47 protein-coding genes (1 of these 47 running past the window's edge) are annotated in these 57,671 nt (G+C 58.8%); 12 read left to right on the plus strand and 35 right to left on the minus strand.

The genetic code is table 11. The features are described from left to right. Positions 1–206 precede the first annotated feature (206 nt). Positions 207–392: a twin-arginine translocase TatA/TatE family subunit gene (gene tatA / locus P5540_04720; GenBank protein HRT64110.1), complete on the plus strand. Its 186-nt coding sequence runs from the start codon at positions 207–209 to the stop codon at positions 390–392. A gap of 69 nt (positions 393–461) precedes the next feature. On the opposite strand, the gene P5540_04725 is transcribed toward tatA, so the two are convergent. Beyond that, the gene (locus tag P5540_04725; GenBank protein ID HRT64111.1) at positions 462–1,409 is read right to left on the minus strand and encodes a DUF1559 domain-containing protein; all 948 of its coding nucleotides are present in this window, start codon (positions 1,407–1,409) and stop codon (positions 462–464) included. A gap of 435 nt (positions 1,410–1,844) precedes the next feature. On the opposite strand from P5540_04725, the gene P5540_04730 reads away from it, so the two are divergent. Next, positions 1,845–3,338, plus strand: a complete 1,494-nt coding sequence (locus P5540_04730; protein HRT64112.1) for a sulfatase-like hydrolase/transferase — start codon at positions 1,845–1,847, stop codon at positions 3,336–3,338. 152 nt (positions 3,339–3,490) lie between these two features. Here P5540_04730 and P5540_04735 read toward each other — a convergent pair whose 3' ends face one another. From P5540_04735 to P5540_04815, 17 genes are all read right to left on the minus strand, one after another. Then, a complete protein-coding gene (locus P5540_04735) occupies positions 3,491–4,639 on the minus strand; it encodes a Gfo/Idh/MocA family oxidoreductase (protein HRT64113.1) in 1,149 nt (382 codons plus the stop codon). Positions 4,640–4,684: 45 nt separating this feature from the next. Then, the gene (locus P5540_04740) at positions 4,685–5,452 is read right to left on the minus strand and encodes a DNA alkylation repair protein (GenBank protein HRT64114.1); all 768 of its coding nucleotides are present in this window, start codon (positions 5,450–5,452) and stop codon (positions 4,685–4,687) included. Between the two features lie 7 nt (positions 5,453–5,459). After that, positions 5,460–6,920: a glycosyl hydrolase gene (locus P5540_04745; GenBank protein ID HRT64115.1), complete on the minus strand. Its 1,461-nt coding sequence runs from the start codon at positions 6,918–6,920 to the stop codon at positions 5,460–5,462. 33 nt (positions 6,921–6,953) lie between these two features. Beyond that, a complete protein-coding gene (locus P5540_04750) occupies positions 6,954–7,646 on the minus strand; it encodes a hypothetical protein (protein HRT64116.1) in 693 nt (230 codons plus the stop codon). A gap of 99 nt (positions 7,647–7,745) precedes the next feature. Continuing rightward, complete coding sequence (locus tag P5540_04755; GenBank protein HRT64117.1) at positions 7,746–9,017, minus strand: C45 family autoproteolytic acyltransferase/hydrolase; 1,272 nt, start codon at positions 9,015–9,017, stop codon at positions 7,746–7,748. A gap of 245 nt (positions 9,018–9,262) precedes the next feature. Continuing rightward, entirely contained in the window at positions 9,263–10,732 is a 1,470-nt protein-coding gene (gltX, locus tag P5540_04760) for a glutamate--tRNA ligase (protein ID HRT64118.1), read from the minus strand. Positions 10,733–10,859: 127 nt separating this feature from the next. After that, a complete protein-coding gene (locus P5540_04765; protein ID HRT64119.1) occupies positions 10,860–12,431 on the minus strand; it encodes an SAM-dependent methyltransferase in 1,572 nt (523 codons plus the stop codon). Then, on the minus strand, positions 12,428–13,078 hold the full coding sequence (locus tag P5540_04770) for a restriction endonuclease (GenBank protein HRT64120.1): 651 nt from the start codon (positions 13,076–13,078) through the stop codon (positions 12,428–12,430). The genes P5540_04765 and P5540_04770 overlap by 4 nt, the downstream gene beginning before the upstream one ends. A 105-nt stretch (positions 13,079–13,183) precedes the next feature. Beyond that, positions 13,184–13,582, minus strand: a complete 399-nt coding sequence (locus P5540_04775) for a secondary thiamine-phosphate synthase enzyme YjbQ (protein ID HRT64121.1) — start codon at positions 13,580–13,582, stop codon at positions 13,184–13,186. 1 nt (position 13,583) lies between these two features. Next, positions 13,584–15,281, minus strand: a complete 1,698-nt coding sequence (locus P5540_04780) for a hypothetical protein (GenBank protein HRT64122.1) — start codon at positions 15,279–15,281, stop codon at positions 13,584–13,586. Beyond that, entirely contained in the window at positions 15,278–16,006 is a 729-nt protein-coding gene (locus P5540_04785; protein HRT64123.1) for an ABC transporter ATP-binding protein, read from the minus strand. The genes P5540_04780 and P5540_04785 overlap by 4 nt, the downstream gene beginning before the upstream one ends. Before the next feature lie 9 nt (positions 16,007–16,015). Then, entirely contained in the window at positions 16,016–17,503 is a 1,488-nt protein-coding gene (locus tag P5540_04790; GenBank protein HRT64124.1) for a transglutaminase-like domain-containing protein, read from the minus strand. After that, positions 17,476–20,298: a preprotein translocase subunit SecA gene (gene secA, locus P5540_04795; GenBank protein HRT64125.1), complete on the minus strand. Its 2,823-nt coding sequence runs from the start codon at positions 20,296–20,298 to the stop codon at positions 17,476–17,478. Before secA ends, P5540_04790 begins: the two co-directional genes overlap by 28 nt. Before the next feature lie 62 nt (positions 20,299–20,360). After that, complete coding sequence (locus P5540_04800) at positions 20,361–21,575, minus strand: argininosuccinate synthase (protein HRT64126.1); 1,215 nt, start codon at positions 21,573–21,575, stop codon at positions 20,361–20,363. A 121-nt stretch (positions 21,576–21,696) separates the two neighbouring features. Beyond that, the gene (gene argF, locus P5540_04805; protein ID HRT64127.1) at positions 21,697–22,596 is read right to left on the minus strand and encodes an ornithine carbamoyltransferase; all 900 of its coding nucleotides are present in this window, start codon (positions 22,594–22,596) and stop codon (positions 21,697–21,699) included. A 2-nt stretch (positions 22,597–22,598) separates the two neighbouring features. Beyond that, a complete protein-coding gene (locus P5540_04810; GenBank protein HRT64128.1) occupies positions 22,599–23,786 on the minus strand; it encodes an acetylornithine transaminase in 1,188 nt (395 codons plus the stop codon). Between the two features lie 64 nt (positions 23,787–23,850). Beyond that, positions 23,851–24,162: a zinc ribbon domain-containing protein gene (locus P5540_04815; GenBank protein ID HRT64129.1), complete on the minus strand. Its 312-nt coding sequence runs from the start codon at positions 24,160–24,162 to the stop codon at positions 23,851–23,853. A 217-nt stretch (positions 24,163–24,379) separates the two neighbouring features. Between P5540_04815 and P5540_04820 the strand changes: the two genes are divergently transcribed. From P5540_04820 to truA, 9 genes are all read left to right on the plus strand, one after another. Further along, on the plus strand, positions 24,380–27,199 hold the full coding sequence (locus P5540_04820) for a heparinase II/III family protein (GenBank protein ID HRT64130.1): 2,820 nt from the start codon (positions 24,380–24,382) through the stop codon (positions 27,197–27,199). A 107-nt stretch (positions 27,200–27,306) separates the two neighbouring features. After that, the gene (locus P5540_04825; GenBank protein HRT64131.1) at positions 27,307–29,937 is read left to right on the plus strand and encodes a hypothetical protein; all 2,631 of its coding nucleotides are present in this window, start codon (positions 27,307–27,309) and stop codon (positions 29,935–29,937) included. 90 nt (positions 29,938–30,027) lie between these two features. Next, a complete protein-coding gene (gene wecB, locus P5540_04830; protein ID HRT64132.1) occupies positions 30,028–31,146 on the plus strand; it encodes a UDP-N-acetylglucosamine 2-epimerase (non-hydrolyzing) in 1,119 nt (372 codons plus the stop codon). 19 nt (positions 31,147–31,165) lie between these two features. Continuing rightward, positions 31,166–32,434, plus strand: coding sequence for a nucleotide sugar dehydrogenase (locus P5540_04835; GenBank protein HRT64133.1), 1,269 nt, complete (start codon positions 31,166–31,168; stop codon positions 32,432–32,434). Positions 32,435–32,498: 64 nt separating this feature from the next. After that, positions 32,499–32,999 (plus strand): DUF456 domain-containing protein, encoded by a 501-nt coding sequence (locus P5540_04840; protein ID HRT64134.1) that lies wholly within the window; start codon positions 32,499–32,501, stop codon positions 32,997–32,999. Positions 33,000–33,134: 135 nt separating this feature from the next. Continuing rightward, complete coding sequence (locus P5540_04845) at positions 33,135–33,728, plus strand: RNA polymerase sigma factor (GenBank protein HRT64135.1); 594 nt, start codon at positions 33,135–33,137, stop codon at positions 33,726–33,728. Next, positions 33,707–34,984, plus strand: a complete 1,278-nt coding sequence (locus tag P5540_04850) for a FecR domain-containing protein (GenBank protein HRT64136.1) — start codon at positions 33,707–33,709, stop codon at positions 34,982–34,984. The genes P5540_04845 and P5540_04850 overlap by 22 nt, the downstream gene beginning before the upstream one ends. Before the next feature lie 630 nt (positions 34,985–35,614). Then, a complete protein-coding gene (tyrS, locus tag P5540_04855) occupies positions 35,615–36,895 on the plus strand; it encodes a tyrosine--tRNA ligase (GenBank protein ID HRT64137.1) in 1,281 nt (426 codons plus the stop codon). 80 nt (positions 36,896–36,975) lie between these two features. Continuing rightward, positions 36,976–37,737 (plus strand): tRNA pseudouridine(38-40) synthase TruA, encoded by a 762-nt coding sequence (gene truA, locus P5540_04860; GenBank protein HRT64138.1) that lies wholly within the window; start codon positions 36,976–36,978, stop codon positions 37,735–37,737. A gap of 22 nt (positions 37,738–37,759) precedes the next feature. Here truA and P5540_04865 read toward each other — a convergent pair whose 3' ends face one another. The 11 genes from P5540_04865 to P5540_04915 form a co-directional block, all read right to left on the minus strand. After that, positions 37,760–38,911 (minus strand): hybrid sensor histidine kinase/response regulator, encoded by a 1,152-nt coding sequence (locus P5540_04865; GenBank protein HRT64139.1) that lies wholly within the window; start codon positions 38,909–38,911, stop codon positions 37,760–37,762. 66 nt (positions 38,912–38,977) lie between these two features. Next, positions 38,978–39,376, minus strand: a complete 399-nt coding sequence (locus P5540_04870) for a response regulator (GenBank protein HRT64140.1) — start codon at positions 39,374–39,376, stop codon at positions 38,978–38,980. Continuing rightward, positions 39,342–41,426: a [Fe-Fe] hydrogenase large subunit C-terminal domain-containing protein gene (locus P5540_04875; GenBank protein HRT64141.1), complete on the minus strand. Its 2,085-nt coding sequence runs from the start codon at positions 41,424–41,426 to the stop codon at positions 39,342–39,344. Before P5540_04875 ends, P5540_04870 begins: the two co-directional genes overlap by 35 nt. Positions 41,427–41,458: 32 nt before the next feature. Further along, on the minus strand, positions 41,459–43,180 hold the full coding sequence (locus tag P5540_04880; protein ID HRT64142.1) for an NADH-dependent [FeFe] hydrogenase, group A6: 1,722 nt from the start codon (positions 43,178–43,180) through the stop codon (positions 41,459–41,461). An 18-nt stretch (positions 43,181–43,198) separates the two neighbouring features. Then, a complete protein-coding gene (gene nuoF / locus P5540_04885; protein HRT64143.1) occupies positions 43,199–45,307 on the minus strand; it encodes an NADH-quinone oxidoreductase subunit NuoF in 2,109 nt (702 codons plus the stop codon). Next, positions 45,304–45,795, minus strand: coding sequence for an NADH-quinone oxidoreductase subunit NuoE (nuoE, locus tag P5540_04890; GenBank protein HRT64144.1), 492 nt, complete (start codon positions 45,793–45,795; stop codon positions 45,304–45,306). The genes nuoF and nuoE overlap by 4 nt, the downstream gene beginning before the upstream one ends. Beyond that, positions 45,792–46,439, minus strand: coding sequence for a redox-sensing transcriptional repressor Rex (locus tag P5540_04895; GenBank protein ID HRT64145.1), 648 nt, complete (start codon positions 46,437–46,439; stop codon positions 45,792–45,794). Before P5540_04895 ends, nuoE begins: the two co-directional genes overlap by 4 nt. 237 nt (positions 46,440–46,676) lie before the next feature. Then, on the minus strand, positions 46,677–47,996 hold the full coding sequence (locus tag P5540_04900) for an anti-sigma factor (GenBank protein ID HRT64146.1): 1,320 nt from the start codon (positions 47,994–47,996) through the stop codon (positions 46,677–46,679). A 9-nt stretch (positions 47,997–48,005) separates the two neighbouring features. Further along, positions 48,006–48,554 (minus strand): sigma-70 family RNA polymerase sigma factor, encoded by a 549-nt coding sequence (locus P5540_04905; protein ID HRT64147.1) that lies wholly within the window; start codon positions 48,552–48,554, stop codon positions 48,006–48,008. Positions 48,555–48,633: 79 nt separating this feature from the next. After that, the gene (locus tag P5540_04910; GenBank protein HRT64148.1) at positions 48,634–48,867 is read right to left on the minus strand and encodes a hypothetical protein; all 234 of its coding nucleotides are present in this window, start codon (positions 48,865–48,867) and stop codon (positions 48,634–48,636) included. 118 nt (positions 48,868–48,985) lie between these two features. After that, entirely contained in the window at positions 48,986–49,231 is a 246-nt protein-coding gene (locus P5540_04915) for an Hsp70 family protein (GenBank protein HRT64149.1), read from the minus strand. 183 nt (positions 49,232–49,414) lie between these two features. Here P5540_04915 and P5540_04920 point away from each other — a divergent pair, with 183 nt between their 5' ends. Continuing rightward, the gene (locus P5540_04920) at positions 49,415–52,168 is read left to right on the plus strand and encodes a right-handed parallel beta-helix repeat-containing protein (protein ID HRT64150.1); all 2,754 of its coding nucleotides are present in this window, start codon (positions 49,415–49,417) and stop codon (positions 52,166–52,168) included. Between the two features lie 15 nt (positions 52,169–52,183). On the opposite strand, the gene P5540_04925 is transcribed toward P5540_04920, so the two are convergent. From P5540_04925 to P5540_04950, 6 genes are all read right to left on the minus strand, one after another. Next, complete coding sequence (locus P5540_04925) at positions 52,184–52,672, minus strand: hypothetical protein (GenBank protein ID HRT64151.1); 489 nt, start codon at positions 52,670–52,672, stop codon at positions 52,184–52,186. Positions 52,673–52,761: 89 nt separating this feature from the next. Continuing rightward, positions 52,762–53,691, minus strand: a complete 930-nt coding sequence (locus tag P5540_04930) for an ABC transporter ATP-binding protein (GenBank protein ID HRT64152.1) — start codon at positions 53,689–53,691, stop codon at positions 52,762–52,764. Beyond that, positions 53,688–54,566, minus strand: coding sequence for an ABC transporter permease subunit (locus P5540_04935; protein HRT64153.1), 879 nt, complete (start codon positions 54,564–54,566; stop codon positions 53,688–53,690). Before P5540_04935 ends, P5540_04930 begins: the two co-directional genes overlap by 4 nt. An 88-nt stretch (positions 54,567–54,654) precedes the next feature. Next, on the minus strand, positions 54,655–56,112 hold the full coding sequence (locus P5540_04940) for a DUF4139 domain-containing protein (protein HRT64154.1): 1,458 nt from the start codon (positions 56,110–56,112) through the stop codon (positions 54,655–54,657). Positions 56,113–56,265: 153 nt separating this feature from the next. Beyond that, on the minus strand, positions 56,266–57,432 hold the full coding sequence (locus tag P5540_04945) for a trimethylamine corrinoid protein 2 (GenBank protein HRT64155.1): 1,167 nt from the start codon (positions 57,430–57,432) through the stop codon (positions 56,266–56,268). 184 nt (positions 57,433–57,616) lie between these two features. Continuing rightward, positions 57,617–57,671 carry the final stretch of a hypothetical protein gene (locus P5540_04950; protein HRT64156.1) on the minus strand. Its footprint extends 2,108 nt past the window's final position, so only the last 55 of its 2,163 coding nucleotides appear in the window; its start codon lies off the right edge, out of view; it ends in the stop codon at positions 57,617–57,619.

Consider the following 57,671-nt stretch of genomic DNA (forward strand, 5'->3'; position numbering starts at 1 on the left):
CCTCGCCGACTCAATTTGACATGACCCGCCCCAATCGCTTCCTTAGCCGGGGATTGCGGTCTTGCGCAATTTCTTTGACAATCGAACGGGTTTGGGTTAGAATTTTCGTTGGTTGAGTTTATCTGGCGAATGCGCGCCAGACCATGCAGCGGCCCATCCGCGCGGACGCCGTCAGAAACGCCAGCGCGGCGAATGGAGGTTTATACATGTTCGGTCTCAGTGCAACCCACTTGATCATTCTGTTGATCATCGTGCTTATCATTTTCGGCGGCGGCAAGTTGCCGGATTTGGGCAGGCAGTTGGGCACGGCCATCAACGAATTCAAGAACAGCGTCCGACCCCAAGAGGACAGCGACAAGCCCACGACCCCGCCGAACGACAAGCAGGCCTAGCAAAAACGCGGCGGCTTTCGACGACCGGCGAAAGGGGGCGAGCGAGTCCGCCATGCGCGATCACGGCGATCAAAGCAGAGTGTTTATCGAACCCGTGAGCGATGTCCACGTCGCGCAAATGGGCCAGTCGCCCGGATAGCGAATAAACGCGACATGGCCATCGAGGTACAGAACATTGCCGCCGCCGGGCACGTGGTTGAAGTGCATGGTGTTGCCATTCACGTCATCGTGCATGATCGCCAATTCGCTTTGGGCTTGGGTCGTGGCCGCCGGGTTGTTGATGTCGGTGATATAGAAACGCTCGACGCCTTCCCGTAGCCGGTACACCGTTTCCGTTCCCGTAACGGGGATATCCCGGTCGAAAATGTCGTAATTGCCGGTTTCCCAAGCCTTTTCCACCGCATCCACGATTGGCGGCAGTACCGGACTCGCCAGGGGATTGCCGGCAATCAATAGTTGCAAAAAGGCCATCCGAAGCACGCCGGACGTGATGATATCCCGCGTATCGTTCAGGTCTTGCTGCGGATTATTGAGGTAATGCTCCGGTTTGAATGCCCAGCCGTAATAAACGTAGTTGAGATTCCAGGTGAGCAAGGGGCAAAAAACGCTGCCCGGACCGCCAGGCGGACAAAACCACTCCTTGTCCGGCCCAACGATGTTGTGATCGGTCGAAGAGGGGCACAAAAGAATGTTCCAATCGGTCAGATACTCCGGATACAGCGAAGCCGTGTCGGGGAAGAGGGCTTCGCCAAAACTCACCCCCGCGTTGCACGTTTTGCAGTCGTTGGCAAGGGATTTGTCAATCCGGCATCGGATGATCGGCGGAAACAACTGGGCGCGGGCCTCGTTCGCATACATCTTGAACACCACGCCCATCTGCTTGAGATTATTGGCGCAACTCGCGCGGCGCGCCGATTCGCGCGCCCGTGCAAGCGCAGGCAACAATATCGCCGCCAGAATGCCAATGATTGCGATGACCACCAACAACTCGATCAGGGTAAATCCACGCGTCTTCATTTTGAGCGCCTCCGTTGGGTTTCGCGGCAATCGCGACCACTTCCTGATTACATTCCCTTCTTCTCAAGTTGTCATACCACTTCGTCCCAAATATACCACAATCTTGCCGTAATCAAACTTTTTTTCAGCAAAGCGACATGGAAAAAACAGGGCCGAATAAGTGGAACAGGCTGTCCAGCCTGTTCGTCCGCAGACATGGCGTGGCTTCGGAAAAGACAGACTGGACAGTCTGTCCTACATTCCGCGCCCAAAGGATCTCCCGTGCGCGTTCAGAATGAACACATGCAAGAACTCGGTACTCTTAAATTACGATGACGAACGGCGTGATAATGTCGGAGCGCATTTTCGGAGGAGTAGATGCCTTGCATTTCCGGCCATTTGCCTCATACTATGTCGGCGCGTTGAAAAATTGCCGGAACAGGTAGAATCATCGAAGTGAGCGTGGTTGAAAAACCGAAAAACATTCTGCTGATCATCGCCGATCAGTTTCGTCATGACGCTTTCGGCGCGGCGGGACATCCCGTCGTTCATACCCCGAACCTCGATGCGCTTGCGCGGGACGGCGCGGTTTTTACGAATTGTTTCGCGCAAAGCGCACCGTGCGGCCCCAGCCGGATGTGTCTGTACACGGGCCGGTACATGTGCTCGACGCGGTCGGTCAACAACATGACGCCGCTCGAACGCGCGGAAGACAACATCGCCGTGTATTTCCGCGAGCGCGGCCATCACGCGGCGATCAGCGGCTACAACGACTACGCGCTCGATCCGGCCCTCTGCGCGCCGGACGACCCGCGCCGGACCCGGCTGGATTACGACAATTTCCTCCCCGGATTCGAGGTCGTTCTCGACCACGAACACGATTCGCGGGAATACTTCGACTACCTCCGGGCCAAGGGGTACCCGGAAGCATGGTGCAACCATTACGCCATCCACGAACCGAATGTCCCGCCGGAAGGAACGGGCGGACACCTTCCCTGCGTGTTTCCGGCAAAATACCTCGCCGAGGACAGCGAGTGCCGTTTTCATACATCACGCGTGGCCGACTATTTGGACGCCCGCCCGCCCGCGCCATGGTTTCTGAGCGTGAACTACATCAAGCCGCACGGACCGCTCGTTTGCGCCGCGCCGTATCACGCGATGTACGCGTCCGCGCCCATGCCGCCGCCCACGCGGCGTCCCCAAGAACTTGTAGACCCGCACCCCTACATGCGCATGGCCCGGCGAACCCCTTCCCTGATGGACGAACGCGAACTGCACGAGTACCAGGCCGCCTATTTCGGAATGATCACGGAACTCGATGTCTGCTTGGGACAACTCTTCGATTCGCTCAAGAAAAACGGCTATTGGGACAACACCCTGATCGTTTTCACGTCGGATCACGGCGATTATCTCGGCGACCATTACCTGCTCGACAAGGGCCATTTTCACGATGGCACGATGCACATTCCGTGCATTGTCCGCGATCCATCGCCAAAGGCGGACGCCACCCGGGGAACGCGCGTCGGCGCGTTCGTCGAGTCAATAGACATTGCGCCGACCCTGTTCGACTACGCCGGCCTTCCCATGCCGGACCGGTTTCAGGGACACAGTTTCCTCGGCCATGTGCGCCATGCGCCGGACACGCCGGCCCGAACCGAAATCCACTACGAATTCGATTTCCGCACCCTGGCCCGCGACCTGCCGGACTTCGATCCCGACGAATGCCTGCTCTGGGTCTTGCGCGACGAGGCCTTCAAATACATCCAGTTCGGCCGCGCCGATTTTCCGCCGCTTCTCTTCGATCTCCAACACGACCCCGGCGAATTCGACAACCTCGCCGACAATCCCCGCTACGCTGCAACCGTGGCCTACTACGCCCAACGTATGCTTCGCTGGCGCATGAAAAACGAGGATCAACGCATGGAACGCTGGGCCTATCCCCATCGCTGAGCGCCAGCCTTCCGGACACCCCGCCCAATCTATTGGAATCGGCAAAAGAAAAAAGGCATTTACTTCCCCTGCTTCATCCCATCTGTCTCCCCCTCCCCTTTTCTTGCACGGTGGAGTTGTCCGGACGGCAACAAGCGTCCGGCGCCTCTTGATTAAGCCAAGTCCGGCACGTCGAGCCAAGTCCGGCGTTTCGAAGATTCATAGCCGAGTTCGGCGAGTTGGACGCCTTTGGCGCCGGCCTTGAGATCCCACGGGAACGGCTCGCCAAGGACAAGGTGGCGCAGGAAACGTTCCCATTGCGCCTTGAACGCGTTTTCGTGGACTTGGTTGTCGGGCATGCGCATCCAGCCTGCGCGAAAGTCGATCGGATTTTCGATATCGGGGTTCCAGACCGGCTTTGGCGTTTCAGCATCGCTCTGGACCCAGCAGGCGCGCAATCCGGCGACGGCAGACCCTTTCACGCCGTCCACTTGAATCGTCAACAAATCGTCGCGGCGGACGCGGGTACACCACGACGAGTTGAAATGGCACACAATGCCTTGATCGGTCGTGAAGGTCGCGTAGGCGGCGTCTTCGGCATCGCTGTCGTAGCGCGCGCCGCGTTCGTCCCACCGTTCGGGGATATGGTTCGCGGCCAGACAGGACACACCGGTCACGTTGCCGAACAGGTTGTCGATCACGTACCGCCAATGACAGAGCATGTCGAGGATGATCCCGCCGCCTTCCGCCTTTCGATAGTTCCACGAGGGACGCTGCGCGGTCTGTTTCTCGCCCGTAAACACCCAGTAGCCGAATTCGCCGCGCACGGCGAGGATGCGCCCGAAGAAGCCGGTATCTATCAGGTATTTCAGTTTCATGATGCCGGGCAGCCAGAGTTTGTCCTGCACGACGCCATGGCGGACGCCCGCGTCGCAGGCGAGCCGGTAAAGATCCATCGCGTCCGCCGAATTCAGGGCGGTCGGCTTTTCACAGTAGATATGCTTGCCCGCCGCGATGGCCTGTTTGACCGCCTCGTATCGCAGCGCGGTCGTCTGCGCGTCGAAATACAGCGGATACCGGTCGTCCTTTAGCAACGGCGCGAGGTCCGTCGCATACGGCAGGTCGCCATGGGCCTTGGACAGCACTTTCAATTTCGCCTCGTTGCGCCCAACCAGTATTGGTTCCGGGACAATCGTCTCGCCGTCGCCGATGCGCAACCCGCCCTGCGCGCGGATGGCCAATATCGATCGAATCAAATGCTGATTCGTCCCCATACGCCCCGTCACGCCGTTCATGATGATGCCGATGCAATGCGTTTTCATATGCCTGTCCTCTTTGTCGCGGATAAAGAACGTACAGAAGCGGCTTCATCTGGCCATCCAAGAGACATTCGATTGGCGGCCCAACCGCAGATACTCACGCCGTTTCTTTTGGTCGAGTTTTTCGATCGCGTAGCGCAATGCCGTGCGCGGCAGCTGCGCCGCGAATCGATCCAGAAACGCAATCAAGACGCTCTCGTCGCGTTTACCTATTTCGCGCAACATCCATCCAACGGCTTTGTGCATCAGGTCGTGCCGATCCTTCCGCTCGATGAGCAGGAACTCGGCCAGCGCCAGCGTTTCGCCAAAGCGCCCAGTCTTCACAAATACAAACGTGGCAAGCACGGCGACGCGGCGTGCCCATACATCTTCGCGCTTCGCCAATTCAAACAGAATCGCCGGATCCTTGTCCAGCAGATAATCGCCGACAATTTGCGGCGCGCTTGAATCGACGAGGTCCCAATTGTTGACGTAACGGAGATTCTTGATGTAGAAATTGAAGATACGATGCTTGTCTTCGGCGTCGCTTCTCCGGTATTGATGCACGAGGATCATCAACGCGGTTGAGCGCTCTTCATGATAGCCGCCGCGAAAGAGCATCTGAACCACCGATAACGTTCGATCCACCGACGGAGGAGTCTTGTGCGCGAGGTAGGCTTTCGCGATTCGTCTCTGTTCCGAAGTGATCACGCCGAGAAACTGGTCGCCCTCGCCGTATTCGCCTTTGCCGGTCTTAAAGAAGCGCGCAAGTCCCCTCGCTATCCCTGCATTCGCGGCATGCTTTAGCTCCGAACGGATGTCACGTGCATCCATCATCCCTACCTCAACCAACCTGCGCCCGCGGATGATTCGCGTCAGGCGTGGAAGGCCCAAAGAAGTTGGGAAATGGTTTTCCATCCAACCCCCGTTTCAGATAAACCGCCAACTCCATGGCGTGGTAATCGCCCCACATGGACGATTCGCCTTGCGGGACATGCTTGCCGGGCGGGATGTAATCCCAACCGTTCGGGCGATGATACACCGAATGCAGCAACAGGCCTTGATGCTTCGGGTTCTCGGACAGGTACGGCAGCGCAAACAGCGTCTTCGCAACGGTCAATCCTGCTTGCCAGTACTTTCTGCCCCGCTTTTCTTGAGGGGGCACCGGGGAACTTCGTTTCCCGCGAAAAGAAGTGCCCCCGTATTTCTCTTCCAAATACCGGCCCAATCTCAACAGGCCTTGCGCGGCGATGGCGGCGGCGGAACTGTCCACCGGCTCGCATGGATTGTCAATCTGGGCCGGTTTCTCAAGATGACGCGGCATGTTCGCCAGACCGGGCGCGCCGGTATCCCAATAGGGGATGCCGTCCGAGGGCGTGTTGGCGATATAGAAGTCGGCGGTGGCCGCCGCCGTTTCAAGCATGAGCGACTCGATGTCTTTTCGTCCGCCGAACGGTTCGAACTCGGAATCGTCCAGCGTGGCGAAGGCTTCGAGTTCCTCGGCGTAACCGAGGATGATCCACGCGAGGCCGCGCGTCCATGTGCTGAACGGCGAATAGCCCTGTTGCGTGCTCGGGCAGCGGTACCGGCCGTCGGTCATGTTGAAGATGCTCTCGTGGGCGACGCGGCCCCGGACGTCGTAGGCATCGCGGCCTTCGCCGAAATAGACGTTGTAACGCGACGTGTTGCGGATGTGTTGGATCGCGCGGTCGAGCAGCGATATTCGCGCATCGTGTTCGCCCATGAGGCAATGGCCGAGTTGGTGCGCGACGATCAGCGATCGGCACGAGCGGATCGTGTCGCTGAAGAGCGAGTGCGGCCCGTTGAACGAGTGGATGAATCCCGTTCCGTCGGCCAGTCGCGACCAGCGCGAGGCCTGTACGGCCCCGCTGACTTTCAACGCCAATTCATAAAACGCAATCGCGTCCGCCGATTCCGAAACGCGGCCTTCGAGCGCAAGCCGCCGTAGATTGCCATACGTCGAAACGTTGTTGAAGCCGTGATCATGTACTCCGGTATGGCTCACATGCGAGGCCATGTGATGGAATGTGTACTCGCGGCCGATCCGCCAGAATCGTTCGTCACCTGTCGCGTCGAATTGCAGGATGGGAAGCCCGCCGACGAATCCTTGCGTCCATTCCGTCCAGCCGCGCGTCGTGTACCGCCCGCGCACTGTGAATACGGGCGCGCCTTTCGCTGGATCCCATGTCGAGTGCAACCGGGCGATTTTCGGTCCCGCCATCGCGAAGAATCGGGACAACGGCTCCCTGATCGTTCGCACCGAAAGGCTCATGTCAATCTTCATCGCACACTCCCCGAAAACGTCGAACGCGGCCGTTCAATGCGTGGGCCAGAGGAAATTGAACACGCCATCCCACACTTTCGTCAAGCGACCCAAATAGGGCTCGTGCGTGGCGGACAAGGGCGGCGGCGGTGGTATGGGCGGTGCGTGCATCTTTTCCCCGGGCGCGGTTTCCGGCATGGCGGACCGTTCCGACGGCATAGGCAAATCGGGCATCAATTCCGGTGCGGCCGGTGCGCCGGACGCTTCCACGGCAACGGTTGCCGGCTTGGGCGTTCCGACGCCATCGCGATAAACGAGCGCCGTGCCGTACCATGCGGCGGCGGACGTCCATGCCATGGCGGCCAAACTGGCCATGACCATCAAGACCGTGAATGTATTCCGAACGTTGTCTCTTTTCGCGCCGCAGAATATGGCGATAAGCGTCGTAAACAGGGCGACTATCCAAACATTTTCGGCGAACATTTGGTGCATGGCGATGGCATCGCGCACTTCCTTCGCGACGGATCCCGGAATTTGGCCGAGCGTGCGTTCTCCCGTCAAGATGGTCAAGAGGGAGATGGCCGCCATGAACGCGTACCAGCCGATGGCGAGCCGGCGCAGCGGCACGTTCTTCATCTGTGTCACGGCGCACATCAGCGCCAAAAGGACGCCCAGCAGCGCCATGGCGACGGGCAGATGCGCCGCCAGCGCATGGATAATGTGCGGGTTGTCAAAAAATCCCGGCATGTTCATGCGGCTATCCTTTCGATTTTCAGGCTAGCGGGGTTGAGGAATGGGGTTCGTGCTCCGTGGTCTTTGCACCCATTTCATCCTTCATCCTTCAGCCTATTTCCCTCTTTGCGCCGGCGGTAGGAATAATTGCCGCAAATCGTAATGAACATACGGCTGTTTCCACGCATCCTCCGCGCCTTTCGCGTGGGCGACCCACATCTCGCGATCCGTCACGTTGCACAATACGCTGTGGAGATTGACGTTTCGCATGGCCGCTTTTTTGAGAATCTCAAGCGCAACATTCGCGTCAATCTTTCCAAATGATGCCTTGATGTCCGTGGCCATGCCCTTGTAGCGATGGTCGTAGGAATCGCTGCCGTAGGGCATGTTCGGATAGCCGCCCGCACAGGTCTGGAAACGCCGGACAGTCTGATCCATCGCCTCGTCCGCGCGGAACACCGCATCCCGGATCGGTATGGCATACTCGACGGTCTCGCGCGGGTCGCCGGCCGTGAACACCGCGCAATGATGCGCCGAGGTTTCATAGGCGCGCGCCTCGCGCCGGTCGCCGTCGGACACGACATAGTTGTATCCGACCGTGCGGCGGGCATGCTTGACGATGCGGGTCGCATCCTCGACACAGCGGGACTCTTCGAGAAACCGCCGCAGGAGGAACATGAGCGGCACGCCGAATGAACGGCCGTCCCGCGTGACGGCGCCAATCTGGCTGATGCAGATGCCTTCCATGCTCATGCCTGAAAGCACACCGACCAGTCCCGCGTACCCCGCCGACGCGAACGGCACATAACCGTCCGGCTCGTATAAAATCAGAATGGGGTTGTCCTGCAAGCCGGCATCCATGTTCCAGTCAAAATTCCGGCCGTGATAAAGTTTGCCGTCGGCCGTCGCCGACTTGAACACGGCGAATGCGCTGCAATTACGCTCCGTCACCTCCGAAATGACGTGCAGACGTCGTAGTGCGCGCAACGATATGCCCGAACCGTCCGCGACGCCTTCCATCTCGCGCTTGTACCGGTCCGGAATATACGGCGCGCAGCCGCGGTACACGCAATCCAGCGCGAAATTCAATACGAATACCGGCACGCCGGTTTCCTTGCTGCCCATCTTCAGGAGATTGTTGAACGCGGCCAGCCCCTTGTGAATCGAGTCCTTCAACAAGGCCCCGTGCTGGTAACCCATTTCATACGGCGAACCTTTCACATGCAGGACCGTCGTCCCCTCGATGGTTTCAACATACGCCTTCGCGGCGGGATTGACGCGCTCGCGCGGACCGCGCCCCGGATGCGCATACCACCAGCCGAACCCCGCCACACCCAACAACACACACGCCGAAACAACCACGAATCGTTTGAGAACGCCTTTCATAACGCAACCTCGCTTCGTTCCACGCTCGATTCATCTTAGCACCGAGATTGGAACCTTTCCAAATGACCTTTGCATCCGATGGCGTGTAACGGGGCCCCTTCCGTCATCCTACGGCCCGGTCCCCAGAATTCATTTTCATTGCACGGAGGGATGCCAAGGATTTACGACACATTGCGATCGAACACCCCATGGGCGAAAAAACTCAATCCTGGCCATTGCGATTGCGATCAGGACCCGCGCAACAGTCAGCGGTTCAATTCCTCAATGTATTGTATCGCGCGATCGATGCGCGCGAGACACATTTCCTTGCCCAGCAACTCGGCCAGTTCGTAGAGGCCCGGTCCGACACTCTTGCCGGTCAGTGCGAGCCGCGTCGGGTGAATGTAGTGCCCCACACCTTGGCCGGAGGACTCCGCCAGCGCCTCGTAACGCTGCTTGAGGGAATCGGCGGTCAACACATCCAGTTCGGCCATCGTGTCGCGGATGGTTCGCATCGTGTCCGCCGCGCCATTGGCCTGCCACAATTTTCGCACGGCTTTTTCTTCATACGCCGCCGGTTCCGCGAAAAAAAAGTCCGTGTACGGAACAATGTCGTTCAGCACCTTGATCTTTTCCTGGCAAATCGCCGTCATCCGCGTCAGCCATTCGGCGGACTTTGACGAAGTGTCGAATCCTGCCGCGTTCAATATCGGCAACACGCGGTCGCGCAAAGCCTCGACGGACAGCATGCGCATGTGTTGTCCGTTCAGCCATTGCGCCTTCTTGATATCGAAGCGCGACGGCGACGGGCTGAGGCGTTCAAGCGTGAACTGGCGAGCAAGTTGGTGGAGCGTCAGGATTTCACTGCCGTCCGCGGGCGTCCAGCCGAGCAGCGCAAGGTAGTTGATCAACGCTTCGGGCAGATAGCCGTCGCGCCGCCAATCGAGAACGTTCGCGCCCGGAAGACGCTTGCTGTACTTCTGGCCCTTCTCGTCGTGAACGAGCGGGTGGTGGCAGAAGATCGGCAATTCGTAACCCAACGCCTTGAACAGCATGACATGCCGCACGGCGTTCGTCATGTGATCGTCGCCCCGAATGACGTGCGTGACTTTCATCAGGCCGTCGTCAACCACGACCGCGAGGTGAAAGATCGGATCGCCGTTCGGCTTCACGATAATGAAGTCGTCCACCTCCTTGTTGTCGGTCCGCACGATGCCCTGGACGATATCGTCAATCTCCGTAACGCCTTCCATGACCTTGAATCGGACCGCGTAGGGCGCATCGCCCTTGGCGGCGATTTCCTCCGGCGTCAGGTTGCGGCACTTCTGGTTGTATCGCGGCGGACGCTTCTCGGCGGCGGCCCGTTCGCGTTCCGCATCGAGTTCTTCCTTCGAACAGAAACACTTGTACGCCTTGCCTTCGGTTAGCAGACGGTTTGCCTCGTTCCGGTAGAGTTCCGTGCGCTCCGACTGTCGGTAGGGACCGAACGCGCCCTTGGCCGGAACGTTCCTGAACGCGGGACCTTCGTCCCAATCGAGGCCAAGCCATTGCAGGCAGTCCGCCAAGACCTCGGCATACTCTTCCTTGCTGCGCTCGACATCCGTGTCCTCGAGCCGCAGAATGAACGTGCCGCCGCAACTCCGCGCGAACAGCCAGTTGTACAATGCCGTCTTCGCATTGCCAATATGGAAAAAACCCGTCGGCGACGGGGCGAACCGCACCCTGATCTTGCTCATGAACCTGCCTCTCCTTACCGTGGAATGCCGACAGAATACACTTTTCCCCCAACCATGCGCATCTTCAGTGGCATTTGCCGGACGACATTGTTTTCGATTCATTCAACGCGAGCGTTGCCAGATGGTCTCAAGACGACCGGCGACCCCGTCGCGACGAGATGGGACTCTTTGCCTTCGCTATCCGATATTCACCTGAAGACTCGCACACCAGGAGAGATTGCCGGTTTTCGTAATACGCGGCATCCGCCAGCACTTCCTTTGCCTCGGATTCGACGCCAAGACGTTCCGCCAGTCGTCGAAGATCGATTCTGCTCAGAATATCCACTGTCACCGGACGCTTTGCATCGGGAAATACGAGCGACTGAAGGAACTGTTGGCAGAGGTCCGAGTTGAGTAGGTAAGAAACGAACTGTGCCTCATGCTCCGAACGGCACGGGACGAAGTAACAGGTATCGTCGACAATGATCGGCTGCCCGTTCAGCGTACCAATCACTCGGAATCGAAGCGTCTTGTAGAGGCCGGAAATGGCCACCTTCCACGGAGAAAATACATAGTCGCCTATTCCGAATATGGAGAAACGTGGGCGTTTTTGGTAAATGATGCTCCGCCTTGCATCGAGCAAGTCGCCATGGCTCGTGAGGTAGGCCCATGTCTTTGGGGCTAGACTCTCTATGGCACCCGTATCGTCGCCAGGATGGCGTTGAGTCAGCAATACGTATCGCGAGGGTTTTAGCACGCCGTTTGCCAAGTCCGACGATTTCAGAAGCGGGTAAAGGTACGGATTCTCGATGTCCACAATTTCGCCCGCTCCGTTTTTCAAGACTTCGCCATCGCGATAAAACTCCATCACGCGTGCCGCGTCATGCTTAACGCCGGACCGCCATGTATAGTAAGAAGTTCCCTCCATGTCCTTGAACTGGCTGAAGAGATCGAGATCGGCAACCAGCTCTTTCCCATGGAGGCCGATAGTCTTGGATTTGGACGCAAAGGACAAGTCCGTGTATGTTCTCGCGACTGGAGGGAATTCCGCGCATCCCGTATGAACGATCAGCAGGCAAGCGTCCACGGAAACGCCAAAATGCGCTTGCGCATCTATGACATGAAGCGACGCATTGCATACAGGAAACCCATGCAACCAGGCGTGTTTCAGCACTTTCCTCGCAGTACTCGTCTTGCACAGCATCGCAAGGCATGCGCGCCGCGCCCCAAGCGATTCGAGGATCTTAATTAGCATCCATTCGGATATATCGAAGTTAGCCTTTCCCGTTTTTGCAGCAAATCCCACATGGTTCTGAAAATTGTTCTTTTCGGGCAAGTTGCCGCCGCCCAGAACACCCATTGCGGCATTGGTTACCCACGGAGGATTGCCGACGACCAGGATTTCCCCATCGATACCCTGAAAAAATGCTTTCCAGTCCATCGCGAAGAAATCCTGTGTTTCGACATGCAACGTCCCACGATGTGTTTGCGCCTTCTGCAGAACAGCGCTCACATAACCATCATTGATATCGAATCCATATACTGCCGCGGCGGGAAAGACTCGTTGAGAGGCTAGAACGAATGAACCTAGCCCACAGGTCGGTTCGACAACGGCGTTAGGACGTATGTGCTCCGATGCCAAGAGAACAAGGACTTGGCTGGCCAGAGGCTCGGGCGTCTGAAAATCGCCGAATTCCACTCTATTTCGTGTGTTCTTCATGCAAGTCGCTCGACGCCCGCTACGGTTCCCGCCTGCTCGATTGCCCGCGTGTATTGAAGCCGCCACTGGAGCGCATTCGATATAGTGAGACATCCCACTTCCGGACGACTTCTCAGAATCTCGGACGCCAATTCATTGGCCTGAATCTCGTCGACCGGCAGGAACCGTTCCGTAATGAATGCAATAACGTCGTCGAGATTGCCGGCATTGTCCAGAATTTTCAACAGACCGGACGTCGTTTGGTAATCGGCTGTCCGGGAAGCCTCAACGAAAATAACGTGCTTGATGTCGAGCGTTGCGGTTCGCGTCTTGAGGTTGTCCGTCTTGTCGTATACGAAAACCAACAACGAATAGCCCAATCCATACACCTTCTGCCTTGCGGACTTGAATGGACACGACGACTGAGGCTGGCGAACGCTCGTTACCTTGATGTCCACGCCGAATTCGGGAAAGTCAATCCCTTTAGCCGAGGAGCCTCGTACATATCCATATTTCTCTTGTAGGATTGTCTGAAACTTGTGCTCCAGGTATGTACCGACGGCTTTCCCATCGGTCACGCCAAAGAGGCTGGGCTCGCGGCATTGAGACTCCAACTGTGCGAACGCCTGCGCTTCGCGTTTGAGCAAAGCTACTGTAAGCGAATTCATGGTACATACTCCTCATCGACACGGCCCGTGCTTGGCTCGAACACAAGTCAAGTGCCCACGAAGGCGGTCCACTTAGAATCGTGAATGTTTGGATAATACCCGCATTTACTGTGTAGTGCCAATTTGCACCCAGACCTCGCGGTTGCGGGGACCGTCGAATTCACAGAAATAGATCGCTTGCCAAGTTCCCAGCGCCAGTGCGCCATTTTCGATCAGGACAGTCTGGCTGAATCCCATCATGCCGGCCTTGACGTGGGCGGCGGAATTGCCTTCGTCGTGCGCGTAGGGGCCTCTCCAGGGCACGATGCGTTCCAGCGTTTGCAGAATGTCGCGCGTCACGTCGGGGTCGGCATTCTCGTTGATGGTTATGCCGGCGGTCGTGTGCGGTACGAAGATGTGACAGACGCCGCTGCGCACGCTGGATTCGGAGACGATGCGCTGGATCTCGCGCGTAATGTCCACGAACACGCTATGCGCGGTGGTGCGAACGGTCAATTTGTGCATGTCAGAACTCCGCGTGGTTGAGGTTGCGCATGCCAAGGAGCATCGGGACCAAGGTGCTGATGACGCTAATCCCGGTGATAAAAACCAACACGAGGACCAACGCCGTGTAGAACATCCAATCGTTCGTATAAAGGCCGAGGACGCGCGATTGCAGGATGACGGTCTGCGCTCCGACGACTAGCGTGATGTAGACGACGCTCAACAGGAAATTGAGCGTTCCGCCCATGCCCGACACGATCCGCGCCGGATTGTCCTCCTGAAAATTCGGGTACAACGTGCCGAGGCCCACTGCAAGGCCGGATAATCCGAAATTCGTGATGATCACGCTGTATACGGACAAGGCGAAATAAATCGGTTCAAGGCGCAGCATGAAACCCGATAAAATGGCAAGCCCTACCGTGAAAAGCGACGTGGTGGTTACGCTGAGCCAGAACTTCTGCCAGACCAGTTGCCGGAACGACAGCGGGGCCAGCCCCAGCACCCAGAACCGGCGGCCTTCGAGACTCACGAGCGGAAACACGAAGCGGCTTGTAAGCGTGGCAAGAATAAGCGTACACGCGGCGATGTTCAGGCACGCGATCCAACTGCGCCAGAACTCTTGCTGATAATGGGACGAAGCGTTGCGCAGGTTGGCGATGTAAACGGCCATGATTCCAAAGAAAATGACGAACTGCGACCATTGCACCGGGTCGCGCCAGAAGAGTTTTATATCCTTGACGATGAGTACGCGAAACGGATTCGGGACACCGCGCAGCGCCGTGTCCGCGAAACCGAGCAGATGCTGGCTGAACAGGCGCATGCGGCTGCGTTCGCGGCCCTCAAGCGACGACCAGCCAAGGTAAAAGATGCGTTGGGCCGTTTCTGCGGCAATCCAGACGATCAGGAGGGCATTGGACGTGAGCAGCAGGAAATTGAACGCGAATTCGCCGTAATTTCCCGACGCGCCCGCCAGAATCCCGCGCGTGGCCCAGTAACTCGGCAGATAGGGCGACTGCGTCTGCGCGGTCATGTCGAGCAGCGCCGGCAGGATCGTGTCTTCCGAAAGGCGCTGCGCGCTGAGCCAGTTTTTCCAGTAAAGAAACAAGAGCGACACCGCGAGAATGGCCAGCAGGATCATCGTGCGCAAGTGCAGGCGCGGGAAAATGCGCGCGAGCGCCAGCGTGATCAACGATCCGATACCGGCCGGCAGCGCGATGTACGGAATGAAAAAGAGCAGCGAGGCGGCGTAAAACAACGGCGATGCGTGCGTCGTGTAGCCGTAGGCGAGCATCAGCGGCGATCCGAGGTAGGCCAGCGCCCATGAACTGAACAAGACGCATTCGAAAAACCGCGAGATGAAGAACGCGCGAAACGTAATCGGCGCCTGCAGGAGATAGTTGACCTCGCGCGAACGGTAGAGGGTCGAAAAGGCCACCAGAATGTTCGAGAACGTCAGCATGACGAAAACGGCCAGCATCAGCACGCCAAGCATCCGCACGAGGATGATGTTTCCGATCCCGCGGCCCGCCCCGCCGACGCTCGATCCGAAATCGAGCAGCCATTGAAAGCCTTCCTTGAACAGGAAGAAAAAACCGATCCAGAACCCGACCGCGCAGAAAGTGATTACGCCGACTTTGAGCTTGGACTCCTTGCGAACCGACGCGATCGAATGCACCGCGATGCGGCGCTTGGCCCACGCAATCGAGCGGACCGGGGTCATGTTTCATCCCCCTGTGTCAATTCGAGGAAAACGTCCTCGAGCGATCCGGGACGCTGCGCCATCGCCATGATTTCGGGGACCGATCCCAGGTGCAGCAGGCGGCCATTGTGGATGATGCCGATGCGATCGGCCACCTCTTCGGCGATGCTCAGCGTGTGCGTGGACATAAACACCGTGACGCCTTCCCGTGTCTTCTCGCGCAAATAATCCTTGACGAAGCGTATATTCTTCGGATCGAGCCCCACCCACGGCTCGTCCACGACGACGACTTTCGGCTCGTGCAGGAAGCATGATGCGAAGGAAAGTTTCTGCCGCATGCCGTGACTGTAATCTTCGATCAGTTCATCGCCGACGTGCCGGATGCCGAAAAGTTCGAGCAGGTGTTCGCCCTGTTTCATCACATGCGAATCGGGCAAACGGTACAGCCCCGCGACAAATCGCATGAATTCGCGCCCCGTCAATTTTTCGTACAGGAACGGGCTGTCGGGCACGTACCCAATCACGCGCTTCGCCTCCACGGGGTCCTGCTGGATGTCGTACCCCCCGATAACGGCCCGTCCTTCCGAGGGATGCAACAGTCCCGTCAGCATTTTGATCGTCGTCGTTTTCCCCGCACCGTTGGGCCCCAGAAAGCAGAAGAATTCGCCGGGTGGAATCCGTAGGTTCAGGCAATCCACCGCCGCCTTGCCGCCGAATCGTTTGGTCAGGTTTTCCGTCAAGATCATGGGCGCGTCCTATTCGATGCTCACAATGTCCATGCGCAACTGGCCGATATACGGCAGAAGTTGCGGCCACGTTTCAATATTGCCGTTCAACAATTTGACGTGCGTCGCATCGGCTATGGGCTGGCCCAGCGTCGGATCCATCGGAATCCAGCGCCCCGCGTGGACTTCCGGCCATGCATGGTAATAAAAACCGTCCAGTTCGTCACTCCACGCCAGCCCGATCGCCACGCGCGTCGGAATCCCCGACGCGCGGGCCAATGCCGCAAACAGCACGGCGTGCTCGTTGCAGTCGCCCTCGCGCGTTTCCAGCGTTTCGAGCGCGGACGGCACGCTCAACACCACCGTCTTGCGAATGTTCTCGTGGACCCAGTCGTAGATGCGTTTCGCCTGCCGCCAGGGATCTTTTTCATCCCCGACAATTTTTCCGGCCAGTCCCTTCACCCGTGGATGTTCCGATTGGATGAACGCATCGCCCGCCAGACTCGCTTTCAATGTCTCGTCCAATGGGCCGCCCGAAGGCATGTCCAGCGGCTCCGGTGGGCTTGCAATCGTGTATTCCGCGCCATTGGCCGTTTGCACGTCGTCCACGGGCGGATAATTCGTCTCCGGCACGCCCGACACCCGCACGGTCATCCGTTTCGCGCCACGGAATGGTTTCATTCCCTCGGGACGAACCGCCACCGTTCGAAGCAAATCCGAGGGCGGCGTTTCACCGGCCGGCGCCAGCGCTTCCTGCGGCGAGATGCGCCGCAACGTGAAGCCCAAAGGCGTTTCCGCACGAACAATCTCCTCGTTGTCGTCAATCCACGCCTTGGATGTCAGGCCGTTCGTGGACGTTTCGACGATTTTGGTCCGCACGGACGCGCCCGCGGCTTTGATCGTTTCCTCGCCGACGCATTTCACCCGCGCCTTGCCCACCGAAAACGTCATCGGATCAAAGGCGTCTATCACGACCTCCTCCCCCACGCGCAGCAACGGCACGTTCAACGTGGTCGTCCCCATGACGCCCGACAACAACAGATCCTTGCCCACGGGAAACTGGAACGGGATCGCCTCCCCCCCGGTAAGTATTTGTGCGTCGAGCAGGCCATTGGCAACTGTCGCGGAAACACGCATGGTGTGCTCGCCCGAACGAACTTTGAAATCGAACTCCGCCTTGCCGCCATCCTGCGGAATCCACGCCACGCCTGAAATGAAAAGGTCGAGCGGCGTCGCCAGAAGATTGAGATGCAAACGCGCCGTGCTCGAAAAGGCGACGCCGATATGGCCGTCGCGCGTGTCGGGCGTCGTGTTGATATTGACGAACCCCACGCGCGTCTCGCCCGAATACACTCCCATCCACGTTGAACTGGGGCGTAGCACGCGAGTCGGCAGGGATGCGGGCTTCGAACCAAGGAACGGCAGGGAGCCTTCCCGGTAAAACAACGCGGCCATCATGACGCACCAAAACGTCACGATAGCCGCGGAAATCAATTGTCGCTTTGGGCGCCGCAACACTTTTTATACTTCTTTCCGCTGCCGCAAGGGCATTTGTCGTTCGGATTGATTTTCGGGCCAACCCGGATCGGACGCGGCTTGGGTTTCGGAGCGGATTCGCCCGGCGCGGCGCCCTGCGCCTCCGACGGCTGGCCGGCCAGCGCGAAACGGCTTGTATCGTACGACGCGAAACTGCGGTCCTGTTCCTTGTCCGCCGCAACGTAACTGTATTGCGACAATTGCGCAAACGGATCGCTCTTCGCCGTCAACATGCCCCGCCGCGCCTGTATCTGACGCGTCCGACGAACCTCCGGATCAGTCAGACGGAACAGGGTTTGTGTGACATTCTCCTCAATGGATTTCATCATGGCCTGGAAAATCTCGTACCCCTCCGTCTTGTATTCGATCAACGGATCCTTTTGCCCGTAGGCCCGCAGCCGGACGGATTCACGCAGATAGTCCATCGAATACAAGTGATCGATCCACTTGTCGTCCACCGCCCGCAACAACGCCATCATTTCAAGATCGTGGACACGCTTGCGCGCCAATTTCTTGAAATCCACATACGAGTCGTCGCCGCCAATCTGCTCGTGGAATGCGTGCCGGATTTCCTCCGCGATGAGATCCTCGCGCCGGAGGTACTCGTCAATGGCCTGTTTGAGCAGGCTTTCGGCCAACGGCGCGGGGTCCTCGGCATTGCCGCCCGTGATATCCGGCTCAAATCCGAAAAATTTTCGGAATGCCGTGGCCAGTCCTTCCAAGTCCCATTCGTCGGGCTGCACATCCTCCGGAGCGTATTCGGCGACAATGTCCCCGATGACGTTTTCGAACATGTCGTGAATCTGCTGCGTCACGTCGCGGTCTTCGAGCACATCCCGCCGCATTTTGTAGATGATGCGACGTTGTTTGTCCATGACCATGTCATATTCAAGCAGATGTTTGCGGATCTCGAAGTTATACTCCTCGACCTGTCGTTGCGCGCGTTCGATCGTGCGCGTGACCATCCGCTGGTTGAGCGGTTCGTCGTCCATCTCGTTGCTGCCGAACCAGTCGAGCATCTTCTTGACTTTGTCGCCGCCGAAAAGCCGCGCAACCTCGTCCTCGAGGCTCACATAAAAGCGCGTCGTTCCCGGATCGCCCTGCCGCCCGCACCGCCCGCGTAACTGGTTGTCTATGCGGCGCGATTCATGCCGTTCGGTGCCCACGATGGCGAGTCCGCCCAGTTCGCGCACGCCTTCGGCTAGTTTGATGTCCGTGCCGCGGCCCGCCATGTTGGTCGCGATGGTAATAGCGCCCGGTTTGCCGGCGTTCGCGATAATCGAGGCCTCGCGCTCGTGATATTTCGCGTTCAGAACTTGATATTCTTTTACCCCGCGCTCTTCGAGCATCCCGGCCAGCAATTCCGACTTTTCGATGGACACCGTACCCACCAGCACCGGTCGGCCCCGGCTGTGAATCTGGCAAATCTCGTTTACGACATGCCGGAACTTGCCCATTTCCGTCGCAAACACGAGATCGGTCATATCCTCCCGGATGAGCGGCAGATTCGTCGGTATCTGAACGACTTCGAGGCCGTAGATTTGGTGAAATTCGCCCGCTTCGGTGGCCGCGGTGCCCGTCATGCCCGCCAGTTTGTTGTACAACCGAAAATAATTCTGATAGGTAATCGTCGCGACTGTCTGCGACTCGAACTGAACCGACACCCGCTCTTTCGCCTCGATGGCCTGATGCAGGCCGTCCGACCAGCGCCGGCCTTCCATCGCGCGGCCCGTGAACTCATCCACGATCAGGACTTCCCCGTTCTGAATCATGTATTCCTTGTCGCGCTTGAAAAAATGGTGGGCGCGGATGGACTGCTCGATCATGTGGACAATGCCGAGCGCATCGTCCACGTACAAGTCCTGGACGCCCAGCAACCGCTCGGCCATTTCCATGCCCTCTTCGTTGAGCAGGACGTGGTGGCCCTTTTCCTCCAATTCAAAATGCTTGCCGGGCCTAAGCTGGCGGACAACGTCGTCCACCTTGTAATACAGGTCCGTGCTTTTTTCCGGGCGACCCGAGATAATCAACGGCGTCCGCGCCTCGTCAATCAGAATCGAGTCCACCTCGTCCACAATGGCGTAATTGAGCAGGCGTTGCACGCGCATTTCAGGCCGCAACGCCATGTTGTCGCGAAGATAGTCGAATCCAAACTCGTTGTTCGTGCCATAGGTGACATCCGCCCGGTATCCGACCTGGCGTTCCGCCGTGGACATGTCGTGCTGAATAAGTCCCACCGTCAGGCCGAGAAACTTGAAGATCGGACCCATCCATTCACTGTCGCGGCGGGCAAGGTAATCGTTCACCGTCACGATATGCACCCCGTCGCCCGTCAACGCGTTCAAATACACCGGCATGGTCGCCACGAGCGTCTTGCCTTCCCCCGTGACCATTTCCGCAATGCCGCTGCGGTGAAGCACGATCCCGCCAATCACTTGCACGTCGAACGGACGCAATCCCACCACGCGTTTCGCGGCCTCGCGAACCACCGCAAAGGCGTCCGGCAAAATGGCCTCGAGTTCCGGCGCCAAGTGTTTCATGAGCGCCTTGAGATATTCGTCGGCCTCCATGGTGCCGATGGGATGGGCGCGGCGATATTCTTCGCGGACTTGCGACAGACGTTCCTTGAATTTCGTCGTCTGTGCGCGCAACTCGTCGTTCGTCATGCGCGCATAAACGGATTCGCGATCGCGGACCGCCTGAAGCACCGGCATCATCCGCTTCACTTCACGGTCGCTGCTCGTGCCGAAAAGGGACTGCAAAATGCGACTGAGCACAGCCATCACCCTCGCTGGATAATTCTAAACGAACGGGAAAAGGAACCGGCCGATTGTGACGTTTAAAAAAGCCCTGCGTTCTTTCTGACCCGCAAACGGAGCGCGTTCAACCGTATAAACGCGCCGGCGTCCGCCTGCTGGTACACGCCCTCGTCTTCCTCGAACGTCGTTATCTTCTCGTCATACAGCGACTTCGGCGCGCGGCGGCCCACCACGTCGCAATTACCCTTGTAAAGGCGCACGCGCGCGGTGCCGGTCACGTTCTCCTGCGTTTTGTCAACAAAACTCATCATGAGCGACATTTCCGGCGAATACCAGAAGCCATTATAAATGAGTTGGGCAATCTTGGGCGACAGTTGATCGCGCGCCAGCATGACTTCGCGATCCATGGTGATGGATTCGACGGCGCGGTGGGCCTTGTGCAAAATGGCGCCGCCGGGCGTTTCGTACACACCGCGCGATTTCATGCCGACAAAACGATTCTCGACCATGTCCACCCGGCCCACGCCGTTGGCGCCGCCGAGTTCGTTGACCCGCGCCATTAGCGCGGCGGGAGAAAGGCGGCAGCCGTCAACGGCGACCGGCGTGCCTTCCTCGAAATCAATCTCGACATAGGTGGGGATATCGGGCGCCTTGCGCGGATCCACAGACAACACAAACATATCCTCGGGCGGCTCGGCCCAAGGATCCTCGAGAATGCCGCCCTCGAACGAGATGTGCAACAGATTGCGATCCGAGGAATACGGCTTCTTGACCGTCGTCGGAACGGCGATCCCGTGTTTCTGCGCATACTCCATCATCTTCGTCCGGCTGGTAAGATCCCACTTCGGATCCCGCCAGGGCGCGATGATGCGCACGTTCGGTTCGTGCGCAAAATACGTCAGTTCAAACCGGACCTGATCGTTTCCCTTGCCCGTCGCGCCGTGCGAAACGGCATCGGCCTTTTCCTTGCGGTAGATTTCGATCTGTCCCTTGGCGATCAACGGCCGGGCCACGCTCGTGCCGAGCATGTACGTACCCTCGTAAATGGCGTTGGCGCGAATGGTGGGAAAGACGAAATCGCGGGCGAATTCCTCGCGCGCATCGTCAACGTAAACGGCGCAAGCGCCCGTGGCGACGGCTTTCTGCCGTGCGGGTTCCGTCTCTTCGCCTTGGCCGACATCGGCGATATAGGCGACCACGTCCGCCTTGTAGGTTTCTTGGAGCCACTTCAGGATGACCGACGTGTCCAATCCCCCCGAATACGCCAACACGATTTTCTTCACCTCGCTTGCCATGCTTTGCATCCTCGCTTTTTTCTGGGAATTTCGCCACTATCCGATGAACGGGATGGCTCCATGGATACAACAGACGACCATGCCAACCCAATTCTATCACCTATCGTCTTCTGCCTTCAGCCTATTTCATCAACGACACCATAATGGCTTTCTGCGCATGCAGGCGGTTTTCCGCCTCATCGAATACAATGGATTGCCGGCTGTCAATGACCTCATCCGTGACCTCGTAGCCGCGATGAGCCGGTAGGCAATGCATGAACACCGCATCCGGTTTCGCAAGCGCCATGCACTTCGCATTGACCTGGTACGGCGCGAAAACGGCCGCGCGCGCCTCGGCCTCGTCTTCTTGGCCCATGCTCGCCCACACGTCGGTATACACCGCATCGGCGTTTCCGACGCCTTCGGCCAAGTCGTGCGTGACCATGACAGATCCATTGGTTTCGCGCTGCGCAAAGGCCAGAATTTCCGGATCCGGCTCGTAGCCTTCCGGACAGGTAAGCGTCAGATGAATCGGAATCCGCGCGGCAAAGTGCGCCCATGACGCAAAAACATTGTTGCCATCGCCCACGAAGGCCACCTTGAGGCCGTCAAATTTACCCTTGTGCTCGCGCAATGCCTGGGCGTCCGCCAGAATCTGGCAGGGATGCTCCCGGTCGCTGAGCGCATTGATTACCGGAACGGACGAATACTCGGCAAGTTCCACAAGCACCTGATGGCTGTACGTTCGCGCCATGATGCCATCCACCCATCGTTCAAGATTCCGCGCCACATCCGGCACGCTTTCCCGTTCGCCCAGCCGTGTCTGATAGAAAAGGCCGTAGCCTCCCAGTTGAAAGATGCCGATCTCAAACGTGACCCGCGTGCGAAGGCTCGGCTTCTCGAAGATCATGGCCAACGTCTTGCCTTCCAACGGACGGTAGGGTTCATGGCGGCGCTGTCTCTGTTTCAACTCGTCCGCAAGATCAATCAATCCCAAAATGGACGCACGGTCCAAATCCGCCAGCGAAAGAAAATCCCGCATGATCACGCACCTCCCAGAATGCCGTCGAGAATGGTCACGACCTTGTCAATTTCCGCGGCCGTCACGATAAGCGGGGGGATGAACCGGAGCACGTTCGGTCCCGCGGGACCGCACACGATGCCCGCATCGATCAGTTTTTCGATGACCGGCGCCACGGGATCGCGCATTTCGACGCCGATCATGAGACCTTTCCCGCGCACGTCCACGATTTGGGGATACCGGACGGCCAGTGCGTTGAGTTTCCCAAAGAAATAATCCCCCGTCTGCTTTGCGCCTTCGATGAATCCGGGCGCGGTCAACGCCTTGATCGTGGCCACCGCCGCCGCCGTGCTCAGCGGATTGCCGCCAAACGTGCAGGCATGGGATCCCGGAGCGAACCCCGATGCCACTTCCTCCGTGCAGCCCATCGCGCCGATGGGAACCCCGTTGCCAAGACCCTTCGCAAGCGTCATGATGTCCGGCGTAACGCTATAATGTTCGTGCGCAAAAAGTTTCCCCGTGCGCCCAAGACCCGTTTGGACTTCGTCGAAAATCAGTAACACGTTCTTGGCCGAACATACCGCGCGAACTTTCGCGAGATAATCCGGCGACGGCACACATACACCACCCTCGCCCTGGATCGGTTCAAGAATGACAGCGCCCACTTCCGGTGTAATCGCGGCCTCCAGCGCGGAAACGTCATTGAACGGAATATGCACAATGCCGGGCACAAGCGGCTCGAAACCCTTTTGATACTTCGGCTGGCCCGTCGCCGTGATGGTGGCGAGGGTCCGCCCGTGGAAGGATTGATGCGCCGAAAGCAGCACGGGTTTCGGCGTGCCTTTTTCCGCCCAATACCGCCGCGCGATTTTCAATGCCGCCTCGTTGGCCTCCGCCCCGCCGTTGCAGAAAAACCAACGATCCGCGAACGAGTGCCGGCACAGCAATTCCGCCAGTTCAACCTGCGGCTCGATATAATATAGGTTTGAAACGTGGACAAGCTTACGCGCCTGCGCGCAGATGGCTTCCGTCACGGCCGGGTGGCAATGACCCAAATTCGTGACCGCGATGCCGGCAAAAAAATCCAAGTATTCGCGACCGTCCGCATCCCATAATTTCATACCCTCTCCGCGCACCAGCGCCAGTTTGCGCGCGCCGTACGTGTTGATGATGTGTTTGTCGTTCAACTGCCTGATTTCGTCCGTGTTCATCAATCCTTCTCCTGCGTCAGACTCTTCCGATACTTGGACATGCGCCATGCGCACGCCCTTGCGGTCATTCCTTTGCGGCTCCCGAAGCTTTCGCGGCCGGTTTTGTTTCCGTTTTCGTTTCGGCCTTGGACTCGCTCTTGGCTTCGGACTTGGTTTCGCCCTTTCCCTCCGCCGGAGATGCGGCCTTTTTCCCGTCCTTCTTGTAATCCGTCTGGTAAAAGCCAGAACCCTTGAAAATAATCCCCGCGCCCGTTCCCAGAAGGCGTTTGCAGGCGCCCCCGCATGCCTCGCATTTCACCCGCGGATTGGCGCTGATGGCATGAAACAGGTCCTGCACATGCCCGCATTTTTTACACTGATAACTGTATGTCGGCATCTGTTACTTCTCCTTGTTCGACGTCGCGCGGAAACACGTATGGCATGACGCCGGAAACCAATGGAAATAAAGGCGTACTCTAGCACCTTTGCGGCCCGAAAGCAAAGGCGAACGGCGCGCTTGCCAGGGTCCGCCGGCGCGAAAACATTTCCGGCCATGAAAGACTCCGGCATTTCCGATAAAATAGGCCCGGCAAATGTGAAATAAGGAAGAACCCATGGAAATCCAACCATCGCTCCTGACCGTGCCGATCTCCGCGGGGCTTGTATTGCTCCTGGCCGCAACGGCTGCCGCGCAGGATCCTTTGTTGGCCAAAAAGCAATCCGTCTTGTTCCCGACCGACTTGGCCCGAAAGGCTAAAGCCAACGTGGCGGAGTTTCCATGGGCGGCGGCCATTCAGAAAAATCTTGCGGACGGCGCGGCGCGATGGATGAACACATCCGACGACGAACTCTGGGATTTCATGTTCGGCCCGGCGATTTCGCGTTCATGGATGGTCTGGTCCGATGGATTTTGCCCGTCCTGCAAGAAAGACGTCAAGATGTACACATGGAAAATCGCCGCATGGGATCACCCATGGAAAGTGCAATGTCCCCACTGCGGCGAATTCTTTCCCAAAAACGATTTCACGGCCTTCTATCGCAGCGGACTGGACGAACAGGGCGTCTTCCAGCCGGCCAAGGCCGACCGATCGCTCCTGTTCAACGCCGAACACCCCGGCCCGGACGATCCGCTCCGTTCCTTCGGCGTTGACGACGGCGAAGGTTATCTGGATTCGGAAGGCCGACGCTGGCGGTTCATCGGGGCCTATCTCCTATACGGACAATGGAAACAGCGGATCGTTTCGGGCGCGCAATGTTTGAGCGAGGCGTACCTGGCGACCGGCGATCCGATCTGCGCGCATAAGACGATTGTCCTGCTCGACCGCATTGCGGACCTCTTCCCCGCATTTGATTTCAGCACGCAGGGGCACGTTTACGAGGAACGCGCCGGTCCCGTGCGCGGACAGGTCTCGACATGGCACGACGCATGCGAGGAAGTGCGGCAACTTGCCCTCGCCTACGATCGCGTGTTCGAGGCGGCCCGTGGGCGGGAAAGCGAATTGACCGCGTTTCTGGCCTCAAAAGCCGCCACACACAAACTCGAAAACCCGAAAAAGACCTGGGCAGACATCCAGCGCAACATCGAGGATCGCATCTTTCGCGACACGCTCGCCCACCGCGAACGCATCGAATCGAATTACCCGACGACCGACCGCACCATGCTCATCATCAAGACCGTCCTCGAATGGCCGGGCAACCGCGAAGAAATCATGGGCCTCCTCGACGCCATTCTCGACAAGGCGACGTCCGTGGATGGACTCAGCGGCGAAAAAGGGCTTGCGGGCTACTCCACCATCGCGCCGCGCGCCATGGCCGAATTGCTCGAACAATTCGCGCGCATCGAGCCGGACTTTTTGAAGGCCATATATGATCGCCATCCCTCGCTGCACGCCATGTACCGTTTCCACATCGAGACGATGTGCCTCGACGCCTACTATCCGCAAATCGGCGACAGCGGCGGATTCGGCCAGCGCTGTGTGTCTTACGCGGGCGCGACATTCAGCAAGAATCCGGGCGCCGGCCCTTCGGCCTTCACCTTTTTCCGGCGCCTTTACGAATTGACGCGCGATCCCGCCTTTGCCCAAATCATTTACCGCGAAAACGGAGACAGCGTGGCGGATCTTCCCCACGATCTTTTTGCCGACGCCCCCGCCGCTTTCCAAAAAGACATCCAGAACGTCATTGACAGGGAAGGCGCGCGGCCCGTCATCGGATCCGTAAACAAGCAACAATGGCGGCTCGCCATTCTCCGTTCGGGAACCGGCGATCGGGCCCGCGCGGTGTGGATGGACTACGATGCCGGTGAACGCCATAGCCACGCCGACGGCATGAATATCGGCCTGTTTGCGAAGGGACTCGACCTGTTCCCCGAATTCGGCTACCCCCCCGTCGGGTACGGCGGCTGGAGCGCGCCGAAAGCCGTCTGGTACACCAAAACCGCCGCGCATAACACGGTCGTCGTGGACGGACACGATCAGCAACGGGTCAACAGCGGAACAACGACCCTCTGGGCCGACGGGCGCCGCTTCCGGGCAATCCACGCATCCGATCCGGCCATGATTGACGGCGGACGCTACGATCGCCTCATCGCCATGATTGATCTCGACGACGAGGACTCCTATGTCGTGGACGTGTTCCAGGTCGCCGGAGGCCGGGATCATGCAAAATTCACGCATGCCTTCTTCGGAACCGTCGAAACGATGGGGCTTGCGCTCAAGGACACGGACGATTACGGGTTCGCCACCGAAATGCGCCGCTTCCGGCGCGACGACGCGCCCGATCCCGGCTGGTCGGTGGACTGGGCCATCGAGGATTACTACACGTATTTTTCCACCCCGCGCCCGGTCCATCTTCGGTACACCGATCTCACCGAGGGTGCATCGGCTTCCTTGGCCGAAGCATGGATTGACGTCGCCCAGTTCGGCGGCGAAGGCGGAATGTACATCCCCTGTGTCATGACCCGCCGCGCCGCGTCCGACGGCGCGCCGCTCGCTTCGACCTTCGTAGCCGTCGTCGAACCCTATGAAGGCGCCTCGAAAATAGCGGGCATCCGGCGCGCGCCGGTATATGGCCTCGATGGCGTCCCCGCCCCCGAAAGCGTCGCGCTGGCCATTGAATGCACCGACGGACGACGCGACCTCTGCATGGTCGCGGGCAACGAAGCGGGTAAAGAAATGAAAATCCCCGACATCAACGCGGAGGCAATCGCCGCCCTGGCACATATAACGCATGGGGCGGACGGCTGCGAATGCATCGTCCTTTGCCAGGGAAGCCGTCTCAAAACAGATAACGTTGAATTGGCGCTGCGCGATCAAACCGGGTTCATCGAAATCGCCCTGGAAGCCGGGAAGGCCCGCGTGCTTTTCGGCGACAAAAACGCAATCCAGACACTCGTTCGCAACGGAAAAGAATTGGAAATCACTGCCGCGCGATAAATTTGCTTACGGGGGCGCATTTCGTTATATAGGCTCCGCCTGTTCGATGAATGGGCGCACAAAGCGATGCCGGGAAAGGGTCTCGCGAGGCGACAGAAGGTGTATTCATGCGATTGGCGATTCCGCTGAAGCGGCGCGAGACGACGATTGTGGCATGCGTTTTTCTGCTGGCGGCCTGCGGCGGCGCATGGTATTTCTTTGCGCTCGGCGCGTTGCCGGCCGGTTCCACGGCGGATTGGTTCGGCCCGTCCGCGATGTGGGCCTTGGGCCGCGGGTTCGTCGCTCCCAACCTCGAAACGAAAGAGTGGGCCGAATCCCCGGAAACGAAAGCGTTTCGCGAATTCCTCGCCCTCGAACGCGCCTCGCTGAATCCGGAAGATATCCCCAAAACGCTTCGCACAACGCCCGTGGGCGCATTCCACCGCCTCCATTGTTACCTCTTTTACAGCGTCGCGGCCGCATGGAAAATCTTCGGCGTCCGCTGGAGCGCGCTGGCCCTGCCCATCGCGCTGATGTTCGGACTCTGCGCCGTTGCGGCCTATTCGCTGTTCCGCCTTGCGCTGGGCCGGACCGCCGCGTCGCTCTGCATCGCGTTGTTCGTCATATTGCCCAGTCATCTGAGTTATGCGCCCAACATTCGCGATTACGGCAAAGCCCCCTTCATCATGGCGGCCCTCGCCATCATGGGCTACATGGCCACGCGGCCGTTGAACCGCAAACGGCTTCTGTTATTCTCGACGCTGCTTGGGCTGGACATCGGATTCGGACTCGGATTCCGGTTCGATCTAATCCTGATGCTGCTCGTCGCGATGGCCGTGATTCTGGCCGGTTTGCCCTGCGGGATCCGCAAGCATCTTCGCCTGCGCCTGGCGGCGCTCGGACTCATGCTCCTGGGATTTGCCGTGCCCGCATGGCCGGTTTTACGGAGCGTAACGGGCGAGCAGGACGTTCAGCCGCTGCACATCATGGAGGGTCTCGCGCCGGTTTTCGACGATTACCTGGGCGTCGGCAACACGTCGTACCGCCTGATCGGATTATATAACGATGCGTTGACCTACGATACGGCCGTTGACTACGCCTACCGGGTCCAAGGCATCAAACGCAACATCCCCTATTGCAACGAGGATTGCACAAAAGCCTGCCGCGCCTACCTTGCCGCCTATGTGCGCCATTTTCCGGCGGATGTCGTGATGCGGGCGCTGGCCGCCACCTTGCGCATCGCGCAGTATGCCCCGCTCCAAACCGGCGCCTTTGCCCGCCCGCTGCCGGCCGGCTACACCGAAAACATCCTGCCGTGGCTGCTGCCTCTCCTGATGCACTTGCGCGCCTTCGGACCATGCTATGTCGCCCTCATGATACTGCTCGTGACCATCCGTCATTTCCGGGCGGGGATTACGGCCCTGCTCTTTCTGTTCTATCTCGGCGCCTATTCGAGCCTTCAATTCGATCCCCGCCACACCTTTCATCTGGCCTTCATACCGGTCATGGGACTGGGCGTGATCGTCGAACGGAGTCTTTTACTTGCCGTTCATGCGACAAGGCCCGCCTTTCGGGCAAAACTCATGGCGGCGTGGCGCGATCGCGCATGGATTGACGCGGCGGCCCGGTCGGCCGTCTTGGCCGGACTGGCCCTGTGGCTGACGATCATCCCCCTGCTGGCAGTGCGCGGGTATCAGAAGCGACACCTCGGCGAACTCTTCCGCCGTTACGACGAAGCGGCACGAACACCCTTGCCCATCACGCACCTGAAAAACAGGACGCCGGGCGCCGGCGTGGACCTGTATCGCTTCCCCGATCTCTTCGACGGCCTTCCCGCGGACAAACGCTGTCTGCGATCCGCATACGTCCGCGCCGATTTCGCGGGAAACGGAATCCGGACCTTCATTTCACCCCAATACACGGCCGTGGCGGACTTCAACGATTACAGCAAGGCCTTTGAACAAGTGGACATCATGGGCGCAACCGAAAAGGCCCCGCTGAGTTTCTTTTTTCCGGTATTCGACGCCTGCCCGACGGATTTGTGGGGGCGCCGCGAATTCATGGGACTCTGCGTCAGTTCCGACCCCAATATCCGGCTGATTTCGATGGCTCGGATTGATGACATCACGACGTTGCCGTTTCTGATGACCCTGACCTTGCCATCCAACCGGGACGATGCCCAGCGTTATCAGACATTGAAACCCGGAATGATTCCGGCGTATCTCGGAAAGGCGCTGGTGGCCCGCCACTCTATTCTCGGCGACGGCGGATTCGAACAGTGGAAAGACGAGAAGACACCGGTCGGATTCAACAATGCCGTGCGTTCGTCGCGCATCGAACGCGAGGAAAAGCAGGTCGCCAAGGGACGCTACGCCGTGCGACAGACGTGGGAACGCAAGGATGCCGGCGGCGCGCTCCCGGAAATGTTCTACGTCGGCATTGGCGGCATGAAGCCGAAAACCAAATTCGGCCTCCGCGTAAGAGCCATGAACCTGTCCAGCAACGGATTGGCGGTCATTTCCATTTGGCAGATCCTGCCGCATCCCGACGGTTACACCTCCGTCACGCCCATTACATCGGGCGTAATCGCCGTCTTTCCGGGAGCAGGCTTTCAAGATCTCTACGGGGTCTTCGAGACGCCCCCGGGTGAAAACCTTGGCATTATTTTGGCTACCCATGCCTCCGCCGCCCTTTCGGACGACGCTTTCCCCTTTACCGTGATCTGGGACGAATGGCAGTTGGCGCCCTTGCCAAAGTGATAGCGCCTCCCGCTTGCCCGCGCTGGATTGCCCGGCATCCGCTCATGTATCGTACCCCCGATAATGGCCTTATTTCCCAGAAGAGGAGGTATCGTGAAAGTTCTGGTTGTCATGGGCACGCGCCCCGAAGCCATCAAGATGGCGCCGGTCTACAAAGCATTGGCGGCGCGCCCCGCTCTCTTCGAGCCCGCCGTCTGCCTCACCGCCCAGCACCGCGAACTGCTCGATCAGGTTATCGAAGTCTTCGAATTGCCCGTCGCCCACGATCTGAACGTCATGAAACCCAACCAGACCTTGGCCGAAATCACAAGCATGGTCCTATGCGGCATGACCCGCATTCTGGAAGAATCGCGTCCGGACGTTGTTCTGGTTCACGGCGACACGACAACCTCCTTCGCCACGGCCCTCGCCGCGTATTACACGAAAACCCCCGTCGGCCATGTGGAAGCCGGATTGCGCACCCACGACAAGCATCGCCCCTATCCCGAAGAAATGAACCGCCGCCTCGGCGATGACCTTTGCGACTACCACTACGCGCCCACGGCTCTTGCGCGCGAAAATCTCCTGCGCGAAAACATTCCCCCGGATCACATCGTTGTCACGGGAAACACCGTCATTGACGCCCTGCTCGAAGTCGCCGCGCGACCCTATGCCTTTGCCGATCCGCTGCTCGAACGCGCGGGCCGCGACCGCCGTCTCATCCTCGTGACGGCCCACCGGCGTGAAAGTTTCGGGGAACCGTTCCGCCAAATGTGCGCCGCCATGCGCGACCTCGCGCGCGACAACCCGGATGTCGAAATCGTCTACCCCGTCCATCCGAATCCCAACGTCCGCCGTGCCGTGGACGCGGTGTTGGCGGGACAGGATCGCGTCCATCTTATCCATCCGCTCGAATACCGGCCTTTTGTGCATCTGCTCAAAAAGGCCCACATTGTGCTGACCGATTCCGGCGGCATCCAGGAGGAAGCGCCGGCCCTCGGAAAACCGGTCCTCGTCATGCGCGAAGTGACCGAACGCCCCGAAGCGGTCGAAGCGGGAACCGCCATGCTCGTCGGCGCCTCCTACGATCGCATTCGCGGCGAAACTCAACGGCTTCTCGACGATCCCGCCGCCTATGCTAAAATGGCCAAGGCCGCGAACCCTTACGGCGACGGACTCGCCGCGAAACGTATCGCGGACCATTTGGCTGCATTGCAAACATCAGAATAACACACGGAGTTTCGACCCGATGAAAACGATTTGCGTCATGGGACTGGGCTATATCGGCCTGCCGACGGCCAGCATGTTCGCCACCAATGGATTCAAAGTCCTCGGCGTGGATGTCGGCGCCAAGGTCGTCGAAACCGTCAACAGCGGCAACATCCACATCGAGGAACCCGGCCTGCACACCGTCGTCCGCGCCGCCATCAATTCCGGAAATCTGCGCGCGGCGCTTGTTCCCGAACCGGCGGACACCTTCATTCTCGCCGTGCCGACCCCGCTACTCGAAGACAAACGCGCCGACATGCGTTACGTTTGCGAGGCGGCGGAGGCCATCGTGCCGGTTCTCCGCCCCGGCTGCCTCGTCATCCTCGAATCCACCTCGCCCCCCGGCACAAGCCGCGACCTTCTCCGTCCGATCCTCGAAAAAACCGGACTCAAGGCGGGCCGGGATTTCAACTTCGCGCATTGTCCCGAACGCGTGCTTCCCGGCCGAATCCTGCACGAACTCGTCAGCAACGACCGCGTCATCGGCGGCTACACCCCCGCATGCGCCCAGCGCGCCCGCGAATTGTACGCCTCGTTCGTCACCGGCGAAATTTTCCTGGCCGACATTACCACTGCGGAAATGGTCAAGGTCATCGAAAACACCTTCCGCGACGTCAATATCGCCTTGGCCAACGAAACGGCGCTCCTCTGCGAGTCGCTCGGCATTGATTTCGGGGAAGTCGCTCGACTGGCCAACCGGCACCCGCGCGTCAATCTGCACAAAGCCGGGCCGGGTGTCGGCGGGCACTGCATCAGCGTGGATCCGTGGTTCCTTGTCGAACGTTTTCCCGACGAGGCGAAGATCATCCGGCTCGCCCGCGAACGTAACGATGCGATGCCCGGACACGTCGTCCGAACAATCCGCATGTTGATCGGCTCCAATGCCGGCGCCAAAGTCGCCGCCCTCGGTGTGGCTTTCAAGGGCAATGTGGACGACTGCCGCGAAAGCCCCGCCATCCACGTGATGGACCTGCTCCAACAAGAAGGCGTCCATGTGGCCGTCTATGATCCCCATGTCAAATCCGGCCCCGCCGAACTCGTCGGCATCGAGGAATGCTTCAAGGATGCCGACTGCGCGGTCGTCCTTACCGACCATGACGAGTTCAAATACATCAACCCGCGCCAGGCGGCCAAACTCATGCGCCGGCGCGTCCTGTTCGATACCCGCAATTTCCTAGACCATGCCGAATGGGCCGAAGCCGGTTTTCACGTCTCTGTCCTTGGACGCGGAATCGAAAAACCCTCATAAAACCCTGTCCACTTCGTCCATCCATGTAGAAAATCCGCGTCCTTCCATGTAAACTTACCCCATCATGACAATCATTGCTTGGACACTCTTCGCCTTGGGAATAACCGTGGGGCTGGCATTGAATCTTGTCGGCCTCTTTGGCAATTGGGTTATTCTCGGGACCATTGCCGCCGCTTGGGCAATTTCAGGATTCGAACGTTTCGGATTCGGCGCCCTTCTGATCATGGCGATCCTGGCCGCCTTGGGCGAATTGCTTGAAATGCTGGCCGCCGGCTACGGGGCGTCGCGATTTGGCGGAGGACGCGGAGCCGCTTTCGCTTCGTTGCTGGGGTGTATTGCGGGGGCCGTCGTTGGGACACCGTGGTTTCCCCTTGTCGGAACCTTGGCGGGCGCCGTCCTCGGCGCGTTTGCGGGAGCGGCCCTGTTTGAATTGCTGATCGTCAACAAAACCCCGCACGATTCGCTGCGAACAGGCTTCGGGGCGGCCCTCGGACGAATTGGAGGCGTTTTCGCCAAAACGGCCATCGGCATCGCGATTCTGATCGTGGCCTTATTCAGCCTATAACAGCCCAATTGGGGAGGCGTGTTCCAATATGGAACATAACGCGCATAAGCCATCCCATTCCGCCACATTTATACGACAGTTTAATCGTAGCGCCAGAACCAAACCGGCACCATATCTTGGGGAAGGAACAGCAGGTTGCAGGATGATGCCCAATTGGTTTTCCGGTGCCTTGAAGGAGATACCGACGCCTACGGCGAATTGGTCGATCGTTATCAAGGCGCCGTTTACGCGACGGCATACTACTATGCCGGGCGTTACGGCGCCGCCGAGGACATCGCCCAAGAAACCTTCATGGCCGCGTACCGAAGCCTTCCGTGGCTCAAGGAAGCCGCGAAGTTCGGGCCATGGCTGAAGGCCATCGCCTGCCGCACCGCTGCCAACTGGTTGCGGAAGAACGCGAGGCGTCTAAGCGCCGAAACGCCGTTGCCGTACCGGCGCACCGCCAACATGGCGGATCTCCGATTGGGTCCCCGCGGAAACCTTGAACGTTCCGAACGCTTCGATCGCATTCAAGCGGCGATCGACGCGCTGCCGGAGCGGTATCGCCTGCCGGTGGTGCTGCGCTACATGCAAGAGTTGAGTTACGACGAAATCAGCGTGTTCACGGGTGAGTCGCGCGATGAAATTCGCGGGATTCTCCAGCGGGCGGGCCAGCAATTGCGCGAAGCCCTCGCAAACACCGATGAGGAAGATGAAGGAACGGTCGCATGGCGTCCTGCAAACAAGTAGAGTCCATGATCCAAGCGTGGATTGATGGCGAACTCGGCGACTCCGAGCGCGTCATTCTGGACCAGCATTTTCAGGAATGTCCCCTGTGCGCCGTTATTCTTCGCAAACACCAGCGTTGCGCCGCGCTCCTTTTCGAGGGATTTTCCGAACATCGCCTGCGCCACAGCATCCGGCAACGGATTATGGAAAACCTCCCCGAAATGGAGCCGCTCCGTGTGAATCTTGAGGGCATCAATTGGCGTAATGCCGATGCAAGGCCCAAGCGGGCATGGCTGGGGCCCTTTATGCGCATGGCCGCCGTCTTCATCCTCGTCTGCTTGGCCGGTCTCCTCTATTCGGCGTGGCCCAAGGGAGAAAAAAGTTTCGATGGGGCCGTCGGCATGATCACCCAAACGGAAGGCGCCGTTTTCCGTGAAGCGGGCCATGGACTGTTTCATCGAAGCGTTGCGCTCAAAGACTTCGTAAAATTCGGCGCCTTTTATAAAACAGGCCCAAACAGCCGACTAATGGTGTCGCTACGCGGGCCGACGCAACTTCGGATAGATGAAAACACCCGCTTTCAAATCTGCGACGACCGGAAAGTGCGCGTCGAAACCGGTCGCATCGCCCTCGACGTGGGCCGGGATGAACGAAAATTCCGGGTGCTTACCCCAAGCGGAACCATCACGGTCTACGGAACCGTCTTTGAAGTCAGCGTGGACAGCGTCCAGACCCTCGTTACCCTCCAGTCCGGCGCGTTACAAGTCGAAAGCACGGGTGGACAAGGCGAATTGAAACCCGGCGAACAAACCTGTTTCACCCGCGGCCAAAGCGCCATCACCATCCGCCCGGTGGACGCGAACCGCGTGCTCGGGTGGACAAAAGCAATCATGCCGGACACCGATGCCTATGACAGTTTCACACGCGAGGTGCAGCCGCTCAAAATCGCGGAACTGCCGGGTGAGCAGGTCTTTGCCGTGATTACCACCAAGAATGGCAAGCCACGCGCGGTCAGTTCGTTTTGCCTTACATGGAATCCCGTCGGGGACGATGCGGATCGGTGTGGTTACGATGTGCATGTTTATAACGAAACCATGCGCGAACTTTTCTCCGTCCATGTTGACGGAAGCGTGTTTGCCAACCCCAACCGGCGATCCCACGAAATTGACGTGCCGGGCGCACCCATCGTGAATGCCGGCGTGCTGCACGTGAAAATCGTCCCTGATAATTCGGGCGGAAAACAAACGCCGATGAAAGTGTCGGCGGTGGGATTGTAAATATGAATTCGGTCTTCAGAGAGACGGGCCAGGAGCGCTCACTGAGAAATCTACCTCAAGTCACTCCTTCCCCAAGAGTAACTGCAGCCAATAAGTCTTCTGCTCCCGTCTCTCTGATGTCTTTGAACACAAAGAGCCGAGGACGCATTCCGCACCGGAACGCGTCCTCATTCTTCCCGGAAACGGGCTTGTCAGGCATACCGTTAGAAATCTGCCTCAAGTCACTCCTTCCCCAAGAGTAACTGCCTAACCTGGCTTGGCAGGCCCGTTTCACCCTTCAAAAAACTCGCGCTCACGGCGCGGTTTCCACGCAATCCAAGAAACGGGACATCGCGCATCGGGGTTACGCGATGTCCACGCCACGTACCGGAGAACACGAACGACAGGTTCCACTTCTCCACCGGCATTTTACCACGGGTTGGCGAATCCGGCAAATCCCCTTGCGGGGAGAATCATACCCTTGGTATGCTAGGGCATTGGTTGATGATCGTGGTGTCTTTCTTTTTTTCAGGCCGACAGGATCGTTCACGCGCAACAGTGTTTATAGGGGAAGGGACGGCGTCCCCGCCGTCCGCTCCCGATTCATGGACGAAAGAATCATTCATGCGCAACAGTTGAGGAGATGGAATTGTGGCTTTTTTCGAGGAATTGACGTGGCGGGGTTTCGTGCATCAGACGACTCATGAAGAGTTGTCGCAAATTCTTGATCGCGAACGGGTTACGCTTTACTGCGGATTCGACCCCACCGCCGACAGTCTCCACATCGGCAGCCTGCTGCCCATCATCGGCCTTGCCCGTTTCCAGCGCGCCGGTCACAAGCCCATCGCGCTGGTCGGAGGAGGAACCGGACTTATCGGCGACCCCAGCGGCAAGACACAGGAACGCCAACTCCTTGACAAAGAACAAGTTGCGATAAACCTTGAAGGAATCCGCAAACAACTGGAACGCTTTCTCGATTTCAGCGGCGACAATGCCGCCGAAATGGTCAATAACGGCGACTGGCTTTGCACGTTGCCGCTGCTGGATTTCCTCCGCGATATCGGCAAGCATTTCAGCATCAACGTCATGCTGGCCAAGGAATCCGTCCGCCAGCGCGTCGAGGACCGCGAACATGGCATGTCGTTCACCGAATTTTCCTACAGCCTGCTTCAAGCCTACGACTTCCTGCACTTGTCCGATACGCGCGGATGCACCCTCCAAATCGGCGGCAGCGATCAATGGGGCAACATCGTCGCGGGCATGGATTTGATCCGGCGCCTGCGCGACAAGCCCGCTTTCGGTCTGACTTTTCCCCTCGTTACCAAGTCCGACGGCGCGAAATTCGGCAAGAGCGAGTCCGGCAATGTCTGGCTCGACGCCGCCCGGACCAGTCCCTACAAATTTTACCAATTCTGGATCAATCAAGCCGACTCGGATGTTCCGCGCTGGCTGCGTTATTTCACCTTCATGACCCCCGGCGAGATTGCCGAGTGCGAGGAGCAGATTGCCCGCGAACCGGAAAAACGCGAAGCGCAGCGCCGATTGGCCGGAGAAGTGACACGGCTCGTGCATGGCGAAACCGCGCTGGCCAATGCCATCCGAGCGAGTCAGGCCATGTTCGGCGGCGAACTCGCTGGCCTCGACGACGCCACGCTGGAAGAGGTCTTCAGCGAAGTCCCGTCGGCGGAAATCCCGCGCGGCGAACTCGACGCCGGCCGTCTGCTGGTGGATGTGCTCGTTTCGTGCGGCGTTTTCTCCAGCAAGGGCGAGGCCCGGCGCCTGATCGACAACGGCGGACTCTACGTCAACAACACGCGCGTGGACGCTTCGGACTTGAAACTTACCCCGCAGTGTCTTTGCGGAACGCGCATCGCCGTGATCCGCAAAGGCAAGAAAAACTACCACCTGCTTCGATTCGTTTCGGATCGTTGAAATACGCGGGGCGAACACCCATGCCCGAATCTGACTCACATTCATCCAATCCGCCGCCCCCGCGATCCCCGGTACACATCATGGCGATTGTCCGCTACGACGGGAGCGGATTTGCCGGCTGGCAGAAACAGGCCAATGCGCGAACGGTCCAGGGTGTGATCGAAGAGGCGCTGTCGCGATTAGCCGGACAGCCCGTGGCGATTCAGGGTGCGGCGCGAACCGATGCGGGCGTCCATGCGCTCGGCCAGGTTTTCAGTTGCGACTGGCCCGGCCGGGCGGGCCTGGAAACCCTCCGCCATTCATTGTCACGCATCTTGAGTCCCTCCATTCGCATCGAACACATTGCGCAGGCGCCGCCCCGTTTCAGTGCGCGGCACGATGCCGTCGGCAAACGCTACGCTTACACAATAAGCCTTGCACGGGAACCGGATCCCTTCAGCGCGCGGTATGCCTGGCGCGTTCCGGGGACCGTTGAACCCGCCCGCATAGCCGAACTGGCCGCCCGCCTTGTGGGCGAACGGGATTTTGCGGGTTTCCAATGTCTCGGTTCCGATCCCACCTCGACGATACGCAAAATCGAATCCATCGAGATTCTGCCGGGCGGTGTGATTGCTCCCCGTGATGCCCGCGATCTCTGGCGCATCGAGTTTGCGGGCAGCGGATTCCTCTACAAGATGATCCGCAACATTACAGGCACCCTGGTGGATATCGCGCGCGGGCATCTGCCCGAATCCCGAATCGAGGAACGCCTTGCCTCGCGCGGTCCCTATAACGGCTATACGGCTCCTCCGCACGGTCTCACGTTGGTGGGCGTGCAATACCCCGAAGACGCGGGCGCCTGACCCCCTACGCCCTGTTCGCTTTTCAACGGTCCCGCGTCGTTTCAGCGGACACGAACGCTTTTTTCAACGTGACCGTAAACGTGCTACCGACGTCGGGACGGCTGATCACGGTGGCGTCGCCTCCATAGGCAACCGCGAGTTTCTTGACGATGGAGAGGCCGAGACCGCTGCCGAGAATATCGCGTGTTTTTCGGTTTTTGATGCGTACAAAGTCGTTGAAGATCTTGGCGCATTCTTCTTCGCTCATGCCGATGCCGGTGTCGGAAACGGACACCATGACGGTATCGTCCGCTTCGCCAATCTTGACTTCGACCGATCCGCCGTCGCGGTTGTATTTCACGGCGTTCGAGACGAGGTTGTTGAGGATGATTTCTATTTCACCGGCATCGGCCTGCATTGTCACGGGCTGGTCCGCAAGGAGACAAATTCTGATGTCGCGCGACCGGGCGTCCGGCATGGCCGTCTCGATGGCCGTGCGCGCAGCGGCGACGACGTCCACTTCAACCAGTTCACGCTTTTTCTGGCCGGATTCGATGCGCGTCAGATCGAGCAAGTCGAGGATCATCTTGCGCATGTACGCCGTCCGCGTTATGCAACGATCGATAATCTGCCGGTAAACAGTGGGATCATCGCCCGCACTGCCGTCGTGCAGCACTTGCAAGTATCCCTCGATGGCGCCGAGCGGCGCCTTCAATTCATGCGCGAGGACGGATATGAACTCGAAACGGACCTGCCGCTTTTCCCGGGCAAGCGTGCGCGCGTGCTGGGCGACAATGACGTGTTCGGCGGCCTTGCGAACAGCATTTTTCAGTTCGGCGGGCGTGAACGGTTTGGCAAGGAAATCGTAGGCGCCCTGCCGAGTCGCACGCACGGCGGTCTCGATGGAGGCATAGGCGGTAATCATGATCGTCAACATGTCCATCTTTTTCGACGCGATATGTTCGAGCACATCGAGGCCGCTGATGCCGGGAAGTTTGTGATCGAGAAGGAGGATATGCGGCGGCGCGGCGTCAATCTTGGCCACGGCTTCCTCGCCGGTCTCCGCCAAGTCCGTTTCCAGGCGCACCCCGGCGTTGACGTCGGCCACTGTGAACGTGAAATCGCGCAAGGCGCGCGCAATGCTCATGCGCATACCCGGCTCATCGTCGCACACCAGCACTTGCAATGTTTCCATGTCTTGCCTTTCCAATCGCGGATGGCCCTTGCGTGGCGCAAGCACGACGCCCGCGCCCGGCGATGTTTACTTTGCAACGCCGAGCAGGCGCTCGATTTCGCGCCGGAGTTGGTCGAAGCGAATCGGTTTTGCCAGCAGCACATCCGCTTTGATCCACGAGCGCTCCTCGCTCGTGGAGGCGTCGAATTCAAGACCGGTTTCCCGCGTCACCGCCGTGGCCAGGATAATGGGCACGTCGGGGTATTTCTTCTTGATGTGATAGCAAAGCGTGAATCCCGCGTCCATTTCCTCCATCATCAGATCGACGAGGGCCAAATCGGGCCTCGTTTTCTCCAGTTCCTCCATGGCCTGTTCGGCGCTGTCCGCCTCGATCACTGCGTAACCGGACGCTTCCAGTTGGACGCGTTGCTGGAACCGGTAATCGCTGTCATCATCCACCACCATGATTGTCTTCTTCGTGCTCATCGTTTCGCCTTCCATTGGTCTTTCGTTGCGACGCGACAGAATGTTGTTCCTCGGCCCGCCTGGGCAGCGAGACGGTAAATGTGGTCGTGGTCGGCCCGGCAGCGGGATCGGCGTTCGATTTTACCCGAATGTCGCCTTGGTGCATCTTGACAATTCCGTAGGTGACCGCCAAGCCAAGACCCGTCCCTTTGCCCATGCCCTTGGTTGTAAAAAACGGTTCAAATATTTTACCCAGATTCTCTTTGGGAATTCCGCAGCCGGTGTCGGTAACTTTGATATCGAAGCGGTCGCTGCCCCGGGCGGCGGTTTGAATCGAAAGCGTCCCGCCGTCGGGCATGGCCGCGCAGGCATTGCTGATCAGATTCGTCAGCACTTGAATCATCTGATCGCGATCCACCTCGACGATCATATCGTTCATGGTATGTTCCACATGCACTTCGATTCCCGGCGGGATCCGAAGCGCGCGCAGGGCGTCATCCACCAATTGCCGTATGTCGGTGGGTTCGCGCAGCACCTTGTTCTGCCGTGCAAAATGGAGCAACCCCGCCACAATCTTCTTGCAGCGGTCGGCCTGTTCGGTAATCATGTTCAGGTCGTCCTTGAGCTTGCCGCCCTCCTCGATTTCGTCGAGGAGCAGGTGCGCATACATGAGTACGACCCCAAGCGGGTTGTTGAGTTCATGCGCGATGCCGGCGGCCAGTTGGCCCATGCTGGCCAGTTTTTCGGATTGAACAAGCGCCTCCTGCATCTTGGCCAGCCGCTCGTTCGTGACGGCCAGATCGCGCACGGTCTTGCCCAGTTCGTCTATGGTGTAGGGCAGGCACATCTTGCTCTCGGCGAGTCCGTTGTAGATGGCGATGGCGTGATCGCGGCAGGTCTCGTATCCGCACGCGCCGCAGTTGAGTTGATCCTGCGGCTTGAACTTCCCCATCTTGGCCAGAATCTCGGTAAGGGCGGTCTCCGAGGGCAACGGCGCCCGCTGATCATGTCCCGTGAACCGGCGTGTAAGATCTAGGTCCGCAAAACGCGCCATGGCCGCTTCCCATTGACTCGGATCACGCCGGGACAAGCACTGGCGCACATACTGGCTCACACGGCTGCGACGGTTGAAGAGCGGCGCATCGGTCACCATGCACGGTCCCATGATGCAGCCCGGACAGGCCAGGATCTCGAGCAGTCGCGAATCGAGCGCGCCGCTTGCGAATTCATGGAGCGCTTCGACAAAACTTTCTCGGCCCGCCGCGGACACCACCTTGCCCTCGACAAGGTCTTCCTCGACGCCCGCCGCCTGCAACATGCCCGCCGCCAGCGGAAAAAGAGCGCCGAGATTCGCGTGAGGCGGATCGAAATCGTCCGGCTCGACACGGTCGGGCACAATGCGCTTCGCATCGAAAATGTGTTGCAATTCGATGAAGGTGGAAGCGGCCGAAACTTCATTCGGCAGATTTTCGTCAATGGCTTCGCACTTCTTGGCAATGCACGGCCCGATGAACACGATCTTGATTTGGGGTCCGTACATTTTCTTGAGCGCACGCGCGATGGCCACCATCGGCGAGACGATGGGTGCGAGCGAATCCACCAGTTCGGGGTAATACCGTTCGACAAATCCCACGATGGACGGACATGTCGTCGCTATATAGCGTTTCCCGTCGGATCCTTCAGCCAATTCACGGTATTTCCGGGCCACAAGATCCGCGCCAAACGCCACTTCGTGCACATGGGCAAATCCGGCTTTGCGGACCATTCCAACCAACGTGCGGGGGGCCACGTCGGGAAAAGCCGCGGGAAAACTGGGCGCAAGACAAGCCGCCACCGGCTCGCCGCTGTCCAGCAAATTCAGAACGTCCTGGGTCGTGTTGACCACGCGCTTGGCCTGCTGGCTGCACACACGCACGCAGTTGCCGCAACCGATGCACCGCGCAGGAATAACCTCCGCCTGGCCTTCTACTATTCGAATCGCCTTGGCGGGACATTCGCGCACACAGGTATAGCAAACACGGCACCGTTCCTTGATGGTCGTGATAAACGCTTTGTCGAGATTCTGTCTCATGGCCTTGCCTGCCGACTGCCGACTGCCGACTACTATACCGCCATTTCCCTCTTTGCGTAATGCGTGTGCAACAGGTGATGGCTTTTTTCGCCCAACGGCTCGCCAAGAAATTCGTCATACAAACGCTTGACCTGCGAATTGGCATGAGACAGGCGCAGACGCTCATTGCGATCGATGGCATACAACGCCTGCAACCGGCCGCGAACCGCCTCCAGATTCGTCCCGTAGGGCTGACCGCCGCCGGCGATGCACCCGCCGGGACATGTCATCACTTCAATGAAATGCAGATGGCGGCGTCCGGCCCGCACATCGTCGAGAAGTTTGGCGGCGTTCTGCAGACCGCTTGCCACGGCCACGCAGACCTCCAAATCGCCAATCTTGATCTTCGCTTCCTTGATGCCTTCGAGTCCGCGAACCGGCTGCACTTTCAGATCCTTGAGTTCTTTGCCGGTGATCAGGAAATGCGCCGAACGGATGGCGGCTTCCATGACGCCGCCCGTTGCGCCGAACAGCTTGCCGGCCGTGCTGCGTTCGCCAAACGGTGTGTCGGCGGCATCGGGCGCGAGACGGTTGAGATTGATGCCGCGCATGCGAATGATTTGCGCGAGTTCCCGCGTGGTCAACACAGCGTCTATGTCCGAAATCCCGTCATGCACCATTTCCTCGCGGTTCATTTCAAATTTCTTTGCCGTGCACGGCATGATTGAAACGCTGAAAATCTTTTTCGGATCAATGTTCCGGCGTTCGGCGAAGAAACTCTTGACGAGCGCCCCCATCATTTGTTGGGGGCTTTTACAGCTCGACAGATTTGGGATGAAGTCCGGATATTCCTGTTCGACGAACTTGATCCAGCCCGGCGAGCAACTGGTCAGCATCGGCAATACGCCGCCTTCCTTGATGCGTTTTACCAGTTCGGAACCCTCTTCCATGATGGTCAGGTCGGCCGTGAATGACGTGTCGAAAACGTACTGGAACCCAAGTTGTCGCAAGGCCGCCGTCATCAATCCGTCAACGTCGGCGCCGGGCTTGAGGCCGAACTCCTCGCCGAGCGTGACCGATACCGCGGGCGCATGCTGCCCGACAACGATCATGTCCGGATTGGCCAAGGCATCCAGCACTTCCTTGATATGACTCTGCTCGGTCAGTGCGCCCGTGGGACACACCATAATGCACTGTCCGCAATTGATGCAGTTTGAAACGTTCAGTCCGGCGTTGAACGTCGTGCCGACGCGGGTCTTGCTGCCGCGTCCGATGAAGTCAATGGCCGAGACGCCCTGAATTTCCTCGCATACGCGCACGCACCGTCCGCACAGAATGCACTTTTCCGGATCGCGGACGATGGACGGACTCGACGTGTCCTCAAAGCACTGGTTTTTTCGACCCACGTAGCGACGCTGGCGCACGCCCAATTCTTCGGCCAATCCCTGCAAGTCGCAACTGCCGTTGCGCACACAGTAAAGGCAGTCGTCCGGATGATTCGCCAGCAGCAATTCGATGATGGTCTTTCGCGCACGAATGGCCCGGGGCGAGTGTGTCCGCACTTTCATGCCGTCCGCGACGGGGCACGCGCAACTCGGAATCAGATTGCGCTGGCCTTCCACCTCGACCACGCACATCCGGCATGCGCCGCTCGGAAACAGGCCTTCCATATAACACAGCGTCGGCACTTTCACGCCGGCGCGTTTCAATGTGTCCAACAGCATCTCGCCAGGTTTTGCTTCCACGCTCCGTCCGTTCACTTCTATCGTAGCCATGCGATTCACCGCTCCTTTTCAGTTCATCTTGATGACGCTTTTGCCGCGGCTCCAACCGTCGAACACGTCCGGGGCGAACATACCGCGCGGCGCGCCGCCGTCCGCCCGTTTCTTGGCCTTCAATGGTTCATACTTGCGGAGAAGAACCGCATCATGCGCGCATGAATCCACGCAGGCCCCGCAGCCGATGCACTTGTCCTCGACCACGAAATGCGCCTGTTTGGGCCAGCCCACAATGGCCTCGACAGGGCATTTCTTCGCGCAGCGCCCGCACCCGGTGCACTTTTCGGGATCGATGGCAAAGGTCCGGAGTTCCGTACAGGCGCCGGCCGGGCAACGCCGCTCGTAAATGTGCGCTTCGTACTCGTCGCGAAACCAGCGCAAGGTGCTCAGCACCGGGTTCGGGGCCGTCTGGCCAAGTCCGCAGAGGCTCGTGTCCTTGATGACTTCGGCAAGGCGGTTCAGATACATCACGCCCTTGAATCGTTCCAGCGGATCCGCGCCTTCCTCCGAGCGGCGCCCGCGGGTGATGCGTTCAAGGATTTCGAGCATGCGCAACGTACCTTCCCGGCAGGGAATGCACTTCCCGCAACTCTCGCGCTGAATGAAATCCATGAAGAATTTCGCAACGTCCACCATGCAGGTGTTTTCGTCCATGACGACCAGCCCGCCGGATCCCATCATCGCGCCGACCGTCTTCAACGATTCGTAGTCTATCTCGATGTCGAGATGCTGCGTCGGAATGCAACCGCCCGACGGCCCGCCGATCTGGACGGCCTTGTAGGCCTTGCCGTTTGGAATGCCGCCGCCGATATCGAAAATGACCTTCCGAAGCGTCGTGCCCATGGCCACTTCGACGAGGCCGGTGCGGTTTACCTTGCCGCTCAGCGCGAATACCTTCGTGCCCTTGCTCGACGCCGTGCCCACCGCCGCATACCAGTCCGCACCGCGGCTCAAAATCATCGGAACATTCGCAAAGGTCTCGACATTGTTGATGACGGTCGGCTTGCCGAAGAGGCCCTTCACCGCCGGGAACGGCGGACGGGGACGCGGCATGCCGCGCTTGCCCTCGATGCTATGCAGCAGCGCGGTTTCCTCGCCGCAGACAAACGCGCCCGCGCCCATCTTGATATGCACATCGAGATTGAAGCCGCTGTCGAGGATGTTATGGCCGATCAAGCCGTATTCCTTGGCCTGCCTGATTGCCTCTTTCAAATGTTTGATTGCCAGCGGGTACTCGGCGCGAATGTAGATGTACGCCTTGCTCGCGCCGATGGCGTACGCTCCGATGGCCAGTCCTTCAAGCACCTTGTGCGGGCAACCTTCGATCACCGCGCGATCCATGAACGCGCCCGGATCGCCCTCGTCCGCGTTGCAGACAATATACTTCTGTTCGCTTTCGGTCTTGAGCGCGAACTGCCATTTCTTGCCCGTGGGGAATCCGCCCCCGCCGCGTCCGCGCAGGCCGCTGGCCTCGACGGTCGCGCACACGTCCTGCGGGGTCTTGGAACGCAGCACCTGCGCGAGCGCCTTGTAACCGCCCCGCGCAATGTATTCGTCTATTTGCAAGGGATCCACCACGCCGCATTCCGCGAGCACCCACCGGGTCTGCGGCGCAAAGAAGGGATGCTCGTCAATAAACGGGACATCCGCCCACGGCTTCAACGAATCCTCCCGGAATTGGCCGACAAGATGTTCTTTCGGAATCACGCCCGCGAAAACTTTGTCCAGTATTTCATGGACCTTGTCGCCCGTAACGGCCCCGAACGAAACCCGCGTCATTCCGGGCATCTGGATATCCATCATGGGTTCCATGGCGCAAAGGCCGATGCAGCCGACGCGAACGAGTTCGATATCCAGACCCTTGGCCTGAACATACGCCTCAATGGCTTCGATCGTCTTCGCGGCCCCAGCGGCAAGACCGCAGGTGCCGGCGCCGGCGTAAACGACCGGCGTCTCGACGTGCAAACGCCTAAGCCGCGCCATGGCGGCGACGCGCATGTTGACGCCCGACTCATCGGCATGGCACAAGGGACCATCGGTCAGGCACGCCACGAGCTCCGGGCAAGCCCGCTCCGCGCCATGCCAGCACCGGTCACAGCATTTTTGGTCTATCAGACGCGTCATGACTCTGGTCCTCCTTTCCGGTATTTCTCGATAATCTGGCGCGTCTTCGCGGGGGTCAGACCGGCGTAGAAAACGCCGTTGATGCTCATGACGGGCGCCAAGCCGCACGCTCCAATGCACGCCACCACTTCGAGGCTGAACAATCCGTCGCGAGAGGTCTGCCCGGCGGACAGGTTCAACTCCTGCTGCAAGGCATCCAGCACCGCCGCCGAGCCCTTGACATGACAGGCTGTGCCCCGGCAAATCTGAATGTGATACTTGCCCATCGGCTGGAACCGGAACTGGTTGTAGAAAGTCGCCACGCCAAAGATCTTGCTGGTGGGCAATTTGAGATGCCGCCCCACCTCCTGGATGGCCTCCCGGGACAAGTACCCGTAGACCTCCTGCACCTCCTGAAGCAACGGGATCAGGGCATCCCGCCCCGCGTCGGGATAGCGCGCCAAAATGGCCTCGATATCCGGTTTCACTTCCGCTGTTGTGGTCGTCATATACTGCCTTTCTCCATTGCTCGCTGTCTGGCGAAGAACGCCACCTTTTCCAACGACATGGTCATGTCAATGTCTTCCACGTACACCACCGACGGGGTCCACAGGCGAGTCGGCGCGAAATTCAGAATGCCGAATACCCCCGCTTGGCAAAGCTTGTCCGCCACCCCCTGCGCAGACTCGGCCGGCACCGTGACGATCCCAATCGTGATGCCCAACTCTCGTATTTTCGATACCAAATCATCCATCGGATAACAGCGGCACCCGTGAATGACCCGGCCATATTTCAGGGGATCCGTGTCGAACGCCGCCTCGATCGAAAGTTTCGGGCGGCGTCCTGAAAAATAGGCCAGCAGCGCGCGTCCGAGATTGCCCACACCGACCAACGCCGCCCGCTGGCCCTGCGGCGATTCGAGAAACCGCCCGATGCTTTCGGACAGTTCCTGAACGTCATAGCCGCGCGTAGGACTGCCCGTATACCCCACGGCCATCATGTCGCGCCGGACTTGCGCGGCCGTGCCGCCGACCAACGCCGCAAGCTGATGAGAAAAGATGCTCCGTTCGCCTTCCGCCAACAATCCATACAGGACGCGGCGATACAGGCTGAGACGCCCGATGGTTTTTCCACTAATCGGCTGTTGACTCATGGACCGGTTCTCCGATTTTCGCTGAATGTGATTTCAATAACGCTGTTATTTTCTTCACAAATATAATAGCGCATACAGTACGGCTTGTCAAGAACTTTTTTCGTCAATATATCCCCCTTCTAAAATATCCCCTTGGTCTGCCGCGTTAGTTGCAGTAAAAAACAGTGTACGCTGCGAAAAAGAAATGTATACCCCTGTGGGTTGATTTGGAGGGTTTTTCTATCGTTTTACAAGCAATCAATCGCTCTTTTTGGCGGGCTCGATGCGGTACCAGCGTTTATCGAACGTGAAAACGATGCGGCCGTCGAGTTCGAGCAGGGGCTTGAGTTCGGAATGCTTGTCGAAAAAGGCTTTGCACGCCTTTGAGCCGCGGCGCAAAATCCGCGTCGGCGCGTCTTGGGGATATCCGTCTTCCACCCAAGCATCGCCGATCCTAAGAAAAGCGCGTTCCGCTACGATTTTCCGATCGCCGCGATCCGGGGAAACGTCCTTTGCGGTTTTCGTCTTTTCCGGCACGGCCATGTCCCGTTTGTCGTTCTCCAGCGGCGCCGCCATCCCCACATGTCTCTTGTCCGTCTTTTTCAATCCGAGACCAAAGGTTATGGGCCCAAACCCTAACTTGTTTGTGGGCATTACAAGTTCATCGGCGATTGCCTTTTTTTTGCGCGTCGGGTCGTGGCCGGCATCAATTGCCTCTTCGTTATCCACAGATGCGGGCGCTGTGGACTCGGGCGGGACAAGGGCCGTCTGAACCGGTAAATCGTCCTGGTTGCCTTCTGCGGCAATAGACGGCGGAGGAATTTCGACGGGGCTTGTCGGCGGCGTAACCGGCGCGGAGGACGGCATTTTGGCCTTACGCGATTCCCTCTCGGCAGGCGGCGGCGCAGCCGCCGGTTCGGAGGCCGGCATTTTGACCTCACCCGATTCCATTGCGGCGGGCGGCGGCGGCGCAACCGGCGCGGATTCCGATGCTTCGCCTTTCCGCGATTCCTTTACGGCGGATTGCTGGGGAATGGATACGGCCAGATCCTTGAATGGCATGGATTCGGGTCCCTGATCGCCGGTGGATTCCGTAGGCGACGGTGAAGGCAAGGCCATCGGAACGGCGGTATCCATCGTTGGGGCGGTTTGCCATTTTCCGGCATCGTGCTCCTGGACAATCCGCCGAGGCTCCGAAGGTTCGGATTTCTGTTCGATCGAAGCCACGTTGAAACGTTCCGTGTCCGGCTCCCTGCGCAGGATTCCCACGGCAACGACGATTGCAGCGCAGGCAGCCGCAGCGGCCCACGCCAGCCGCCAGCGCCACGCCGGGCGGGCGGTTTGCACTTGTCCGGGATGCTTTTCCCGAATGGCGGCCTGGATGGGTTTCTCGAATCCCGCCGGAGCAGTCAGGGGATCGAGCGCGCGATACATTGCGTCCACGCGTTTCATCTTGTCCAGCGCGCGCCGGCAATCCTCGCACTTGGCGATATGCGCCTCAATGCGAACACGCGCCTCGCCGGACAATTCGCCGTCCAGCAGCGCGGAAAACTCATCGTGAATCTCGGTGCAATTCATAGCCGTGCCTCACACGATCGCGAGTTCCTCGAGCCGTTCCCGGAGCAGCCGCCGCGCATGATTGATGCGCGACTTGACCGTGCCGACGGGTATGCCCAGGGTTTGCGCGATCGTTTCGTAGTTCAAATCGTCGAAGGTCCGCAGCACGAACGCCATCCGGTACGGTTCCGGCAGTTCCAACAGGCAGCGCTGGAGCGTGTCCTCGAGTTCCTGCCGCTCGGCGGAGGTGCGGGGCGAGCAATCGTCCGCGGGATCCATGCCGTTCAGGGGCACGCCTTGGTTGCGTCCCTTGCGCGAGCCGTCGCGCAGCCGGTTCCGCGCGAGATTCGCGGCGATGCTGTGCAGCCATGTGCATAGCTGCGCCGATCCGCGAAACTCCCGAATGCCGCCATAGGCGCGTATAAAGGTTTCCTGCGCCACGTCCAGCGCATCCTCGTGATTGCCCAGAAAACGGTAGACCACGCGGTACACACGGTCCTTGTAACGCCGCACAATCTCGTCGAAGGCCGACGCGTCGCCCGCGCGGCATTCTTCGACAAGACCCGCGTCCGTCTGCATTCTCGCTTCCCGAAACAGCGTCAAAGAGAATCGGTTCCTTTTGCCTTCATCTTATTGGACACCGCGCAACGCCGCAAGTTCACAATCGGGCGCGCCCCCGGATCATGCCGCATGCGCGCAAGGAAGCGAGTTGCCGTTTCTTTGTCCGCACATTCGTGGAATCGGCCAGTTCGACCAGCGGCGAATGGGTAGCCAGGGATATCGTTTTCAGAATAATGAACGAAATCAGCCGCTGTTCCTGTTCCGAAAACGGACGCCCATTGCGGAACGACGCGTAGACCACAGGGCCTTGGCCGTGGGGAAAAGAGACCAACAGCGGTTTGTCGCCTTGGGCAAGGTAAATGCGGCAATCGTCGTTGGTTGCCAGCGATTTGACTCCTTTGGTCTCTTCGGGCTGGTACGGTTTGGGTTCGAAGCGATCAATGGTGATTTCACCCCCAGCGTCCCGAACGCTGATCCACGGCGGACACGGTCATGATGTCGTCCATGTCTATGGTGAATTTCACCCAGATGCGCGGCTCGCCGGCCTTCGCGTGGGCAATGTTGGCCAGGCCGAATCCGCCAATCTGCTGGTTTTCCGAACAAGTGGGTGCTTCTCCATGGGACACGACGACTTCAGTGCGATCCGCATTGTACCATGCGGTCGTAAACGTCTTGCAGACCTCGGCCGGTTCCACTGAAACGCGGCCTGCATAGAATGAAACGCATCCGGCTGCATCTCCCGTGCATAGAGGATGTCACGCGACTATCTTTTGATGCGGCAAACGTGGTACCCTTCTTGCGTCAGGTGAAACTACGGCACGTTGGCGCGGGCCTCTTTCCCGAAACATGTGGCGGGTGATTCCCCCGAGGAGATTACGATGAAGTGTTTACCGGCAATTATTGCACTGTCCGTTTCTTTGTGGGCGGCAGGAATGGCCACGGCCCAAGAATCGGCGTCTTCCGCGGCGCCGTCAAGTCAGACGGAAACCAAGCCCATCATGCTGTATGTGGCCACGAATGGCGACGATGCATGGTCGGGAACCTTGCCGGAACCCAGTTCGGACAAATCGGACGGGCCCAAGGCAACGCTGGAGGGAGCGCGCGACGCCCTGCGCGCGATGCGCAAGGATCCGGCGTATGCGGGGGCGCCTGCCACAATCCAGGTGCGGGAAGGGACGTACTCGCTTTCGCAAATGTTTTCGTTGGACTTTCAGGATTCGGGACGGTTTGAGGCGCCGGTCGTTTACGAGGCATACCCGAACGAACATCCGGTCTTGAGCGGTGGAAAAACCATTACGGGATGGAAACAGGAGGGCGACTGCTGGGTCGCTTCCGTGCCCGAAGTACAGACCAGCGACTGGCGGTTCAACAGCCTGTGGGTGAACGGCCAGCGACGGGGCATGGCGCGCACGCCGAACGAGGGATTCTTTTACACCAATGGCCGGGCCCCCGCCACCGAAAACCCCGCCACGGGTGAAAAGATCGTGCGCAGCACCACGGGGTTCCGTTTTAAAAAGGGTGACGTCGTCCGCTGGCAGAATATTGACGAAGCGCTGGTCGTCGTGTTGCACGCATGGGAAACGTCTTTTCATCACATCAGTAGCATAGATGAAGAAAAACGAATCGTGACCTTCCGCAACGCGGCCCAGTGGCCCTTTGAAAACTGGGGACCCCGGCAACGTTATTATGTGCTCAACACCAAGGAAGGCTTGGACGCTCCCGGCGAATGGTATCTTGATCGCCAAAACGGGCTGTTGTATTACCGGCCGATGGCCGGCGAAGACATGGCCACCGCCCAGGTGGTCGCGCCCAAGTTGCGCCAACTGGTGGCCTTGGACGGAAATCCCGCCACGGGACAATACCTCGACAACGTTCAATTCAGGGGACTTCGATTTGAACACGCGGCGTTTGCCATCGGACCGGAAGGATATGGCGACGTACAGGGCGCCGTGGGCGTGCCGGCGGCGATTCAGACGCGCGGCGCCCGGTTCTGTGTGTTTGAGCAATGCACCATCGCGCATGTGGACACCTACGGACTCTGGTTGCGCATAGGTTCGTTTGGCAACCGCGTCGTGAAAAATGAATTCATGGATTTGGGTGCGGGCGGCGTGCGGGTTGGCGAGCAACAGCGTTCAAGCGACCAACTCGATGTGAGCCATAACACCGTGGACAATAACTTCATCCATTCGGGCGGTCACCTTGTTCGGTCCGGCGTGGGCGTCTGGATCGGCCAAAGCACGTTCAACAATGTGAGCCATAACGACATATCGGACATGTCGAATTCAGGCATTACCGTCGGATGGCAATGGGGCAATACGGAAGACGGGGTGTCTTTCCACAATGCGATCGAATTCAATCATCTACACCACCTCGGCAAGGGCGAATTCAGCAACATGGCCGGCATCTATATATTGGGCGGTTCGTGGAGCAGCATGATTCGCAACAACGTCATTCATGACGTTGCCTCGTATCTGTACGGCGGCTGGGGCATTCACAACGACGAGGGCAGTTCGAGCGTTGTAATCGAAAACAATCTCGTATACAACACGACCAGCGGCTGTTTCGATCAGTATTACGGAAACTTCAACCGTGTCGTCAACAATATCTTCGCATTTGGGAACGAATGCCAAGTTTCGTTGAGCCGGGTGCAAAATGTGCAGCCGATATTGTTCGAGCGCAACATCCTTCTGATGAATACCGGCCAGCCGTTCGGCATGAACTGGGATGGCGCGCCCATCTGGCAGGATGGCAATTGTTACTGGGACACGGGCGGCCATGTCATGGATTTTGGCGGCGGCACTTTTGAGGAATGGCAAATGCGTGGCCGGGACATGTATTCGGCGGTTGCCGATCCGCTCTTTGAGGATCCGGCTTCCGGCAACTTCCGGCTAAAGCCCGAATCGCCCGCGCTGGCATTGGGATTTCGTCCTTTCGATTACACCTTGGCCGGCCTGTATGGCGAACCGGAATGGACCTCCCGGCCCGGCGCCATTCAGCGCGCGCCTTTGGCCATTTCCGAGGCCCTCGAGGAGAAGGCCGTTGGCGAAGACTTCGAATCGTTGGAAACCGATTTGCAGCCGCCGGACATGGCCGTCTATGGGGCTGAAGGCAAAGCCTCAATCCGCGTAACGGAAGAGACGGCCGCGGGCGGATCTAAAAGCCTGAAGGTAACGGACTCCGACGGTCCACAGGAAGCGTGGCAACCGGAATTTTGCTATATTCCTCGTCTCAAGCAGGGCCGTATCGTCTGTTCCTTCGATTTGCGCATGGAACCCGGTGTTTCGTTCCAATTCGACTGGCGTAGCGATCAGACCTTTCGGCATATCGGTCCCCGCGTCATGTTCAACGGAAACGGGGAAGTCAGCGTGGGCGACGATCCGAAGGTCCTGACGCAAATCCCACACAGCGAATGGATCCATATCGAGGTGGACTGTGCGCTTGGCAAGGAAGCATCACTCCCCGCGACCTATACCCTGTCCATTGCGATCCCCGGACAAGAGACACAACGATTCGAAAATGTGCCCTGTATCTATCGCATGTTCCGGTCCATTGAACGCATGTGGTTCATGTCGCCCGGGACAAAAGAAGGCGCATATTACCTCGACAATATCCGCTTCGAAAAACAATTGTAACAGGCGTGAAGGCATTCACTCCTGCGGTGGCCCCCAATTGTAGCCGATGCTGTAGTGGGGTATGCCGTCGAAGCCTTCTTCAAGCGAGGCAAAGGCGGAAATTTCGCTTACGCTGGGGCTGGTCCAAATGCCTTGTTCGAAAATCAGTTGATTGCCGCTTTCCGTAACGGGACCCAAGGGCAAATTTTCGGGCGATCCGACTGCGTTTTCAAATTGGACCATCCAATCGTATGTGGGGCCGGCGATAAATTCGCGCTCGAGCCAGACACCCTGTCCGGGGGCCAGGGGAATAGGCTGGCCGGTTGCCGGATCGGCATTGAGCACATTCGCTCCCCAACCGGGATCCGTCGAATTTTGGGGGACCAAATACACGCCGACAATGGTGTTTGTAGTTCCCGTGTTTTTGAGATGAAGCCGGAATTTGGGAACCGGACAACCGGCCAACGTCAGCAGAATCACCACGCTTGCCAAAACGCCCATCATCACTCGCACAATACTTTTCATCGTCCTACTCCTTCGGATATGGGTTGCCTGCCATCAAATTATACCATGCCATGAATGAAAACGGTGCGCCGGTTTTTTTATCGAGGATTTCAATGCACGAGGTAGTTGAAGACCGCCTGAAGGTTGTCGTCGGGACATTGAATGCTGTCTATGGCAATGCCGTCTTCGAGGGCAGCCTCGTTGAGCCGCTGGTAAAAGGCATTCGGATCGCGTGTGCGGATGGTGAAACTAGGTATGGGGCCGTCGGTGTCGAATTCCATGCCGAGTGTGGCGGACTCATTGACAAAATGTCGCGCCAGCAGGTGGGGGACGGCGCAGGCGACCGTAACGGTGTGGGGACGCTCGTCAATGAGTCCGCGAATTTGATGAATGTCGCCCTGCGCCAGCACGCAGCCGTTGTACAACAACACGACGGCGTTCGTCGCGCGTTCGACTTCGTAAAGGATATGGGTTGAAAAGATAATGGTTTTGCCCTCGCGGCCCATTTCGCGGATCAGGGCGAAAAGTTCCTCGCGGCCCTCCGGATCGAGGCCCGTCATGGGTTCGTCGAGGAAAAGTAATTCCGGATCGGCCGCAAGCGCCTGCGCGAGTTTGATGCGCTGCCGCATGCCCTTGCTGTACTCGGCGATGAGATCGTCCATTCGGTCCGTCATGCGGACACGTTCGCAGGCTTCTTCGGCGCGCTTGGACGCGATGTCCCGGCGAATGCCCCGAAAACGATTCATCCAATAGACAAATTCGTAACCGGTCATGGTTTCGTAAAATTTGTCCACTTCCGGACAGTAGCCGATGCGGCGCAGGATGTTGAAATTGTTTCGCGGCGGTTCGCCGAACACGCGCAGCGTGCCGCGACTCGGCGCGTACAGGCCCAGCGCCAGTTTGATGAAGGTGCTCTTGCCGGCGCCGTTCGGGCCGAGCAGTCCCGTAACACCGGGTTCCACGGCAAGGTCGAGGTTGTTGACGGCGACGACTTCGCCGAACCATTTCGAGAGTCCGTGCGCCTCGATGACGGGATTCATGCGGCCACCTCCGCACGGCGCACGACCCGGCAGACGATCGCCAGCGCGCCCAGACACACCGCGCCGACGTAAACGGCCGCATAGTGCCACGGCAGGGGAATGAATTGGAACCGCTGCTGGAACAACGATTCGCCGATCCGGTTGATGGCCAGAGGAAAGGCGATGAGGGCGTATTGTCGCTGGTGCATCAGTTCCTGCATCAGCTGGCCGAGCATCAGATCGCCGAAGACGATCATGAAGATCGCAATCGAGGCATAGCGTTCGCTGCGCGACACCGCCGAACTGGCCAGCACTCCCAAGGCACAGGGCAAGACCAGCACCAGCGAGAATGCCGTGGCGGAAACCGGTATCCAGTACATCTCCCGGAAAGTTTCCAGCGTCGGCGACATCAACAGGTGCAGGATCACCAGAAAAACGGCGGGCACGGCCGTGAAACAAAGTCCCGCGATGATCAGCGCCATCGCTTTACCCGTCACATAATCGCGCCATGTCAGCGGTTTCGAGAAGTAAACCTCCATGAGATTGTTGTTGAAATCGCCACAGATCATGCCGGCGCCCGCAAGTATCGAAACGAGAAAAACCGCCGGCGCCTGCAAGCGGATGAAATCGAAGAACATACCGGGATCCACATTGAACATTTCGATCTGGCGCATGAGGGTGACGATCGGGCTGGTCTGGCCGGGGGTGTTCAGCGTGTCGAAGGCGACCACCTGCTGCACGCGCAACAGGAAATGCAGGCCCGCCAGCGCCGTCAGGCCGAGAAACGCCTTGTTCTTCGACAGGATCCGTAATTCATGGACCGCGATAACCCACCAGCGGAAACGACGCCGCACCTCGCCCTCGTAACTTCGATAACTCCGTGTGTAAATCGGCACAAGCGAACCTTTCTCCTTTGCGATGTTTGCGTTCTTCGCGGCTGGACTCCAAACCGCAAAAAACGCAGGAAACGCAGAGATTGGATGGCTAGTATTTCACGCGCACGCGGTATGTTACTACGGTTTCGCCGTTCTTCGCGACCGGCACTGAAAACACCGCAGTCTGCGCGTCTTTCTTCACGAACTCCTGGGATTTTTCGGTAATTTCCCAATCGCCGGCCATCGGCTCGACGATGTCCACCGTTATTGGAATCTCTTTGTGGTTGCGAATCGCAATCTTGAAGGCCGCCTCGGTCAGCGAGGGCGCGAGTTGCCGAAAATCCGTCTGGACACGTTCGCCGACGATGTCGAAGGCGTTGCCGAGACGCAGCCGGACGTCCTCGTCCTTCGGCGTGTGCTTGATGTTGTCCTCGCCCGCGAATTGGAGCATGCCGTCCTGATCCTGCTGGTACACGCGCATGACGCCCGCCGGCAACGGCATCCCGAGATGATTCGCCTCGCTGTTGCGCAGCACGAGGAACACGCCGACCTTTTCTTCTTTTTGCGGCGGAATCTGCTGACTGTAAAAGGCGACGTTCCCGCGATATTCATATATCTTTTTGACGGACACGCCCGTGGCCGTCAGCAGGCTGACCTGTTTCGATTCGTTTTCCTTGATGGTTGTCCGCCGTGGCAGCGTATACAAGTGATACTCCGCGAACGATTCCTCGCGCATCGGCGCCGGCGCCGCGCGCATCATCTTGGCGCCGGCACCCGCTATGTCCATGGCCATCTCATGCGATTGAACAATATTGACCTCGCCCGCGACGACTTTCAATTGCGCGTTCCTGTATTGCGCGCCCGACTGGTTGATCAGCGTGACCCACCCCTCGACATCGAGCGTTTTTTCGTCCTTCGCCAATGTGAGAACATAGTCGGCGCGCCATTGGATGCCACCGGTCAAATACGTCACCTCGACCTCGTGGTCCGTTCCCGTGTTTTGCAGCAGCCACACGAGCGACGGCTTCGGGATCAGGTTTTCGGGAATCTTCGGTAACACGACCTGTCCCGGCATACCGAGATAGATCTCCTCGCCGACCTTGAATACCGGGCCTTCATTCACGCTCAGGAGTTCCGCGTCCTTTTCCGTGAACCCAATCTGGTTGTTGAAATTGACCAGCCGTACCGGCTTGCCAACGTATTTCTCCATCAATTTCGACGGGCTGATCAGGTCGAATTCATAATTCTGTTCGAGTATCGCCAGCGAACCCGGCGCCGTAAGCGATTTCAGGCTGACCGTTTCCGGCCGGACCTTCTGCGCGACATCCATGAACCGCAACGACTGCTCACCCGGCAACAACTTGATCTTGCGCGTGTCGCGGACCAGCGCAAGGTCGTTGTTGTAGATCGTAACGGCAATGCCGGTTTGATCGGCGAGCGACGATTCCGTCGCGGCCACGCCCGCCAACGGATTTTCGAGTTTCGGCAACGACGGCGGTTCCTGGGCCTGGAGCCCCCCCGCCAGCAATGCCATTGCGACGACGCAGTGGACTTTCATGACGTTCATGACCATCTCCTTTCCCGGACATCCGCCGGTGCTCTTCATCCACCACGATTGGACACCGCTACCATACCGAAAGTTCGGAGTAGGCTCAAGACGGGATGCAGAAGAAGGAAAAACAACTCCGGTAAGTCCGGTATCTGTTCGGGCCTGTATGTCTTACGTCCACTTCGCAACACGCTTGAGGACGGCATCGGCTTCTTCGCGGTCACGGACGGATACGCCCAGCCAGACGCCTTCGGGGCGGAGATTTGATGCGAGGAAATCGACTTCTTCGGCGGAAGCGAAAATCTGAATGCCCTTTCCGGCGGCTTGGCATCGTTTGTATACGTGAATCCAGTCGGACGCGATGCCGTTGCCCGCGCCGAAGACCCACTGGATGGCGTTGAGTTCCCTGATTTCGAGCAGGCTGTCGAGATGGCGCAGCGCGCCGGGACCGTCGAGGTGATAGATTGACGCTTCGAGGTGGCGGCATTCCTCGGCAATGCCCGGCAGGAACACCGTATCGAACATTTCCTTCGAGATCATACATGAGAAATCGTTGGACGGCACGTACCATTTCCGCGACGACACGATGCCGGGCCAACTGGTTATCGCCTGATCCGCCGCGCGGAGTTTGTCGTGAAAGAAGTCGAACACGCCCGCGTAGGCCGTGTTGACACGCGCAAGCAGCTGCGCCACGTCGTCCGGGTTCGTCAACAAGTCCATGTTGAGTTGCATCGGATCGCGGAAGGCCGCGATGGCGTCGCCGCCGGGGTGCATGTCGCTGATCCCGGTGTAATAAAGGCCCTTCCCGGCATCGAGCAGCGCGTCGGTCATTTCGACCAGTTTTTTCCAGTACGGATTTTCTTTCGAGAAAACTAGCAAATCGGCGTCCTTCCAATCGTGAAGGTTTGGAATGCCCCACGAAGTGTCCGCCGTGTAATCCATCTCCATTCCGAAAAAGGAACTGAACAATTCGGGGCCGAGATTCGGCCACGCGGTCGGCAACGCATCGCCGAGATACTCCGTGTTGCGCGCATTGGCAATGGCCTGTTCAACAACCCGGCCGGTGTCCATCCAGCGTTCACGCCAGTTTGCATATTGTTTTTCTGACGGCCACGGGCATTCCGGCTTTTCTTTGCCGACGGCCATGCACACCACGGGACGATCAAGAATCGCGCAATCCCAAAACGCGTCCTGCCGGGCGATACGTTGTTCCCAATCCGGGATTGTTTCGATGCTCATCATGGGCTTGAACCTCATGGCGCTTTTATTGCTGACCAGTCTGTCTTTTCCGTAGCCAAGCCATGCCCGCAGGGGGACAGGCTGGACAGCCTGTCCCACGCGCCCTTTTTCTGCTCCTGTTGGGACTTCGCAATCAATGTTTCAATGCGATGCTTCAATCCGGTCAACCGGTAGAACGTCCTTTTTCGGGCACATGCCGCCTGTAACAAGGTTTGAGCATTCGGCGCCCTTGTGGCTTCCCGTTTCAAACAAGCATGGCGTGGGCGCATGGAGAAAAGGCTCCTTATTCCCGTAGCGAGTCGAGCAGCCATTGCGGCATTTCGGGACATTGTTGACGG

This window comes from Candidatus Hydrogenedentota bacterium, assembly GCA_035450225.1.
In the GTDB taxonomy this organism is placed as follows: Bacteria; Hydrogenedentota; Hydrogenedentia; order Hydrogenedentales; family SLHB01; genus DSVR01.

Excerpts from the sequence above, each read along its gene's own strand:
- tatA (HRT64110.1), top strand. The coding sequence starts at position 207 with ATGTTCGGTCTCAGTGCAACCCACTTGATCATTCTGTTGATCATCGTG.
- P5540_04725 (HRT64111.1), bottom strand. The coding sequence starts at position 1,409 with ATGAAGACGCGTGGATTTACCCTGATCGAGTTGTTGGTGGTCATCGCA.
- P5540_04735 (HRT64113.1), bottom strand. The coding sequence starts at position 4,639 with ATGAAAACGCATTGCATCGGCATCATCATGAACGGCGTGACGGGGCGT.
- P5540_04740 (HRT64114.1), bottom strand. The coding sequence starts at position 5,452 with ATGATGGATGCACGTGACATCCGTTCGGAGCTAAAGCATGCCGCGAAT.
- P5540_04745 (HRT64115.1), bottom strand. The coding sequence starts at position 6,920 with ATGAAGATTGACATGAGCCTTTCGGTGCGAACGATCAGGGAGCCGTTG.
- P5540_04750 (HRT64116.1), bottom strand. The coding sequence starts at position 7,646 with ATGCCGGGATTTTTTGACAACCCGCACATTATCCATGCGCTGGCGGCG.
- P5540_04755 (HRT64117.1), bottom strand. The coding sequence starts at position 9,017 with ATGAAAGGCGTTCTCAAACGATTCGTGGTTGTTTCGGCGTGTGTGTTG.
- gltX (HRT64118.1), bottom strand. The coding sequence starts at position 10,732 with ATGAGCAAGATCAGGGTGCGGTTCGCCCCGTCGCCGACGGGTTTTTTC.
- P5540_04765 (HRT64119.1), bottom strand. The coding sequence starts at position 12,431 with ATGAAGAACACACGAAATAGAGTGGAATTCGGCGATTTTCAGACGCCC.
- P5540_04770 (HRT64120.1), bottom strand. The coding sequence starts at position 13,078 with ATGAATTCGCTTACAGTAGCTTTGCTCAAACGCGAAGCGCAGGCGTTC.
- P5540_04775 (HRT64121.1), bottom strand. The coding sequence starts at position 13,582 with ATGCACAAATTGACCGTTCGCACCACCGCGCATAGCGTGTTCGTGGAC.
- P5540_04780 (HRT64122.1), bottom strand. The coding sequence starts at position 15,281 with ATGACCCCGGTCCGCTCGATTGCGTGGGCCAAGCGCCGCATCGCGGTG.
- P5540_04785 (HRT64123.1), bottom strand. The coding sequence starts at position 16,006 with ATGATCTTGACGGAAAACCTGACCAAACGATTCGGCGGCAAGGCGGCG.
- P5540_04800 (HRT64126.1), bottom strand. The coding sequence starts at position 21,575 with ATGGCAAGCGAGGTGAAGAAAATCGTGTTGGCGTATTCGGGGGGATTG.
- argF (HRT64127.1), bottom strand. The coding sequence starts at position 22,596 with ATGCGGGATTTTCTTTCGCTGGCGGATTTGGACCGTGCGTCCATTTTG.
- P5540_04810 (HRT64128.1), bottom strand. The coding sequence starts at position 23,786 with ATGAACACGGACGAAATCAGGCAGTTGAACGACAAACACATCATCAAC.
- P5540_04815 (HRT64129.1), bottom strand. The coding sequence starts at position 24,162 with ATGCCGACATACAGTTATCAGTGTAAAAAATGCGGGCATGTGCAGGAC.
- P5540_04820 (HRT64130.1), top strand. The coding sequence starts at position 24,380 with ATGGAAATCCAACCATCGCTCCTGACCGTGCCGATCTCCGCGGGGCTT.
- P5540_04825 (HRT64131.1), top strand. The coding sequence starts at position 27,307 with ATGCGATTGGCGATTCCGCTGAAGCGGCGCGAGACGACGATTGTGGCA.
- P5540_04835 (HRT64133.1), top strand. The coding sequence starts at position 31,166 with ATGAAAACGATTTGCGTCATGGGACTGGGCTATATCGGCCTGCCGACG.
- P5540_04840 (HRT64134.1), top strand. The coding sequence starts at position 32,499 with ATGACAATCATTGCTTGGACACTCTTCGCCTTGGGAATAACCGTGGGG.
- P5540_04850 (HRT64136.1), top strand. The coding sequence starts at position 33,707 with ATGGCGTCCTGCAAACAAGTAGAGTCCATGATCCAAGCGTGGATTGAT.
- truA (HRT64138.1), top strand. The coding sequence starts at position 36,976 with ATGGCGATTGTCCGCTACGACGGGAGCGGATTTGCCGGCTGGCAGAAA.
- P5540_04865 (HRT64139.1), bottom strand. The coding sequence starts at position 38,911 with ATGGAAACATTGCAAGTGCTGGTGTGCGACGATGAGCCGGGTATGCGC.
- P5540_04870 (HRT64140.1), bottom strand. The coding sequence starts at position 39,376 with ATGAGCACGAAGAAGACAATCATGGTGGTGGATGATGACAGCGATTAC.
- P5540_04875 (HRT64141.1), bottom strand. The coding sequence starts at position 41,426 with ATGAGACAGAATCTCGACAAAGCGTTTATCACGACCATCAAGGAACGG.
- P5540_04880 (HRT64142.1), bottom strand. The coding sequence starts at position 43,180 with ATGGCTACGATAGAAGTGAACGGACGGAGCGTGGAAGCAAAACCTGGC.
- nuoF (HRT64143.1), bottom strand. The coding sequence starts at position 45,307 with ATGACGCGTCTGATAGACCAAAAATGCTGTGACCGGTGCTGGCATGGC.
- nuoE (HRT64144.1), bottom strand. The coding sequence starts at position 45,795 with ATGACGACCACAACAGCGGAAGTGAAACCGGATATCGAGGCCATTTTG.
- P5540_04895 (HRT64145.1), bottom strand. The coding sequence starts at position 46,439 with ATGAGTCAACAGCCGATTAGTGGAAAAACCATCGGGCGTCTCAGCCTG.
- P5540_04900 (HRT64146.1), bottom strand. The coding sequence starts at position 47,996 with ATGAATTGCACCGAGATTCACGATGAGTTTTCCGCGCTGCTGGACGGC.
- P5540_04905 (HRT64147.1), bottom strand. The coding sequence starts at position 48,554 with ATGCAGACGGACGCGGGTCTTGTCGAAGAATGCCGCGCGGGCGACGCG.
- P5540_04920 (HRT64150.1), top strand. The coding sequence starts at position 49,415 with ATGAAGTGTTTACCGGCAATTATTGCACTGTCCGTTTCTTTGTGGGCG.
- P5540_04925 (HRT64151.1), bottom strand. The coding sequence starts at position 52,672 with ATGAAAAGTATTGTGCGAGTGATGATGGGCGTTTTGGCAAGCGTGGTG.
- P5540_04930 (HRT64152.1), bottom strand. The coding sequence starts at position 53,691 with ATGAATCCCGTCATCGAGGCGCACGGACTCTCGAAATGGTTCGGCGAA.
- P5540_04940 (HRT64154.1), bottom strand. The coding sequence starts at position 56,112 with ATGAACGTCATGAAAGTCCACTGCGTCGTCGCAATGGCATTGCTGGCG.